A 55,096-nucleotide genomic window follows, 5' to 3' on the forward strand; every position below is an offset into this window, starting at 1 on the left:
TCGCCAAAAATGTGGCACCGGAATGCCACTTTGTCGCCCGTTTTTAAATCAATTGGAATCATGGCTTGCCGAGAAGTACCGTGTAGCCTGAGTCTGCCGCTTTGGTGATGTAGTCCTTGAAAGCGTCTTCAATGGCGTTATCTGCGCGGTCTAATTCATACCAAAATTTGACCTTGCCGCCACCTAAGCGGTACTTGAGTCGCGCGCGTAATTTGTAGCCACTACCGTTTTTGAATAGGCGCACGCCGATAGAGAATTCACGCGGTATGTCGATGTTGCCGTTGCCTGCGCGAGCGTCAATATTTTCTGTGTATGCTAGTTGCACTTGTCCGTTATCTAAGCGGCGGCTGCTGCTAAAATTGACATCTGTTTTAGCTTGTAGAGTCAGGGCAATACTGAGCAATGTCTCGCCCGATGGTTCGGCAATATCGGCAATGTTGTCTTCTAAAAAGACAGCGAATGCTTCTTGCTCTTTTGGCTCTTTATTACTGTTAAGCCAAATTAAAAATTCACGTGATTTTTCAGCTTTGAATACAGCACGATGGTCGCGCCAGCCGGTTGATGCACTTTCTCGATAGTCATTAAAAACAGCGGTCAGCGTGCAGGCTTCGGGATCTGCATAGATGTAGCCAAGATGGCTCATATTTTGGTCTTTGACGTACTGAATAAAGCTGTCTATATCCGATAGATGCGCGGTCCCTTTTTTGCGATTTGGCGCTTGTTGTGCGCGCTCAACTACATCAGTAATATCGATATGCTTGTAGCCGTCTGGCACGATCAGATGATCTGTTCCAGCATAAGTTTGTATTGCTACGGAGGCATGCGCTAGCTCTGTAATACGGTCAATCGTATCTGGGCTGATATGTAATTGATCGGCAGTTGTTCTGGTGAGTACTTCAGTCATTATTTAGCCTCTTTAAATTGAGCTGGTGCGGTTGGTGTGGCGTCGCGCAATTCGAGATTGCCTTGACGCGGATGATTGCGGGACAGATCGCCGTCGTCGGTGAGCCAGTAAATATCCTCGCCCCGCTCTGGCTTGGGCTGCGTGATCGTTATCACGTCGGCGATCGTGATTTTGTCAACGTCTGCGCCACGTGTTGCAGGTTTGATCTTGAGTTTTAAGCTGATCTCACCGCCTTTGCCGGTTTCTTTTACCTGGGCGACTAGTTCGCCAAAGAGCTTGGTAAATTCGGCATGGACTCTTCCATCCCGAAGGTCTTGCAGCACGACTGCAAATGCTTTGTGTGACATGGTTTTACTCCTGTTGGTTGTTAATCGTTGTCGTTGGCTTGCATTTTTTTAAGATCAAATCGGTCGCGCTGGCGCATGTGGATGCGGGCGCGGTTTTCAATAATTCTTTTTAAAATCGGGTCTTTTAAGGCGGCATCCAACGGCTTGGCAATCGGCAAATTGTTATAAGCGATTTCCAGTGCGGCGCGGTCGGGTTGGATGCGTGCCATGGTTATCGTGCGATGATCGCTTGCAGTGCGGATTGCACAGCGTGCAGGCGTGATTTGCCGAACTTGCGTTCGATTCTGTAAATCTCTGTTGCTATGCTCAATTTGGCGCTGTAGCGGTTCATTTTTGGGCGACTTTCTGCGTTTGTGCTGCGTTGTCTTCGGCAGCTATGCGTTTGTCGTCGGCGACGACGTAGCCCGCCATAAATGCGGCAAATAACGCTAATAAGACGATCCAAGGGGAGTCGAATAAATTGTTTTTCATGCGAGTACTCCAAAAAAAAGTCGAGTCTGGCGGTGCCAGACGAATGATTAAATTACTCAATGATTAAGATTCTGCGGACTGCCCGGGCACTGCCCTCATCCGACTCGTGATCGCCGTCCTGGTCGCCGTCGCCGAAATCCTGCATCCATGCGCAATCGGCGTTGCCAGCGCCCTGCGTTGATGTCCAGTACCAGTCATCTAAGTCAAACAGGCCTGGCAGGTTGATGTACATCAAGCGTGCTTCGTGGCGGGCGGGTAGATAGAAGTCGGATAGACCATCTATGCATAATTTGCTTGCCCATTGCGCGGCGGGGTGATTGATCGCGGATGCGCAGAGGTAGAGGGTGTTGGCGATGCCATCGACGTCACTGCATGCGCCGTGTTGTTTGTCGTAGCCATCTGCCCAGGCGATATCAGAGACGATGGCGAGTGGGTCAACGGCGGTGATGAGGTGGTAGTCAGGCAAGCCTTTTTCACCGCGCATGATGCCGGTGTAGACGCCGCCGTGACCATGCCAGTATTTGCCGATGCGGGGAAGGTCGCCAAATGGTTTGATCGTGGCTGGTTTTTGTAGTGACGGTGAACCGTTGCCGATGAGGCCCCTTGGGATTCTTTCTAGTTGGGGTTGGGTTGTTGATATCAGTAAAGCTGCTGCTTTGGGTTGGATGGTTTGCATGTTGGCTCCGTCGGTTAGTGACAAAGCCAATATTAGGTGTACCTAAATTCAAAGTCAAGAAATAAATTAGGAACACCTTAAATTAGGTCGATTGTGAAAAATTTATTTTAGATTTACCTTAGACTTAGACGAAAAAAAGCACCTAAGGTGCTTTTTAACATCACTGTATTCTTGGTCAGGCTTGTGTTAGCTTTTCTAAAAGTAGGCTTGCAAACGGCACATCGGGCCTTGGTAGACAAACCATGTGAGATTTTGACCCGACGTGGAATGTAATGCCGTCTTCGATTGTGAAAAAGCTGGTTAGTTTTGAGTAGGGAATCTCGAAGCTCTTTATTTCACCAGCAAACACAACTCTTCCGCTGGTCAGGGCAAATTCGCCTTTTGAGACGCCGACATATCCTTTTACTGCTTTGGCTTTAGTACCCGCTTTTCCTACGGTTACGCCTTTGGCTATATTGACTCTCACTGAGGTGGTACCAGCTTCATAACCGGTCACTTGCTCTTCCATCAAAATCGCGCCTCGGCTTGAGAGGTGAGCTGTTTCGCCAGATCGCAATATCACGGACTTGACACTGACAACTGGAAGTTCGCCATTCTTGATTTTAAATAGCTGTTGATCCCGCTTCATTTGAATATCTTGAATCATCAGCGCTTCTTGTTGTTTTTCTAGCTTTATTTTTTTAGCAAGAGGAATAAAGCACCAGATCCCGAGCGCGCCAAATACGATTACTTCAGTAATGCCAAGAAATAATTGACCATCCAAAATCACTTTTAAGCTGAATAGTGTCAATACTCCGAAAATACCAGTACCAGCTTTTCTTAAAAAATCCATTTTCCATTCCTCTTTAGTTGAATATCAAAACCTATTGTTTACAGCCTTTGCGCTCCCACTTATCCTTTGCTTTTCCTTCTTCTATAGTCTGCCATTGCATATTTTCTGGCGTGTCTGGACCACCGCAAGCGAGTGCAATTACGTGGTCTTTGACATAGTCTGCCATTGCATATTTTCTGGCGTGTCTGGACCACCGCAAGCGAGTGCAATTACGTGGTCTTTGACATAGCCTGGGCATGCACCCTTTTTTTTGCCTGTTGATGGGCATGGGTGCGAGTGTTGGAACTGTTGTTTAGTTTTGGCGCTGCGAGCAAGCTTGGCGTCGGCGCTTGTCGTTACGACTACGCAAAGCAGAAATACCGCGCAAAGTTGATGAGTAAGGTGGCTCAATGTAATCTGCCGCTATTTTTAGTGGAGGGCGTGATTTGTAATTCGGATAAAACATACAAAAATATACACTACATTTACAAATTAGTTACATATGTGAACTGTTTTAATAAACTTTTTACATCAAAAGGAATCTGCAATGAAGACGACGCATCAAGAGCTTATTAAATTATTTGATGGAATGGATGAACCGGCGCAAATTTGGTTGCTGGCGAAAGCAGCTTTGTTGGTGCAGAAATTTCCTACTGGGACTTGTTCTTGTGACGTGGTGACGCTGCATTGACGACGTCGATTGCTGCGGTATCAGATTCTTGGATAAAGTCGTCAACCTCTTTTATTTGCTCGATAAGCTGGGAGGATGGCATTGGTTGAGCAATGGAATCTACGATCTGCGCGGCTAAGTGGCGCTGGTATTCGGTCATATTCTGCATGACCTGAACTACATGGATGGTCTCAACATCCAATGCGTGATAAGGGTTGATTGTTTTTAATTCACGACCAGTGACTAGCCATTCTGCGGACACGCCTAAAATTTGGCAGATGCGGATCATCTTTTCCGCATCTAGCTTTTTGATATCTCCCGCTTCCCAATCTGTCACGGTTGCAGCGGACACGCCCACGCGTTTCGCAAAATCAGATTTTTTGATTTGCGCATTTGTTCTCGCGATAGTAAGTCTTTGATTCCAGCTCATTAGCTTTTCCTAAGTTTCCGTAATCGTAGATCAAAACAATTAAGGTGTGCCTAAACTTTCTCTTGCGTTTAAAATTAGGAACACCTAAAATTCAGCAATGGAAAATCTACTCGACTCTAAGATCATTGATAAGCTAGGCGGTACATCTGCTGTAGCTAAGATATTTGATATCTCTCCGCCCTCAGTTTCTGACTGGAAAAAAACGGGCATCCCAAAAGCTCGCCGGATGTACTTAGAGCTGAAATATCCAGACCTCTTTTCAACAACTCAGCCGAGCGACAACTGCAGTCTATCGCCGGTTGTCCAGTAAAAAAACCACAACAAACGGGGGAAGTAGTGAATCTACGTCAAGCATATTTAAGAATGATCAAGGCGTTTCCTGGCGGCTGGGATGCGATGTGCGGTGCGCTGGGTATGTCGCGTGATTCGCTGGAAAATCGTATCTATGAGCGTAAGGGACAAGATGTTGGGGTGCAGACTGCCATGCTGATGCAGTCTTTTACTGAGACTACTTTCTTCGCAGATGCGGTTTGTGCTTTGAGCGGAGGGACGTTTTCTAAGCTGCCATCGGTCGAGCACATTAGCAATGAAGAGATTGGTGTCAAGTTTCATGAGCTGTACGAAGAACTAGGCATGTTGTCGCAGGAATACCGCGAGGACACAAAGAACGGCTCCATTAATCCGCGAGAGAAAGAGCGCTTTAATGCCTTGGTCGACAAGATTCATAAAACGATGGACGAATTACGTGCGTTGACCTTCAGAGTCTACTGCCATGAGACGAAGCGTAAAACGATGGCTGAGGGTGAGCAGGTATGAGCCGCCACACCGGGCCGCGTGCAGGGTCTGCTGCATGCAAGGTGATTTGCCGCTTGGTTGAGTTGGGCGGTACCGCAAAAATATCAGTGTTGATGGAAGTTGTCGGTGCTGAGTATTCGCGCGTCAACACGTTCAAAGAAAAGATCGCTAATGTACTCGATGGCTTTAGTTTTGCGGAGCTGCATGGGGATAGCCTGACTGCCACGCTCAAGGGCAAAGAGTACGCGGCTGACATCGATGGCACGTATTTGCCATTACCGCAAAAGTATGTGGGCCAGATCGCGCCACCACGCTTGCCAAGCCCTCAGAAGCCATTGGACTTGGCAAGGCTGTTTACGCCAACGTTGGTGCGCGATGGTGCGTTTGATCATCAGCAGATACCGTCGCTGATGGGTGGTACTCGCAAGCTGCCTAGTGGCAAGGTGGTGTCATGACATCGTTTTGTTATACGGCGTCACGTGGTCGGCCTAAGTCTAAATTGGTGTTGCCGCATGATGATATTAAGTACCGGATTTTGACTAAATTGTTTCTGTGTCGTGGGTATCGCGCCTATGGCATTTCTCTTTTAAATACCTTCCCTGATTGTTTGCGTGACTTGATGCATGTGCATAACGTGTGCGTGGTCTTATTCCGTTTTGGCTTGCTTGAGAAGCAGCGGGGCATGTACTCGTTGACGGATGCGGCGGTGGCGTTCTTGCGGTCGGGTAGCGGGGTGTTTGTGCGTTCTGTTGGGGGTGTTTGATGGATTGGTTCCGGTTGTATGGCGAGTTTGCTGCTGACGCTAAAGTGCAGAGTATGAGCGAGTCAATGCAACGGCGTTTAATCATGTTGTTTTGCCTCCGTTGCAGTAACGCTCTGGTAACGTTACATGATGATGAGATCGCATTTGCATTGCGAATAAGTGACGACGACCTTGCGCAAACGAAAGTGCTGTTTATGCGTAAAGGCTTTGTTAACGAGGATTGGGAAATACTCAATTGGGACAGGCGTCAATTTAAGTCAGACTCAAGCGCAGAGCGGGTTCGCAGGAGTCGGGCGAAGGAAAAAGAGGGCAAAAAACAAGATGAAACATCATGTAACGTTACAGTAACGCCCCAGAACAGAACAGAACAGAACAGAACAGAACAGAACAGAGCAGAGCAGAAACCCCGTGTAACCCCGGAGCCTTCGGAAAAAAAAGAGGTAACGGCATCGGATGAGCCAAAGGCACGCGGGGTAAGCGCTGCGGATTTGAGCATTGCTTTCAGGAAAAACGGAGTGAAGTCGCAGCCAGCAGACCCTCGCTTGATCAAGCTGGCAGAGCAGGCCATCACGCCAGAGATTATCGATTCTGCTTGCGCAACTGCCAAGCAATCGAAGCCTTCTGAGACGATCAATGCGGGTTATGTCATCGCCATTATCGAGCGATGGGCAGGGGAATCAGCGGGCATCAATGCCACGGGCGCAACGGTGCCGCAAGCACGTGCCTCGCCTTCGGGAGCGCAGAAATTTAATGCCACCGCGTACGTCAATCAAAACCGAAAATAGCTATGACAGCCGAGATTAAAAACAGGATCAGCACTGCGCCAGTGTCGCCTTGGTTTGAGGTGCATCCGGCACTGGGAATTACACCGATCGATCATCTTTACAACCGCTTAGATGGGGCTTATCCGAAGCGTTGGCGTGAACTTTTTCCGGATGCGCAATCGCTGCAAAATTGGCGTGAGAGTTGGGTTGAAGCGTTGGAGGATGAGCGGATCACGATGGATGAGGTGAAGTTTGGCATCAAGGAATGCCGCCGCGTTTGCATTCATCCACCGTCGATCACGGAGTTTTTAAAAGCCTGCAGGCGGTCGCTTGACCCTTTGTCTGCGTACCACGAGGCGATAGCCGGGCTGGCAGCGCGTGAGCGTGGCGAGGTGGGTTCGTGGAGCAGTTTGGCGTTGTACTGGGCTGCGGTGTCGATGTCGTATGACTTGAAAATGCTGACGCATGGACAGATCAAATCACGCTGGGAATCGGTGCTGGCTTATCAGTCGGCGCTTGGTGTTTGGGAGCCAATACCGGACATTGCTTTGCGTGTTGAGTATGTTCCGGCTGTGGCGTCGCCAGAGGTTGTGCAGGCGGCACGTGAAGTCCAGAACAGTTTCACAAAAGAGCCTGGCTTTGATCATTTGCGCTGGGCTAAACGCATCATTGAGCGGTGGAAAGCGGGCGACCAGACAGTGCCATTGGTATCGCTTGAGAGTGCGCAGGTTGTGATGGGCTACAAGGCGCGACCAGACATGAATCAAGCGCTACGCAGCAGCAATGAGTCTTTGCATTGATCAATTTATTTTGGAGTTTAAGAATGCTTGAGAGCCCATGCGCAGCAACAAGTTTTGAAAACAGAATGGCAAATTGGGCTAGTACCGTTCGTACGAAGCATGGTGCGGGCGGTGGATGCTGCTGTGATTGGGCGGCATCCTACGTGGCTTGCAGAAATAAGCGTGAGGAGGCTTTGGCTGTGGCTTTGCAGATCACTGAGCCAAGTTCGGAGCTTTATCACGCTCACGTGGATGAGCTTGATGGCTGGCTGGTGGAATTTGCCTGGCGCACGTTAATTCATTTTGACCAAAAGCAGATATTGCGGTTTAAGTACGTTTTTGGATATCCGAACCATTTTATTAAATCAAAGTTGCATATAAACGACAGTTCTATACGCATTGTGCTTGGCAGAGCGATAAATAATTTGACTTTGGTGCTTGATAGTTTGGAAGTTCCTGCTAGAATTCGGCATTACAACTTGCACGCACGGTGTGTTCCGCGCCTAGAGGCATTAGCCGTCCCTTTGGGGACGGTTGCGCCTCTAGGAAGCGAAATAACCTGAATAAAGCCCTGAATGACTGAATCAGTCTTCGGGGCTTTTTGCATTGCTTTTTTGGTTTTGTATCCTTGTGTGCTATTGCACTTTGCCCCGGTCGTGTAATGCGACTGGGGCTTTTTTATGGGCGCTTTATGGCTATCAAGATTGACGTTAAAAGCAATATCGATAGCGTATTAAGAGACATGCAGCGGGTAGAAGCCGACGTGCGTCAGAAAGCGACTGTGCGTGCTTTGAACAAAGTCATCGCGCAAGTGAAGACAGACGTATCACGCCAGATACGTGACGCTGGCTATAACCTGAAGGTGTCTGACATCAAGAAGGGGCTGGCAACGTTCAACGCAACCAGTGGCAACCTTACTGCTAGGTGTGTTGCATCTGGCAGGCCGATACCGCTGATCAGGTACAGCGCACGTGAAACTTCTAAAGGTGTATCAGTAAGCGTGCTCAATGGGCGTAAGGTAATCAGTGGTGCGTTCATCGCCACGATGCCGAGCGGGCATAAGGGCGTGTACACGCGCACAGGCAACGCACACAAGAAGATCGTAAAGAATGGCCGCACCACATGGAGCGGCCTGCCGATCAAAGAACTGTTCGGACCAAGCATACCGGATGGCATGGCAAACAAGGCAGTGCAGGACTCATTGCAACGCTTGGTCGATGACAAGTTCCCATCGATCCTAGCGCAGCAGATCAAGTACCTAATGCGCTAAGCATCGCCGCCAAGAATTTCCAAGGTACTTTCCAGAGACAACACAGAGCGGGTGCGAAGACCCCGAGTTTCGTCTAGTTAGCTGAATTGCTAGGGGGCTATAAATGAGCGTTACTCAACAACAGATCGCACACCATCTAGACATATCTCAAGTCGAAGTCAGTAAATTCCTAAACCAGTCTGGCATCGATTGGAAACAAACAACGCTTGATGTCATCCGCGTCGAATACATCCGCAAGTTACGCGCACAAGCATCAGGCCATCGCAGTGAGGATGGCCTTGATCTTGTACGTGAGCGCGTTCTCAGTGAGCGGGTTGACCGCGAGTTAAAGCAGTTCACCCTGGCTGAAAAAAAAGGCCAGCTCATCAACGTCGCGCAGCTCGAACCAGAACTGATGCAAATGGTTGGCGCGTTTAAATCTGAATTGATGGGGCGAGACGACAGACTCAAGGCCGCGCTTGATGCTCTTTACGGAGTCGATGTCGATATCCAAATCCTAAATGAGTTCACTAATGCAGCCTTCAAACATCTTGCTCGATACGATGCTAGCAGTAGTGCAGCTCGTAACACGGCTGACGACGGCGCTAGTTCCGGCGGAAATAGTCAGCCTGTATATCTGGTCGAAAACGCACCGCCGGTTATCGGCTAAAGCCTCAGCGCTACCAGGCGCGTACGACCCAGATTTAACACCATGGATCAAGGGCATTCACGACGCGATTGATGATCCAACTGTACGCAAGATCGTCGCCATGAAGTCCGCGCAGGTTGCCTGGACTGATGGCGCAATCCTAAATTTCATTGGCAAGATCATCGACATCTGTCCGGTGCCGATCATTATCATGTTCGCCAAGGCGCAAGCCGCCAAAGAGTTTAATGATGAAAAGCTCATACCGATGGCAGAAGTGACACCACGTGTCGCAGCCAAGTTACAGATTCACAAACGCAAAGACCGCGACAATCGCTGGGATTTTAAAAGTTTTCCGGGTGGCTTCATCAAGCTCGTCGGCTCCAACAGCCCCAGCTCTGTGAAGTCAACACCGGCGCCCATCGTCATCGTGGAAGAGCCGGACGATTGCAATGACAATGTGCGTGATCAGGGCGACACGATCACGCTGCTAGAAGAGCGCGTCAAGACCTTCGCCCGTAGCAAAGTAATCTTTGGCGGCACGCCAACGGTCAAGGGAATTTCACGCATTGACGCTGCATACCAAGCCAGTGACAAGCGCGTATTCATGGTGCCATGCCACCACTGTGGTGAGTCGCACGTGCTTATGTGGGAAAACGTCAAGTACACCGAAGAGCCAGAATTTAATCATGAAGTCTTCGGCAAGGTCAGGCCAGATTCAGCACGCTATGCCTGTCCGCATTGCACCTGCTTATGGACGGATGTAGAAAAAAATCGCAACGTCAAGAAGGCGGTCTGGATCGCCACCGCCCCGTTTTACGGCGTCGCTGGCTTCTACATTAACGAACTGTATTCGCCGTTCCCCGGAAGCGTTCTACAAAAGTTGTTAGAGAAATTTCTTACGGCGCAGCATCTGCTCAATCAGGGTGACGACACCAAGATGCGTGCGTTCCGTAACAGCAGCGAAGGCCTGCCATACGAGTACAAAAGCGATCTACCCACCTCCGACAAATTGTCAGAACGCGCAGAAGAGTACGACGAAAGAACGATCCCATGGGGCGGCATGGTGCTCACCGCAGGCGTCGATGTACAACACAACCGGCTTGCAGTGGTCATACGTGCATGGGGTAGGGGGAGTGAATCTTGGTTAGTCTACTGGGGTGAAATCCACGGGCAAACTTTGATCTCCAATTCTGGGGCATGGGACGATCTTGACACTTTATTGACCAGCGAATTTACGCATGCCAGCGGCAACAGCATGACGATTCGCGCCGTATCCGTTGATTCATCTGACGGTGTAGCAACTGATGCTGTCTATGACTACGTGCGTGATCGTAAGGCCAAAAATTACATGGCGATCAAAGGCGCGTCTGAACAAGGCAAAGTATCACGAGAGATTTTTGCCCGACCCAGTTCAGCAATTGATTATGACAAAAAACACAAGCCGCATCCATCAGGTGTGCGTCCTTATATCGTTGGTACCCAGAGGGCAAAAGATTTAATCATCACTGGCCGCCTAGCACTAACAGGCAACGGACCCGGACGCATGCATTGGTACAAATCCGTGCGCCCCGATTACTGGGATCAGATCACCTCAGAAATCAAAGCGCCGCATAAGACGATTAAGAATCACAAGACGTGGCAGAAAAAATCGGGCGTCAGAAATGAAGCACTGGATTGCGAAGTCTATGCACTCCATGCGGCAATGTCGATCAAGCTGCATCTATTAAAACCTGCTCACTGGGATGCGATTGAAAAGCAATTACGCCAGCGTCAGATTTTTTCAGAGCATGCGCCGCAAGAACAACCGCTAGTGCATACGTCTGCACAAGACGATGCACCCGATATTGATCAAGACAGTAATGACGATGCAGGACAGCAGGCCAGTCCGGCACCGATCAGGACTATAACCAAACCAATCGAACCAAAGCCAGTGCTAAAAGCGCAGCCAAAACAACGGCCACGCCGCAGTACGTCCGGCTATTCCGCGAAGAACTGGTAACCCATGAACATAATTAAAACGCTCACCGCTGGTGATACAGCGCAGTGGAACGATGACGCGTGGTTCGATACCCAATCTCGCATCCGCATGTCCAGTGCAGATTGGACTTTGAAGTACGAACTGCGCGGCGCGGTACCGCTCACGCTAACAGCAGGTGCCAATGGCGATGGCTGGACAACATCCATCACACTGGCACAAAGCCAAACGTTGGTCGCAGGCACCTACGTCTGGGGCGCCTATCTGTCACAGCAAGGTCAGCGCAAGACCATCGGCGGCGGCACGTTGCAAGTGATGGCGGATCTCACCGGCATCACCGCAGCGATGGATAGCAGAACCGTCGCAGTCAAAGCCTTGGCAGATTGCGAGGCCGCGCTAGCCAGCTTCACCAGCTCCGGCGGCAAGATCAAAAGCTACACCATCGGTACCCGCCAGACAGAGTTTCACAGTCTCACCGAGCTGATGGCATTGCGCGATTTTTGGCAGCGTCGTGTCAATGCAGAAAACGCGAAGCAATCCATCGTCAACGGCCACGGCAACCCGCGCCGCCTTCTAGTGAGATTCTAATGAATCAAAAATTTTACAACGAAGCCAGAGTAAGTCAGCCTGGCAGCGTCATCCTGCGTGACTGGAACGCGCAACGCTCAGCACAAAAGGCGCTACTGTCCAAGGCCACCACCGCCAAGCGCATGTATGCCGGTGCCGCCATGAGTCGCCTTGATTCTGACTGGAGCGCACTCAACACCTCGGCTGACAGCGAGATCATCACCAGCCTGCGCCCGTTACGCGCTCGCTCGCGCGAGCTGCTGCGTGATAACGAATACGCCAAAGCCGCCGTGCGCATTATTAAAAATAATGTGATCGGCACGGGCATCGGACTGCAAGCGCAAGTCAAAAGCGCCAGTGGCAAGCTCATGGCGCGCTTCAATGATCAGATCGAGGCAGAGTATGAAGAGTGGACTGACAAAGATACCTGCGACCCCGCTGGCAAATTGTGCTTCGCTGATATGGAGCGTCTCGCCATTGGGTCGTTAGTTGAAAACGGCGAAGTCATCATCCACAAAATCCGCCGCCCGTTCGGTAGGGGCAAGATTCCCTATGCATTGGAGCTGATCGAGTCAGATCGCATCGCCGATCAATGGAGCGTGGTACGTGCCGACAATGGCAACACCATTCGCATGGGGATTGAGCAAGACAAATGGGGGCGACCAGTTGCCTATTGGCTTTACCCGAATCACCCTGGCGATTACCAGTTTAGTGCCTTCGTTGAAAGCGCTTTGCTACGCATACCCGCTGAAGACATTATCCATCTATATATCCCAGAGCGTATCGGCCAGACACGCGGTGTGCCTTGGTTCCACGCCACCTTAAAACGCCTGCGCAATATGCAAGGCTACGAAGAGGCAGAGATCGTCGCAGCACGCGCCTCCGCCTCTATCGTCGGCATTATCGAATCGGGCGATGGCTTGGTACCGGATGCAGATGATTTTGTGGATGGCGACAGCAGACCGCAACCCACGCTCACGATGGAGCCCGGCACATTTCAGCAACTTGCACCAGGTGAGAAATTTACCGGCTTTAATCCAAGTCGCCCTAATTCGGCGATGGACCCGTTCATGCGCTTTATGTTGCGGGCATTTGCCACTGGCATTGGCGTGTCGTATGCCAGCGTATCCAGTGATTACTCGCAGACCAATTACAGCAGTTCACGCTTGGCGCTCCTAGATGACCGTGATCTCTGGCGGGTATTGCAGGGCTGGTTTATTCGTAACTTCCGGCGTGAGGTGCATCGGGATTTTGTCAGTGCAGCAGTGCTGGCAGGTGCATTAAGTTTTCCGGACTACTACACCAATACCAAAAAGTATCTAGCGGTGCGCTTTAAACCGCGTGGTTGGTCTTGGATTGATCCGACAAAAGAAGTGCTGGCTTACAAGGCCGCCGTGCGCGCCGGATTTATGACGGTCTCCGATGTCATCAGCCTCACCTCAGAACATGCCGATGCCGAGGATGTATTCAAAGAACGCCGCCGAGAGCTAGACATGATGGCCGAAAGCGATCTCGTCTTTGATACCGACCCAGCACAGACCGACAATAAGGGCGCTGTGCAAGGCGCAGAAACCGACGTGCCATTAGATGCCGAAGGCAACAAGCAAGGTCAGGACAGTCCGTCGGATAGCGCTGCCGGTGAAGACGATACAGACAAAGGAAGCAACAGCGACAGCAAATCCACCGACGACTAATCCCAGTTTTACCAACCCCAAAAAAGCCCACCCGGTTCGCCGCGTGGGCTTTTTGCATTGGAGCCGCAATGTCCGACAAGAAAAAACTTGAACTCGGCGTCAACAAGTTAGGACCAAGAAAACGCTTTATCAGCCTTGGCTCTGGGTCAGCCGACACCGCCGATGTGCAAGTCGGTGTGGTTGACCCAGACACCCGGCAAGTCACGTTCTCTTTTTCTAGCGAGACGCCAGTCACCTGCGACATGGGTGACGAAATCCTCAGTCACTCCCCCGGCGCACCCGATCTGCAACGCATCGACGGCAACGGCAATTTGCTCTTTAACCACGACATGAATGACCTCTTGGGCGTCATCGAAAAAGCGTGGTTAGGCACAGATCGCCGCTGCTATTGCACTGCCAGATTCAGCACCGATGAGCGCGGTGATTGGGCGATGCAGCGCGTGATCGAGGGCGTTTTAAAAAACGTCTCTTTCAAATACCGCGTCTACGAAATTGATCTCTACCAAGGCCAGACCAGCTACGTCGTCACGTCATGGGAAGCGCTCGAAGTATCGCTAGTCACCGTGCCTGGCGACCCCTCAGTAGGCATCAACCGCTCAGCAACAGATGAAGAAATGGACGTGGTTGTCACCCACTCCAGCAACACCAGCAACACCGACACCCCGAGCAGCACAACTTCCATCACCACCACGGCATCCGCCGACAACACAGAAGGATCTGAAATGAAATTCAAGAAAAAACACGTCATGCAGGATGCCGCCGAAGCAGCAACCTCTGCAAGCGTCAATTCAGCACCAGCAGCACCAGCCGCAGCGCCAGCGGTCGTAATCAATCCCGCGCTCGTCGAGTCCGCACGGGTGACCGAGATTGATGCGATGTGCCGCGCACATCAAATCAGCGATGACGTACGCAATCACCTCATCAACTTAAAAGCACCGATCGAATCCGCACGCGGCATCGTCTTAAATCAAGTCCTGGCGCGCAGCAATGGCCAAGCTTCATTAACGGGCGGCTCTAACCCAGACCTGACCGAAAGTGAAAAAGCTAAATACAGTCTGATGCGCGCTATCAATGCCTGCGTCAATGAGCGTATGGGTGAGAACAACGCTTGGAAAACGGCAGGTTTTGAGCGTGAAGTCTCACAAGAAATCGGCAAGCGCTCTGGCAAACAATCAGCAGGCCTCTTCATGCCAACCAATCTCACGTTCTATTCAAAAGAACGTGCGGCGGATTACAGCTTCGGTACTGGCAGTGGCCTCAGTGCTACCTCTGGCGGCGCAAGTATTGTTGCAACCAACCTGTTATCAGGTAGCTTCATCGACATGCTGCGCAATAAAGCCCGCGTGTTTGGATTAGGTGCGCAAATGTTGTCCGGCTTGGTCGGTAACGTAGACATCCCACGTCAAAAAGCAGCCGGGCAAGTGTACTGGGTTGGTGAGGGGCAAACACTCTCACAAACCGGCGCACAGTTTGACAAGGTGAGTTTGTCCCCAAAACATCTTGGTGCACTCTCCGTCATCACCCGCAACATGCTGCAACAAACATCACCCTACATCGAGCAATTGGTGCGTGCCGACATGATTCAAACGATGGCGCTGGGGATTGATGCTGCATCGTTGTATGGCACTGGCACCAGCTTCCAACCGCTGGGTATTGCCAACCAATCGGGCATCGGCTCTGTCATTGGTGGTACCAACGGTGGCGCATTAACAATCGATAACCTGATTGATCTTGAAACTCAGGTCACCATGTCGAATGCGGACGATGGTTCCCTCGCTTATTTGACCAACGCCAAAGCAGTCGGCGCACTCAAGAAAGTCAAATCCACAACAAACCAATACTTGTGGACGAACAGCCCAATGGGTCAACGTTCTGGTACACCGGGCGAGATCAACGGCTATACAGTCGCCCGTACTAATCAAGCCCGTGGCAATTTGACCAAAGGCACTGGCACCAATTTATCCGAAGTCTACTTCGGTGACTGGTCACAGTTGTTGATCGGTGAATGGGGCGTCGTAGAGATTCTCCCTAACCCATACGCTGCTGGCATTTACGAAGCAGGCGGTATTGAACTGCGCGTCTTGCAAACCATCGACGTCGCCGTACGCCACGCCCAATCCTTTGCCGTGATGAGCGACGCCATCGCCTAAGCGCGAGCATCAAACGATCAATAGCACGACTCAATGGCTTGAATCAAAGCGAATCAAGCCATTTCTAAGCCAAATACAACCCTCAAAATTCTGGAGCAAACAGCATGAAGACATACAAAATCCGCGAAGGCTTTTCTTTCGTCATGGACGACAACACGGTCAAAATCGGCGGTGATTTGATCGACGTAGAAGACGACGTGGCAGCCAATCACTCGCACAAGTTAGAGCTGGTAGACAGTCCAACAGCGGACAAACCTGCCGCCACTAAAGATCAAGCCGATCCTGCCAAAACCGCATAGCCATGTTTGACGAAAACAGAGCTGCGCTACTGCAGGATCACGGCGTGCCGTGTCTTTGCGGCGCGGTGAGTTTTATGGGCATCAAAGATACGCCGGATGAGGATCTGCAAGGACCCGTCATCGGTGCGCAATCCAACATGCCCACATTGCTGGTAGACAGCGCTGTGATCATCGCTGCCTCCATCAAGGCTGGAGTCGCAATACAAGTGGATGGCGTGGCGTATATCGCACGCAATCCGGTTCTCTTGGACGATGGCGCTTTCTCCAATATCCCATTATCAAAGGGCTGATATGTCCAGCATTCCAGAGCAAGTCATGGTCGTAATGTTAGGCGCGCTCACTGGCAATACGGCGGCTGGGGGCAACGTATTCAGGTCTCGCGCTACTGCGATTGCGCATGGTGAGGTGCCGTGTATTGCGATCATGTGTACGGACGAAGAGAGCAGTGTTTTCAATAGCAGCGTTGATGAAAACACGCTGGTCGTCACGGTAGAAGTCCATACCCGTGGTGACCCTTTCGACACCTTGGCTGACCCCATCTTGATCGATATTCACCGCCTATTGCTCGGCAATGCTGGCTTACGTTCTCTGGTCGATGACTTGCGAAAGAAGTCCAAATCATGGGAAGAGCATGAGGCAGAGCAGACCGCAGGCTTTGTCACCACGCGATACCAAATGCGCTACCTGCAACCGGCTAACGATCTGACTACTACGATTTAAAACGCACCAACAATAGATCCACAAACCACCGCCGCTGGCGGTTTTTTTTTCGTCCACCAATCCCGCATCCCAACCGATGCGGGATTTTTTTTAGGAAAATTTATGGCACGCCATTTTGGTTCCGGTGTTATGTGGGCTACGCCCCTCCAAGACGCCAACGGCAATTCAATTGCCGTCCCCACGCCGTTTCAGTTCGGCATTCTGCAAGACGTTTCCATCGATGCCAGCTTTGACGAGAAGCTGTTGTACGGTACGGGTTCTTTCCCCGTTGATTCAGGGCGCGGCAAGGGCAAGATTGGTCTCAAAGCCAAGTTTGCCAACATCAATATCTTGCCATTCACTGCCGCCTTTTTTGGTCAGTCTGTCACCTCTGGCTTAATCACATCGGTCAATGACACAACGGGTGTCGTGGCTGCCGCCTCGGTCGTTATCACCCCACCAAACAGCAATACCTTCTTTGCTAACTTGGGCGTTCGTTACGACGGCGTAGGCACGCCGCTGATCCGGGTAGCGTCTGCGCCTGCGTCCGGCCAGTACACCACGACGGGCAACGGCACGTATGTCTTTGCCTCTGCCGATTTTGGCAAAACGGTCTTCATCGATTACCAGCACATGGCGGCGGCATCAGGCCAGTTGCTCAATGTTGCCAACTTGCCGATGGGTCTCAATCCTACGTTTAAAGTGGACTTTTCCATGCAGCGTAACGGCAAAGTGTTGACGTTCAGTTGGCCTAAAGTCGTCTCTAACAAGCTGGCTATGTCCAGCAAACAAGAAGACTTCATTATTCCAGAACTGGATATGTCGGCTCTGGCAGATGACAGCGGTTCTGTGTGGCGTTGGAGTTCAACAGAATGAGTGGCGCTGTTAAGGTGCCTGGCACAACCATTAATTTATGTGGACGTCCCTTCGTACTGGCTGCGCTCAATGTCGCTGCTGTTAAAACTTACCGCGAAGAAGTTAAAGCGGTGTTTTTGGGCGGCATTCCAGACATTGAGTTGGTTGCCAAGATGGCGCATGCCAGCCTGTCGCGTAACTACGACATCACGCTAGAAGAGGTCGAAGAGTTGATCGATTATGGTAATTACTTCGATGTCTGGGAAATCCTGCTCAATCTCTCTGGCCTCGCAGTCTCAGCGGGAAAGATGGCGGCGCGGTTGAAGGAACAGATGGCGGCTGCTGGCTTACAGAGCTAGTCTGCCACATCGTTGCTTGTACCGGCTGCACGCCACAACAAGCTTGGAATGACTGGGACATCCCCAGCTTCCAAGCCCAAAGCCGCTACTGGCAACAACACCCGCCAGTCCATTTATTAGTTGCAGGTTATCTAGGTTATGAGGGTCCCTCTGAAGAGAGTGAGGGCGAATTAACCTATGACGACCTGATCAATATGTTCCCCCAAGCCACCTGATGCAGGTGGCTTTTTCTTTTTGGATTCCATCATGAGCAACGATAAAACCATCGAATACGCCATCACCGCCGAGGCCGCAGGCTGGACAGCAGCCATGCAAAAGGTGCAGGAATCCAGCAAGGTCGCAGCCAAACAAATTCAAGACAGTTTTAAAGAAGTCCAAAACCAGATGGACAAACTGGCGTCCGCCTTTAAATCCGTCACATCCGTCATCGGTACCATGACCGCGATTATCGCGGGCGGTTCCGCATTCAAAGCAGTGATCAGCGAGTCTGTCGCATGGACAGGTGAAGCTAAAAAGCTCTCAGTACAGCTAGGCGTCACAACAGAGCGGGCAAGCGTCCTGATGGTCGCCATGCGCCATCTGGGTATCGACTCAGAAGTATTGACGATGGCCGCTGGCAAGATGTCCAAGCAGATCGCTACCAATGGTCAAGCGTTTGAGAAGCTAGGCGTCAAGGTCAAAGACAGCGCAGGCCAGTACCGCCCCACGCTCGACATCATGGGTGAGGTCAATGCCAAGCTCAAAGAGATTCAAAACCCGATTGAACAGAACATCGCGGGTACGCAGGTCTATGGTAAGTCGTGGAATGATGTGCGCGCAACCCTCAAGCTCACAACTGAAGAGATCAAAGCAGCCGAACAAAAGACCAAAGACTTAGGCTTAGTCGTTGGCGATGAAGGTGTTGCACAAGCCAAAAAATACAAAGAATCTATCAATGACATGAAGCTGGTCATGACGTCGTTAGAAGTCCAGGCAGGTAATGCTTTGCTGCCCACGTTTGTCAAGTTGGGCGGCTGGCTAAGCGGCGTCGGGCCCGTCGCTGGTAAGGCAACTGGAATGGTGCTGGAGTCGTTGACCAACATCATGCAGACGGTTGGCCAAACCGTCATGGAGCTATGGGAAATCATCCGCTCTGGCTTTAGCAATATTGGCGATCTAATCGCCAGCGTCATGGGCGGCGACGCTCCGGGCGCAATGGAGATTTTTAGTAACGCATGCAAGGTCGTCGAGATTGCGTTTGTCGGATTAAAGGTCAGCATCAATCTGGCTGTGGAAGTCATACAAGGCGTCATCGAGGCGCTGGTGGTACACATCATGCGCATGGCAGCAACGGTCGAACGTGCGTTGCATGGCGACTTCGCTGGCGCCAAAAAAGCATGGGCAGCCGGTACCGCAGAGATTGAGGAAATCGCTGCACGTCATGCTAAGAAAATGGTCGATATCGCCAGTGCTGCCAAAGACAAAATTGATGACATCGCGATGCGTCCGCAAAAGCAAACAGCCGACATCAAAGACAAAACCATCAAAGGCGGACCCACTTACGACTTTGGCGGTGATGACAAAAACGCCAAAGAAAAAACCCGCGTCCATGAGTGGGAGGCCAAGCTAGGGGCAGACAAAGACGGCTACGCTAAAGAACAAGCCATCGCGGGTACAGCGCGTGAGTACGATCACACGATGGAGCGTGATTATTGGAAAAATATTCTCGATACCGTCAAGCTCTCCAAAGAGGAAAAAGCTCAGGTAGAAAAGAAGTACTACGCAGAGACAGCGCTCATCCGCAAAGATGGTTTTGAAGCGGAAATGGCAGGCGAAAAAGCCAGCCTGGAGAACTACAAAAACAACCATCTAGCACGCTTAGACATCGCTCAAAAAATCTATAACGCCAATGTGGCGCGCTATGGCGCAGAGAGTAAAGAAGCCAAAGCCGCCATGGCTGAGATTTATAAAGAGCAACGCGCTTATGCAGAACAGTCACTGGCCACCAGCAAAGTGATCGCAGAAGCCAAGCGCAATGCAGAGTTATCTGGCATTGATGCTGCGGAGCAGGCAGCAGAATTGGCAGTGTCTTTGCATCAATCGACCAATGCCAAACTACTGCAACAGCAGGAGGAATTTGAGGCCAAACGCTATCAGATAAAAATGCAAGCGTTGATCGATCAAGAGCAGATGATGCGTGGATCTGATGAAGACCCCGTGGCACTGGCACAAATCCATTTGCAGATCGAAGCACTAGAGCAAGCGCATCAACAAAAGCTAGGTGCTATTCGTGGCAAGGCGGCGCAAGAGCAAAACAAATACACCACTGAGATGTACGGGAATATCCAGTCGGGCATGCAAAGCGTGATCGCGCAAACGCTGCAAGGCACGCTCACCCTCAAAGGCATGATGCTGGGCGTGTTTCAGGCAGTCACTAATGCCATTATCGACATGCTGGCCAAGCAAGCCGCTGAGTACGGCATGAACTTGATTTTAGAAAGACTGCTAGGTAGTACCAACGCAGTCAGTCAAGTCACGGCTAATGCCGCGGTGGCTGGTTCTGCCGCGTTTGCGTCTACCGCCGCAATCCCGATTATCGGCCCCGGATTGGCGCCTGCAGCAGCTCTGGCCGCCCAGGCTGGCGCAATGTCATTCGCACCCATCGCCGCATCAGCAATGGGCGGTTACGACATTCCAGCCAATCTCAATCCAGTTGTGCAGACGCATGCACGCGAGATGATTTTGCCGTCCAAGCACGCTGATGTGATTCGCAACATGGCAGACAACGGCGGTGGCTCGAGTAGTGCAATGCATTTCAATATCACGGCGATGGATGCCCAAAGCGTCAAGCGCCTGCTGATGAATGAGGGCGGGGCGCTGGTCAGTTCGCTCAAAGCACAAGCGCGCAATTTTAGAGGGATCACTAAATGAGTAATGCAGTCTTTCCGACGCTGGCAGGGCTGGCTTGGGGCAATACAAAAAAGCCCCAGTTCTCTACCCGCATCCAGCGCTCGGTCAATGGTCGTGAGTTGCGCACGTCGCTGATGTCGTCGCCGCTCATGACCTTTACGCTCAAGCATGAGTTTTTACGTGACCGCAATGTCAATGATGATCTGCGCTTGATTCAAGGTTTTTTTATGACTTGCCAAGGGTCGTACGACAGCTTTTTGTACACCGACATTACAGACAGCACAGTGACCAACCAGGTCATCGGATTGGGTGATGGAGCGCGTACGCAGTTCCAGTTGTTACGCGCCTATGGTGGCTTTCTTGATCCGGTCATGAACGTCAATGCAATCACCGATGTCAAGCTCAATGGCACGGCAACGGCATCTTATGGCATCGATACTTTTGGCATGATTACCTTTGTCACGCCACCAGCAGCGGGCGTTTCTGTCACCTGGACTGGCAGCTATTACTACCGTTGCCGTTTTGTGGATGATGGTGCCGAATTTGGCGGATTGATGAACAAGGTCTGGGAGCTGCGCACGATTGCGTTTGTCGGCTCACTCGGGGGCAAAATATGAAGTCCGCTAGCACAGCCTTGGTCAATTATTTAAACACGACGCGCCAGCTACTGATGGCGGATCTGTACACCATCACCTTGGTGGGTGGCTATGTGGTGCGCTACACCGGCGCTGATATTGATCTGGTCTATCAGGGCAACACGTTTAAAAAGTTCAACATCGCTCGCAGTCGCACAAGGTGCAGTGTCGGTGTTGAAGTTGATACGCTCAAGGTCACGGTAGACGCCTTGCCGATTCACTTGCTCAATGGGGCAAGCTGGCTCAATGCAGCGCAGCGCGGCGCGCTCGATGGCGCATCGTTGCAGCTCCAGCGGGTGTTTATGCAGACCTGGGGCGATACGTCTTTGGGTGGCGTATTGCTATTCCAAGGTCGGGTGTCAGATGTGCAAGTGGGTCGTACGCAAGCACAATTGCAAGTCAAGTCCGATCTGGAATTGCTCAACACAAAACTGCCGCGCAACCTGTACCAGTCTGGCTGCTTAAATACCATCTATGACAACGGCTGCGGGATCAACAAAGCATCAGCGGCGGTGTCCGGCATCGTCACAGGTGGCACGCTCACGACCGTGGGCGGCATACGCGTATTGACTGATGCCGCAAGCTCACCAGGTTCCATCACTGTCGGTAACAGCACCGGCGCGTATGACGTGATCGACAACCGCTTGTATGCCAGCGCGACCGGCTGGACGGATGACTACTTCACCCTTGGCACCATTCGTTTTAACAGCGGCGCTAATGCGGGTGTATTGCGGTCTGTGCGGCTGTTTAGCAGCAATGTATTCACCTTACAGATTCCGCTTGTTGGCTTGTGCCAGTCCGGTGATTCATTCACCGCGTGGCCGGGCTGCAATCGCACACTGGATTCCTGCATCGGCAAGTTTAACAATCGGCCTAATTTTAAGGGCTTCCCGTTTATTCCTTCGCCTGAGACAGTTCTATGAGCGATCAGATCAATCCAAAACGTGCGCAAATCGTTGCCGAGGCACAGACATGGTTGGGGACTAAATATCATCACCAAGGCCGCGTCAAGGGTGCTGGTGTGGATTGCGCGATGTTGTTGATTGAGGTTTATCACCGTCTAGGCTTAATCCCCGATATAGATCCGCGCCCTTATCCGCATGACTGGCATTTTCATCGTGACGATGAGCGGTACTTGGGCTGGGTCAAGCAGTATGCCAAGCCGGTCGATGTGCCCATGCCTGGCGATGTGGTGCTGTTCCAGTTTATGCGCTGCGTTAGTCACGGTGCCATCGTCGTGCAGTGGCCGCAGGTCATCCATTCGTACGTGACTGAAGGTGTCGTTTTAGCAGACGCATCATCCGGCGTGCTGGGCAAGCGGGTGCGTGGTTTTTATTCGTTAATTGATGAAGGTACTTTATGAGCGGACTAATCGGCGGGGGTGGCAATGCAGTCAATTCCACGTCACCCATTATCAGCTCCATGCGCTTGCAAACGTCCACGCGTGGCAAGCCTATCCCGCTGGTCTATGGCAAGACGCGTATCGCCCCTAACCTCATGTACTACACCGACTTTAAAGCCACTGGCCACACCACCAGCACATCCACTGGCGGCGGCAAAGGTGGCGGCGGTGGTGGGTCATCGACCAACACAACCTACACCTACAGCGCCACCATCTTGCTGGGGTTGTGCGAGGGGACGATTAATTACATCCCCCGCATCTGGCGCGGCAAGTCGATATTTCGGGGCAACTATGCCGACTCGCAAGATGTCGGCGTGGACTCAGAGGCACATCTGGTTGGCGCAGATGGCACCGTCACTTTAAACAACAACACCACGACCCCTGTCACACGCGTGCAGATTGAGCAGTCGTGGTCATAAATTTGGCACTAATGGGAGCAAGCATATGGGTAGCGGTCGCATCACGTTAGGACCAGGTGATTACACCCAGAGCGGCAACGTCATCACGCTGCTAGACAGCAGCTTAGTGGGTGAGCAAGTCTGGGTGTCGTACAAATACAAAGTTGGCGCAAGATCAAGCGACGCACTGGGGCAAATCGGTTTAAGCCTGTTCAATGGCAGTTATCAGCAAGTACCTTTCGGAAGCGTGCAGACCACGCACCCGACCGAGGCACTGGGCTATCGCGGTACCGCTTATGTCGCGGGTGCTGCTTACGATCTCGGCGACAATGCAGAGCTGCTGAATCACGCGTTTGAGATCGATACACAATCGGGATTTTCTAGCGAGATACGGGACGCCTGCCCCAAAGATATTCTGATCGACTTTTTAACCAACCCGCATTATGGCGCTGGGTTCCCCGCTGACAAGTTTGGCGATCTGGATATGTATCACCGGTATTGCGTGTCGAACTATTTATTTTTCAGCCCGGCCTATTTAGAGCAGGCGCCAGCGCATGAGATGTTGACGCGTCTCATGACGCTCACCAATTCCGGCATAGTGTATTCAGAAGGACAGTTAAAAATCATCCCTTATGGCGACGTACCTGCCGCCGCGAATGGTTTGACGTATACGCCGAATCTCACGCCGATTTACGATCTGACCGACGACGATTTTTTAGCCGACGGTACTGATCCAATCACCGTCACTCGGACGACCAATGCCGATGCGTTTAACCAAGTCCAGATCAAGTTTTACAACCGGGACAACAGCTACAACGACGAAGTCATGCCAGCGCAAGATCAGGCCAACATCGAGTTATATGGATTGCGTGCCAGTGACGTGATGGACGCGTATGAGATTTGCGATGCAGGCGTTGCCAGACAAGTAGCACAGCTACTTTTGCAGCGATCGCTTTACATCCGCAACACGTACGAATTTAAATTGGGCTGGAGCAAATGCCTGTTAGAGCCGATGGATTTAGTCACCTTGACTGATCCCGGCTTAGGCTTAATTAAAACGCCAGTCCGCATTATCAGCATTGAAGAGGATGAGGTTGGTGAGTTAAGTGTGGTGGCAGAAGAATTTCCAAACAACGTGTGCAACGCCGCACGTTACCAAGTCCAGCGGGCGGCTGGGTATCAGACCAATTTCAACATCGCACCTGGTCACGTCGTACCGCCAATTATTTTTGAACCACCAGCCGAACTCACTGGTGGCAAACTGCAACTATGGTGCGCGGTCACTGGGCAGTCCACGATGTGGGGCGGTTGCACGATCTGGGTATCGTTAGATGGCAATACGTATAAGCGCTTTGGTGTAGTTGAATCCGGCGCGCGCTATGGCTATTTAACATCGGCATTAAACACAACCGACGGATCTACATTTAATTTAAATCTGGTCGGTAACGGCGGACATTTATTGTCCGGTACCTCTGACGAAGCCAAGGTCGGTGCAACAGCATGTCTGGTCGGTGATGAGTACCTTGGCTATACCAACTCAACGCTGGTAGACGCCAACAGCTATAAGCTGGATGGCTTGCAGCGTGCAATGTATTCGTCCACCAAAAAAGTACACATGCCGACAGAACGGTTTGTCAGGCTAGACGGTGCGATATTTAAGAGTGAGGATTTGCCAGACAGTTACATCGGCAAGCAATTGCACTTTAAATTTACATCGCACAATGTGTATGGATCTGGCTATGAGGGCTTGGCAGATGTGGCAGCTTATACCCCACCTGCAGGTGTCAGTGGCACGGCGGCGGTAGATGGTAATTACTACGCCAATTCAAGCACTGCAGCGGATGCATCAAGCAGCTTGACGTACTACGCACGGTCGAATGATAGTGTGATGTCAGTTGCGGATTCGCAATACACTGCGCACTCCAATATCGTTGCCAGTGCATCGTCCGGCATCAATTATTACGCTACCAGCAATCCGTGGGTGGGTAGCAATGTCGATGTGCCGTATTACTCGCGGTCAGATGTATTTGTGGGCACGGCGGTGGATGTACCGTATTACGCCAATGCCAGTCAGTTGGCGCAATCTGCAGTCAATGTGGCGTACTACGCTAACGGCCAAGTCATACCCGGCACATCAGCCAGCACGCCGTATTACTCCAGCACCGGCGCGTTGCAATCCGCTGGCAGCAACGTGCTGTATTACGCCAATGGCGCGTCGATCACCACGCCTGCAGGCAATGTCACGTACTACGCCAACGGCACTACGTCAGCGCAAAATACTAGCGGTGTGGCGTATTACGCTAATGGCGTCCTGGTGTCCGGTACCGCGATTGATGTGCCGTACTACAGCAATACCAATCCGTGGTTTCAGTCATCAGTCAATGTGCCTTATTACAGCAATGGTGTCTTGGTCAACGGCTCTACTTCCGGTGCTGCGTATTATTCAAATGGCGTTCTGGTTAGCGGCAGTAATTCTGGCGCTGCGTATTACAGCAATGGGGTGTTGATCAATGGATCAAATTCGAATACACCGTATTATTCCAACGGTGTATTAGTGAATGGGAACGGATCAAACATACCCTATTACAGCAATGGCGTTTTGATCAATGGATCGTCGTCGAATACACCTTATTATTCGAATGGCGTTCTGGTCAACGGCACTGGATCAAATACGCCTTACTACAGCAATGGCGTGCTGGTCAACGGGTCATCATCAAGCACGCCGTATTATTCAAACGGCGTGCTGGTGAATGGCGGTGCAGCGGGATCGTCGTACTACGCAAACGGGGTGCTGGTTAATACCAATGCCAGCAATTCTAGCTACTACGCCAGCTCAACGGCGCAGTCAGAGACATCGGCTGGGTCGCTGTATTACGTCAACAGTGATGGTGGCGCAGCGGCCTATGCGGCGGGTTCTTACTACGCACACTCTGACGCTGCTAAAGAGTCACTAGGCGACGTGCCGTCATACTCGTATGTCGTCAAAGGACCAGCGACAACGACCGCCCCGCAAGGCAGTGTCACAGCAGCGGGTGCGCTGGCGATGACCTTTACTTTGACGGACACTGGCGCTGTTATTTTGACGGTCAATTCACCGCCGGATGCATCGATTAAAAATTATGAAATGCGGGATTATTCAGCGGCGACTTTCCCAGAGTCGGCGCTGGTCGCGGTATCTGACGCGCAGAATAATTTTTATCTGAACTTTGCCAATTTGCTCGGCAAGACCTTCCGCGTACATGGTGTGTATGTGGCGGGTGGGTATGCCGTCAAAGAAGCGACGATCTCGTTTTCATCCGGAGGCTTGGCGGCGATTGGCTCAGTCAATTGGAGTATCGAAGAGCCAAACATGAAGTTAGTCTGGCCAGCGGTACCGGATGCAGATCAGTACGCGGTCTACATCGAAGAGGGCGGCGTGACCCGCTTCTATCATCAGACAGCGACAGAGCTACGCATACCGATTCCTAAGTACGCGTTGAATGTGCGGATCATCGCAGTCGCTGTTGATGGGCGCGTCTCTGCGCCATTTGATAAGTCGATTGGCATCACTGGTCTATACAAGCTAAATGAGATCGTCAACGTGCCAATTAGCGTCGGCACAGGCAACTTCTCTGGCCTTGGCCACATCGGTACAACGGCGGTAGAGCGGCCAGATTTGCTGGGACCATCACAAATGGTATTCCCGATTGCGGACAGCGATTCTGCATCGCTTTATGCGTTCGGTTACAACCTGGACACCACGCTAGGCACAGTGCTCGATACCGTGCCTGGCGCATGGTTCCGCGATGGATTCTGGCGCGTAAAAAACGGGTACTACGAGTCACCACCGTATGACCTGGGCGTGTTTTTAACCGGCACGATTAAAGCGTCACTGACAAAGATAGTCGAGTTTCACGGTGATGCGGGTACTAGCTTCCAAGGCGTTCTTGGTGATTATCTGGCCGAGTACACAGGCTTGCAAATGGAAGATCCACAAGCGTTTTTATCAGCCAAGCTATACATCACATCCGACCCGCCACAAGCAGCTAATTGGGCGGAAGTGATCGAAGGCCAACCCACTGCCGGGCGCTACATCAAGCTAGTCATAGAAGCCCTGAGCGTGGGGCCATTAACGCGGGTGCGCGTCACGTCAGGCGCGATCACCTTAGATGTGCCTGACCTCACTCAAACAGGCAGCGCCAGCATGACCAGCGCCACGATGTTTGTTGGTTTGTCTAAATTTAATGTGGTCAGCACCGTACTGGCAACACCCAGTTTATCGGCGCGTATGTGGGTCACCAACGTGACTAAAAGCGGCTTTACGCTCAACACCGATTCGTCCACGTTTCCACTGGTGGCTAATTATTTTGTGAAAGGATATTAAATGGCTTTTGATCCAACCAAGCCCGCAAAAGCGCAAACCTACGGTGATGCGCTTTTGAGTACGCAAACCAATCTGGGCGCGCTTAACGATGCACAAAACGCGCACATGGCGGATGAGCTGGCACATAACTTAACGCCACTCAGGCAATCGCGCACGGACTTTATTGCCCATGCGGTAGACACCGAGGCGCACGGCCTGACAACACAAAAAGCACGTATCACTGCGCTGGAGTCAGAGACGATTGCATCAAGGGGCAGTATGCCTTCTGTGGCATCGCGCCTCAGTGTTGGCTTGCTGGCATCTGGTGCGGTGCGGCTAGCGAGTATTGCAAATAAGTGGATTACGCCTGGCGATGTTCCAGCCTTCGTCAACACCACCACGTTCACCGTGACGGGTGATCGTCGTGGCGTGTTTATCGCTGGTGCTAATCTGCGATTTACGGTCGCTGGCCAGCTGGTGTACGCACCCGTCACGTCAAGCAGCTTCGCCTCTGGCGTGACGACGGTGTTGCTTGATCCGGCTTATCCCGTCCTGACCAGCGGACTCAGTGGCACGTTAGACCTAGCACTGATCGCTTTTGATAACAACATCGCCAGCGCACTGGCAACCACCAATGCCAGCCTCACACTACTGACCACCCAGATGAATAATCTGATGGTAGAGCAGATCGAGGATTGGTTACCCGGCAAGCCAGCGGCATCCGCAGTGATTAAACGGTTTATCTCTGCCAGACCGTTCTCAATACCGATCAGTGCGGCGGGTAGCCAGTGCAAAGCAGTCACCGCCGCCACTGCCAGCACTACGTTCAGCATGGCAAAAAACGGCGTGACGTTTGGCACCATCGTGTTTGCGGCGGCGGGTACCGTTGCCAGTTTTACCGTGGCGGCATCCACCACGTTTGCAGCTGGTGACATGCTGGCCATTACAGGGCCAGCAACGCAAGATGCGACGCTCGCCGATATCGTTTTCTTCATTAAGGGGATTCTGCAATGACAGAGCCAGAACTGATTACCGCGCTGACCAATGCCAGCGTGGACGCCCGCGCATCGCTGGCATTTTTGGCGCAATACGCGGGGGCAAACACCGATGTCACTTTGACGCTAAGCAACGGCTGGACATTTACCATCCCCGGCATACAAAAGCAGCGGGCGCAAACGACCACGGATTTTGCCGCGCAAAAGCTCGCCTTCACGCAGGACTTCGGCGGCGCGATCTCTGCACAAACGATCACGCGCAATGCGTTCGGCATCATCCAGACCGTACGCACCACCTTCGCCAGTGGCTATCAATTACAGCATGACTATGCGCGTAACACGGCTGGACAGATTGCGACCATCACAGTCAATATTTACGATGCGCTTAACAACGTCTTGGCAACCGTTGTAAAAAATATCGTCCGTACTAATGGTCTGGTGACCAATATCAACTAAGGATTTGATCATGTTAGAAGCGGTTATTTTAGATTTACTCGAGCAGCAAAATGCCAGCGTGGTACCCACGATACGCTCGATTAAAAACACATGGAATGCGCAGGGCGATGGATCGGTGGTGGGTACGACTGCAGAGTTTATTAAGAACTATATGAATCTTAATTCGACATCGTATTCAGTGCCAATTGTCACAACTCGCTCTGGAGGCGGTGGCGGACGGCATCCTCAATGGACTGTCACTGCTGCACGTTGGTTTTTACAGCTGCCTAGCTCTGGAAGTGGGTTGTTATCGATGTCGTTTGATCCGGTGACCGAGACGTTTTCAACTGAGGATTCAGTGCGCGGCTTGGATATGATTCAAGAAGACAATTCTGGTGTGATTTGGGCGATCAGTAACAAGTCAGGCTATTACGGGCTTTGGAAGCGCACAGGTGTTGGCGCATGGACGAATGTGCTTTCAGATTCTGCATCTGGCGCGTACATGATGAAGTGGACAAACGGTAGTTTGTATTATCGTAGCCAAGCAGGTAACTGGTACATTTTATCGAGTGGTGCAGCGACTCTGACCACTGACCCTGGCACAGCCTATTCGGCTTGGTATCAGTACAGTACTAGCACACCTTTTGGTCACTACCGTGGCTTCCATGTTGACCTTACCAACGGCGTTGGTAGTCTTCCGATTGACGATATTGCAGCGACAACTTACTCAGAATCCACGGACGCATTTTATATTTGGAAGTGGCCTGACAAAATCCGTTTGATGAAAAAGCCCAAGATTTTGTTTGATGCAAAAGCGATGGTGCCAACGGGTAAATACATTATGTACTACCCCGTCGTCAACAGTAATTACACCTTGGCGATCTTGTGCAACGACGTGTCGGCATCGACCGGATCGTATCTGGAATGTACAGCGGTTATCCAAAACTGGAACGCAGGCACAGAACAGTATCTGGGTAAATGGCAAGTCGCCATGCCGTCGGCCATTTGGGCTGCAACCAGTGTCGCCGTGCCGTTTTGTCCGGTAATGGCAATCCAAACGGCGGGCATCATCAAGCTGTATCACTTCGGCCAAACGCCTGTTGGCGCCACCCAGTTTGGCTTTATCCGTCAGGACATCGACGCCCGTATATTCATCTAAGGATCATCATGACGATAACTAACAGAAACGGCGTGATCATCGTTGATCTGCCGGACTTCCAGCTACATCAAGAGGGCAACCCACAAACAGGCTTGCCCTTCACGTCTGAAGCGGATGCGCAAGCATGGTTAGACGGCGTGCTGCCAAAGCTGCAGGCGGACTTGGCCAAGCAGCTGACCACCGCGCCGGTGATTGATCTGGCAGCTGTCCAGCAGCTGCGTTTTGATCGCCTCATGGCAATCAACGCGCAATGCGAGGCGGCGATTGAGCAAGTCAAAATGACGTACCCGATCACCGAGCGCGAGACATGGGACATTCAAATCGCAGAGTCTCACGCGTACCAGGCTGATCCGGCAAACGCCATCACCCCATTCCTGACCGCGCTGGGCGATACGCGCAGCGAGACAGTGGCTTCGCTAGCGGTCAAGGTGCTGGCCAATGAATCAGCGTTAAAACAATTCAGCGCGCGCAATATCGGCAAGCGTCATTTATGCGAACGGGCATTGAAAACGATTGCCGATACCGACCCGGATGCACCCGAGAAAATTGCCGCCGTAGCGTGGTCTGAATAAGCCGGTGTTTGATCAAAAAAACACTCACATCACAACCCGCTTCGGCGGGTTTTTTATTTAAAGGAAGCCAATGCCCATCGACAGAGAAGCAGAGAAAGAGGCAATAAAAGAAGCGCTGCAAGAGTGGCTAGATAAGCAGTTCGCCATCTTCGGCAAATGGACGATTGCAGGCTTAGTTGCGCTTGCTTTCGCGGGACTGGTGTACATCGCATTGATAGGGCAGGGGTGGCATAAATGACTAATTTTGAAGTGAGTATTAACCGGCTGCTAAAAAGTGAGGGCGGCTACACAAGCAACCCAAACGATCCGGGCGGCGAGACCAACTGGGGAATCTCAAAGCGAAGTTATCCCAATTTAAATATCAAGGACTTGACGCGCGACCAGGCAGTCGCGTTGTACAAGCGTGATTTTTGGGATCGCTTAAAACTAGAAAATCTGCCTTTGGGTGTCGCTTACCAGATCCTAGATTTTGCGGTCAACAGCGGCGCAGGCGTGGCAATCCGTACGCTGCAAAAAGCGATTGGCGTAGCGGACGATGGAGTGATTGGCGATCACACGATGGCTGCATTCAAGGCTATCGAGCCACATGACTTGATCATGCGATTCACTGCCGAGCGCATGATCTTTATGACTAATTGCGCAGGCTGGCCAACATTTAGCAAGGGCTGGATGCGTCGCCTGGCAGCTAACTTAAAAATAGGAGCTGATGATGTTTGACAAACTCGGCGCGTTTATCAATCTGTTTCGCAAAGGTAGCGAGGTCGCTAATGTCGAAGCTTGGAAAACTGGCCAGATCACTGGCACGGTCGTGGGTGCGCTCATCATCGCTATCGTCAACGTCGCTGCATCGCTGGGGCATTCATTGCCGATCGATGTCGATACTGCCAACCTTATTGGTGGTGGCATTGTTGCCGCTGCTAACGTCGTGCTTACGGCTACCACTTCTACGCGAGCCGGACTACTGCCAGCAAAGCCCGCAGATCCAGCTCCAGTCGAAGATCATTCAAGCCCAGCGCCAGTGCCAGCAGTGGCAGCAACAAAACAACCAGCCGCTGTGCAGCCTGTCCGGCACGCCCGCAACGGCGACCCGCTCGATGGGCTTGACACAACCTACATCGGTTGACGTTGTAAAAAATTATGCGCAGTCAATCGACGGCGTGCAATTGCAGTACAAGTGCAAGACGTTTTAAAGCAGTACCCAAAGAGCAGTACAACCTACCCGCGCCCAAGAGGCGTTTTTTTTCGTCCATTTTTAGGAGCATCACATGCAACAACTATTAATTCTTCTGCAAGCCATCCACTTGATCATGCCGCTGATCCTCGACGCATTCAAGATCGCAGAAACCGCCTTCCCTGAGTCCGGTACCGGGCAAGCCAAGCTAGAAGCCGCCCGCGTGTTTATCTCAGAGAACTTTAATAAGATCGAAGGGGTGACATTGAATTTGGAACAGTTATGGCCGCAAGTCCAGACTGTGCTGAATGCTATTGCCGCTGGCAAGAAATTGCTGAAAGCTTAAGCAAAGTAAAAATATCCGGTTAACTAAGAAAATTATTTTAGTTAACTGGATTTTTAGAATATTCGCTCAGATTCGCAACTAAAGCAGCGCAAGCCAAGCCGGTGCGCTTGTCAATCGAAACGGGCTTTCCAGTTGTGCGCGACATACCATTGATCCAGTCTTTATATGCTGACAAGCCAACACCAAGCGTTTCTGCCGCCTGGGCTTGTGTGTAGCCCATTTGGGATTGCCAACCGCGAAGATCATCAATAGTCATGATGCGACCCACTCAGCAGCTTCACGCGCAAGCCGCATAGAACGAGCAAGCAAGTCATGTTGAGGAACGCCCCGCGCAAACTCAAATGCTTGCCAAGCTTCAAAGGTATCATCGCAAGTCACCCAGCCGAGATCATCATCAAACTCAAACGCAAGGCCAGAATCATGCACACGTCGATTACCTATTTGATGCCAGGCATGGTGCCAGTTATAGTGCTTGTTGGTCATGCTGTCCAGCCTGTTACAGATTTGAATAATTCCAACGTCAGATCGCCGCTCTTGCCAGCCCAGACGGGCGTCTCAGACTGCTGGGTGATGTGGGTTGTTTTATTACTCTTCGTAGCTTGATATCCGGCGCCCTTCGCAAGGGCAACTTGATCATCTATTCCATGAAATCCAACAGCGACCCAGCCAGTAATGTGGGCGCGGCCAGCTTGATTGACGATGACGTTTTGATTGCGGTCAATAACGATACTCATGAGATTCCCCAAGTAAGCCCGCCGAAGCGGGCGGGTTGATTATTTCGATACCGAATTCAGGACGGCTTCCAAGTCTGCCCAAGATTCAAATATCCAAGCCTTGTTTTCACCGTCGAATTTAGCGCCAGCCGCTTTCAAGGCATCTTTGATAGGGAAGGTATTGCCGATCAAGCCAGGGCGACCATAACCAGAAGCGCCTTTGAGTGCTTCGCCAGCTTTGCAGCCGATGGACGCAGCCAATGTGTTGATGGATTCTTTACCTGAGATATTTGCTACGAACATTTTGATTCTCCTCGGAGAGCCATCTACCGGATGGTGTCGTTCTTCAGCGATGCGCTGTCGATATATGAATAATAGTTCAAATTGAACTAATGCGCAAATACTATTCGAATTATTTTTATTTATTCATTTGAGCGAATCTGAAAATAAAAAAACCTGCATAATGTACTGATTATTTATACAGTATCTTACGCATGAATATCTATTTAATAAGAATGCGACACAACGGGGTCGAAGTGCCTAAAAAATCGTTGTTTGATCGCTACACGGGCATCAGCAAGGGCGAGTTGGCAATCTTTGACAAAATGGATCAATCATTGCGCCGGACGGTGCGCATCGCAGAATTGTCAAACACGAACTTGGCTCATAAAAAATCCATTTTTCTGTTTGAGCCGCACATCGTCTGGATGCAAGAAAAAAGATTTGTCTTAGCTGGCTTTGAGCGAGTGCAGGGCGCTGACCGTGTTGTTGATTACGCACAGTCTTGGCTTTGTATGACTGAGTTGCCGCCAACGCCTGAGCAGCGTCGATAAGATACTAATGGTTCCTATATTCACCACAAGGTTCAATTCCCGTTATAATTTCACAACGGGAAAAAGTGGGTTTTATTAATTTATTTTATGGTTCCCCAAAATTTACCCGGGGCGTTGATAAGTTCATGTTTATAAACATGTTTCTTTTCCGGCCTCGGGCACCAATTGTACGTTTCAGGTAGTACCAGCAAGAACATAAAACCGCATCGCTCACTATGAGAATGCGATTTTTTTGTTTCAGGACGTGCCAGCAGATTCCTTGACAGCCCACGTTTTTGACGGTATCAGTGACGGTATACCGGAAAAAATCCGATACCGTAAAAACCGTATACCGTCAAAACTGCCAGATTTTGGCGGTATTCGATCAATCCTCATAGGGAGATCGTCCATCATGCCTAAGCTCATTACCCCTTTGACTGACCCAGCCCTGAGAAATGCCAAGGCTAAAGATAAGCCGTATAAATTGTCTGATGGCGGCGGTTTATATTTGCTGGTCAAACAAGATGCTAAGTATTGGCGTATGGATTACCGCTTTAATGACAAGCGCCTTACCTTGGCGTTTGGTAAATACCCTGACGTGTCGCTATCTGCGGCCAGAGCTAAGCGTACCGATGCCATAGCGTCAATTATGGCTGGTATAGACCCCAGCGAATCACGCAGGGCGGCAAAAGTTGAAAAAACGGAGCAAAAGGAAGCCGACAAGCGAGAATCAGACGGATTGCCTATTGTTGGCTCGTTTGAAGAGATCGCTTTGATTTGGGTTGATGAGGCGTTTAAAGAATCCTCTAAAAGTCACAAGATGCGGGCAATGGCTTATCTAAAAAATGATTTGTTCCCTTATTTGGGCAGATTGCCTATGGCTGATATTGAGCCACCTGATTTATTGAAATGTTTGCGCCGTATAGAAGATAGAAAAAATAAGCAAGGTAACCCCGTGACTGAAACCGCTAATCGAGTGCGTGAACTGATGGGGCAGCTATGGCGCTTTGCTATTGGTAGAGAGGGTTCCTTGGTCAAGCGTGATATCGCAGCTGATTTAAGAGGGCAGTTGAAAGCCCATAAATCAAAGAACTTTTCTCACATTACAGACCCTATCGTGCTAGGACAGCTTTTGCGCGATGTAGAGGGCTATGGTGGCGCTCCGGTGACTGTGGCTGCATTGCGATTGCTGCCCTTGCTGTTCACGCGACCTGGTGAACTTAGAATGGCACGCTGGCAGGACATTAACCTTGATGCATGTGAGTGGCGCTACCATGTCGGCAAGACTGATATAGATCATATAGTCCCGCTTGCCTCACAAGTCGTCGCACAGTTACGTGCTTTGCAGCCGCTTACTGGTATGGGTGAGTACGTATTTGGTGTGAGGGCAGGACAGCGCCCCTTATCTGAGATCACAATCAACCAAGCCCTTAAGACACTAGGGTATGGCAGTGACATCATTCACCCGCATGGGTTTAGGCATACAGCGGCGACCATGTTGGCAGAGCAAGGCTGGGACACAAATATGATAGAGAAGCAGCTAGCCCACAAGTTAAACGGTGTGAAGGGCGTATACCAGAAAGCACTGTATTTAAAAGACCGGCGTAAGATGATGCAGGCATGGGCAGACTATGTTGACCAGATCAAGAAGGGGGCGATTATCATCCCGATACGCACCGCTTAGCCAATACCAGTAAGCCAATACCAGCCGCCTGACCAGCGGCTTTTTTATGGCTGTGCGTAAAATCTCTAGGTTCCTTTTTGATGCTTAGGACTGCGGGCGCGTAGAGCCCGAGTTTTGCCCAGATGTTTTTTAGCAGCCTACTTCCTTCCTTTGATCGGCAACTCAGCTTGGTCGCTCTAGTAATTTCCAAGGTACTTTCTCAGCACATTGCACTGCGGGCGCGTAGAGCCCGGATTCTCGCTAGTGAGCTAACTTGGCAGGGGGCTATAAAACTATCCTAAGAGGGCAAAGCAGATGATGGCGACAGCAATGCATAAAATAAAAATCCTAGCCGACACAAAAAGCAGGTGTTACGGTGTTACAGACAAGGTAACAGGCTGGAGAGTAAGGCTAGGCTTAGTTCTTGCTGTAACACTTTATATATAAATAGGTGTTACAAAGGTGTTACGGTAGTGTTACAGCTAGATATTCTTAGGCGTTTCCTCTGCCCTTGCAAAGCAAAGCCGGTGGCACGTTGTACCTTTCTTAGGTTTGTAGTTGGTGGCTTGATGCTGGACTTGCTGGAACTGTTTGAAACCAAGCGCGAGCGGGTTTTCTGGTGCACCACACCCAGCGGCGCATTGATTAAATCCGTCTATGACGTATAATCAAGCAATGCATACAATATCTGAAACAGAAATTTTCCAACGTTATGCAGATCAAGTATGGTCTGAAGCTGAGCGCATGGAATTTATTAACTGGATTGCGGTTAACCCATTGGCTGGCGATGTCATACCAAATTCTGACGGCTGCCGAAAGGTTAGATGGAGCCGCGCCGGTATGGGAAAGCGTGGTGGTGTACGGGTAATTTATTTTAATAGTAACGATGCACATATCTGGTTATTAATCGTTTATGCGAAAGCAAAATTTGATAATCTGCCAGCGCATTTTTTAGCCAATTTAAAGAGTGAGGTAACAAATGGATAAGGAAACGGAGCAATTCCAAAATGATCTTCTGGAGTCGGTAAGGCAAATGAAGAAGGGAAAAGCGGCAAGAGTTACACAAGTAACCCTATCGCCAACGTCTGAGGCTCGCGCCAAGGTGGGCATGTCGCAAAGTGCATTTGCCAAACTGCTAGGCGTATCTGTGCGCACCTTACAGGAATGGGAACAAGGCAGGCGCAAACCCTCAGGGGCGGCGCAAACCTTGCTGACTATCGCACAGCGCCACCCAGAATATTTGCAAGAATTAGCCGCTGGCTAATTAGACATGCTCACTACAGACACCCGCGCCAGCGTTTGGGATGCTATAGCAGACACACCAGAGCAAGCCGCTAATATGCGCACCAGATCAGAACTGATGCAGCAGATAGCCGCTATCGTCAAAGACAAAGCATGGACGCAGACAGAGGCAGCCAAGCAGTGCGGTGTGACCCAGCCGCGTATAAATGACCTTTTACGTGTGCGCGTGTCTCGCTTCTCACTTGATGCACTAGTCAACATTGCAACCGCTATTGGGCGGCGTGTGCATGTTGAACTGGAGCGAATAAATCATGGATAAGGAAACGGCGCTATGCCAAAGAAAATTAAACCACGGCAATTGATACCATTGCCAGCAGATGAAGAAACTCCTGAATGGGATCTGAATAAACATTTTTGGATAGAGGATATTTTGACACTGAAAAATCGGACATCCCTGATTAATTCGCTAAATGGTTTTTGGCCGAAAAAATTTAGCGACGTTGAGAAAAATGCATTTTTGGATTCTGCAAATAAGGGCTTAAATTGGTGGAAGCATAGTAAAAAAGCCACTTTTCAACGTGCAACACCAGCACAGCAGCGCAAAGACCTTGCCGCTATTGCTGATACTGTAACCAAGCTAAAGCAACAACTAAAATCCTTGGAAGGTGAGGCAGTTCAACAAGCTGATTTTGCTTTTATGAATGCTAAATATTTGACGAATCCACCATTTGAATTGCTGCGAAAACAGGAATACGGGCTTCATGTAGGTTCACTATTTTTCAACACATGGATTCAACTTAGTGACTTAGAAAAAGTTCTGATATCAGCCGCAAATCGCATCCATGTAGACGTTGGCTATCGACCAGAGAACTATGCAAATGACGTCATCGTTAATGAGCTAGCACTTTACTGGAGAAGAAAAAAAGGGAAATTTCCACCACGAACTAAAACCGGATGGTTTGCAAAATTCGTTGAAGAGCTAGGAGAAACCATCAATCTTAATTTGTCGATTGACATGGCTGAGCGCTGCATCGAAGCCATGGAAAAAGTAGACAAAACCATCAGAGATGAGGCAGCCGAATTTAAAAAGACGGGTTAACCGGTCAATTTGTTTTAGTAAACCGGATTTATTAATCCCGTAAGAAAGACCACCATTCGCCTTGTTGTAGTGCCACTCCGTCGCTACCAAACCCAACAAGGGCGAATATGCAAAATCAATCCAGTCTCTCCTCAAAACTACTACGCCTTCCTAGCGTGCTAGATCGTGTTGCCTGTTCCAAAACTGAGCTGTACCGAAAGATGAAATCAGGTGAATTTCCTGCCTCTGTTCGTCTTGGTTCTAAGTCTGTGGCTTGGCTGGAATCAGACATCGATGCTTACATTCAAAAGCTGACACAAGGGGCGGCAAAATGAACAACATCCTATCTAACGCCAGCAACATCATTGCTGTTACTAACGCGCATCTGCAAACCCATTCTAAGGTGTGTGTCGAAGAGAACATTGATACCACTACCTTGTTTGAGCACGCATCAAAACTGTATGCGCAATTGTTGGTTGATACCTTTGCAATCGGTCAACCCGTACCTGATTCTGGTATTGCTTTTACCTACCAAGGGCGCCTGTTTTTTTACAAGCTGCAAGGTCAAAAAATGATGGTAATTGATGAGCTGGGATATTTGATAATCGAAGGAGCTACAAAATGAAACAACCTACAAGCCGCCAAATTATTTCCACTTTTCAAGGCTTCTTTGTGCTGTCAATAAAAACAACAGCGGAGAGTGATTACCCAGTTGACGCTTACCGTGAGCCTGTCATTGGCTGGCAAATTGATGATGATTCAATCCATCCGATACCGCTTACTCCGAGCGGTGAAGATTTTCAGAGTTTAGATATTTTGTACCCCGATGGAACTGTGATGAACCCGTTTGACTGTCCGTATGAAAATTTTGATAGTTGGCTCAAGGCACAACAAGACAACTTTAACAGGAGACATGGGGTGTCAAAATGAATAGCCACCTTGCAATCCAGCCAAACAAGGTTTATTCTTCACTTGTCGCAAAGAAAAATGCGACCGAGTTTGACAGCTTGAATTACCTACAGCGCACGAACGGCGCAATGCCGTTTTTTTACGTGTGTCTACCTTTGTTGCGCCTTCTATGGTCGGCAATGGTGGGGAGCCTTCGGGCTGCCGGATGCTGTAGGTTCCGGTCTGTCAACCCTGCTATTTGCCGCCCACCCCGTTTGACAGCGGGGCGCGGATTAACCGCTACCTACGGAGGCCATCATGCCTAGCAACGCCACACCCAAAGCACCCAAAACAGCCTCAACCGATTTTAAACAGCTAGCCTTAGACCGCAGCTATGATGCCCTGTGTATGGCTGAGTTTGGACAATCTGCCGTCGGTGACCTCATGGCGATATTAAATGCCATTACCAAGTTAGGGCAGTCTGAATTAGCCTCTGGCAGTGATGTCATATCCCGACTTGCCAAAGTGGGTGCACAGTTGGCTGATACGCATTATCAAACCCTAGATGATACGGTGGTCGAGATGCGTAAAAAAGTGACTGCCATCGAGGAGTTACGTCATGCATAAATCAACTGACACAGCCTTCCTACAACAAGCGACATTACCTAATTTGTCCGGTGTGCATTTACCACCTATGGCATTGGCAATTGATGCCCGCTATCAGTTTGCAGTGGACTGTGGCGCTTATGCTGCGATGATCTTTTTTGAAGAGCATCCAGACATTGCTTTGCATACCCACTTGCCCGCTTCTCTGGCATGTTTTCAGGAGAACTTGCGCCACCGTGTTGCTGGTTTGGAAGTGGCTATTCATGGCAGAGATCAGCCTGTTGTAGATGCGTTTGTAGCGGGCTATCTGGGGCGCATACAGCAAGAATTGCGCACCATGCAACCAGCACCGCAAAGCGCCCGTCACGACGACGAACCCGCCTACCACTAACAGGACATTCATCATGCAAATTAAAGCTGCTATAGGCAGTAAGGGCTTTCTATTGCCTAACATATTGAGAGGTCAATCATGAATGGAGCATTTCAAGAGCGCCCCAGCCGCGACACGATACAAGCCGCGCTCAGTTTTATCCCGCCGGATGATCGTGAGGTGTGGCTTAAAATCGGCATGGCACTCAAGGCAGAGCTTGGGGACGATGGCTTTGACTTGTTTGACACATGGAGCCAGCGGGGAGAAAGCTACGCACTAGATGCCGTTCAACAAGTCTGGAAAGGCTTTAAGGCAGGCGGCAAGATCGGTATAGGGACGTTGTTGTATGAGGCCAAGCAACGCGGCTTTAATCTCAAAGATCATAAGCCTGCACCACCTGTTTCAGCAGAAGAGGCAGAGCGCCTGCAACGTGAACGGCAACAGCGTAACGACGACGAACAGGCAGAGGCAGAGCGCCTGCAAACCCTTGCAGCAGAGAGTGCCGCCAGCGCGTGGAGCAAGGCAGTAACAAACGGTGAATCGCCCTATCTGACCAACAAGAAAATAGCTGCCCACGGCATCGGGTTTGCCAAGGCGGTAGCTGGTCACACGGTGCTAATTCCAGTACGCGACCAACACGGCAAGCTGTGGAACCTGCAACGCATCTTTGCTAACGGTGACAAACGCTTTTACAAGGGCGGCAAAGTGACTGGCTGCTTTCATACCATTGGCGACGTGGCGGCGTCTGAATGGCTGTTAGTGGCAGAGGGCTACGCGACAGCCGCAACGCTACATGAAGCTACGGGGTTTGCAGTAGTGATCGCATTCAGCGCCCACAATCTCAAGCAGGTAGCCGTAATCATGCGAGAGTGCTACCCCGATAAACGCATGCTCATTTGTGCTGACGACGACAGCGAAACAGAACGCACCACGGGCAAGAATACAGGCGTAGTCGCAGCGACCGAGGCGGCATCGTTGGTGAATGGAGTGTGGTGCAAACCCACAGGCTTTCACTACGGCGGTAACGACTTTAACGACCTCATGCATTCCTCTGGAATAGACGAAGTTAAACAACAAATTGCAACGGCAATGCAATTGCCAGTACCGATACCAGTAACGACATCAGCACTGATACCAACAACCAACGAAGCCACAATCAATCCACCACAACCCGACCAGATCAACGCACACGCAACGATTGCCACACCGTTGATACTTGACAAGGCAAGCACAGAAAAACCGCCTGCCAAGCCACGCCAAACCAACAGCGGCAAACCCGCCGGTGAGGGGCAATCATTAAAGCCATTTTTTATGAATCATCCGAATGGTGAGGGCGTATTTTTCCACAACTTCCATGAGGGTGAACCATTACCCGCTTTAAAAATCTGTTCCGCCTTAGCCGTGATCGCAAAGACCCGTGATTCTGCCAATGGTGAATGGGGTTATCTACTGGAATTTAGCGACCCAGACGGGCATAAAAAACGATGGTCGATGCCAGCAAAAATGTTGTCCGGTGACGGTACACAATACCGCGCTGATTTACTCTCAATGGGCTTGATGATTGAACCTGGACTTAAGGTCAAAAATCATCTAACCACGTACATACAAACTGCCGATGTAAGCAACCGTGTGCGCTGTGTTGACCGTACCGGCTGGCATGGTGATGTATATGTGATGCCTGACAAAACGATTGGTGATGGTGACGAGCAGGTACTGTTTCAGACAGTGGGCGGCGCAGTGTCGCCGTTCAAGCAGCGCGGCACATTGGATGAGTGGAAAGCCAATATCGGGGTGCATTGCCGTGGCAATTCCCGCATGTTGTTTTTTGTGTCTACCGCATTTGCTTCTATTTTGCTTCATCATGGCAATGTGCCTAGCGGTGGTTTCCATATTTGGGGCGATAGTTCTACCGGAAAAAGTACGGCGGTAATTGTTGCCGGTTCGGTCTTTGGTGGTGTGGATTATAAAAAGAGCTGGCGGGCAACTGACAATGCGTTAGAACCAACGGCGCAGCAATACTCTGATGCGCTGCTCATACTCGATGAACTGGCGCAAGCAGACCCTAAGACAGTCGGCAATGTGGTGTACATGCTAGGCAATGAAGCTGGAAAAGGGCGAGCTACACAGAACGCTACCGCAAAGCGCATTGCCACATGGCGGCTACTGTTTGTAAGCGATGGCGAGATACCCTTATCAACCCACATGGCAGAGGCCGGTAAGACCATCAAAGGTGGGCATGATGTCAGGATGGCGCATATTAACGCCGATGCTGGTAAGGGTTTAGGTGTGTATGACACTACCCATGATTTTGCAGGTGGTGCGGCCTTGTCAGCTCACTTAGTCAAGATGGCGCAGCAGTATTACGGTGTTGCAGGATTGACCTTCATCGAGTGGGCAGTATCGCAATCAACGGGTTTGCGTTCTATCTTGGAACAGGAGATAAGCGATTGCATGAAAGTGATTTGCCCAAAAGACGCCCACGGCCAAGTATCAAGAGTCGCTATGCGGTTTGCGCTAGTCGGTGTGGCTGGTGAGTTAGCAACCGCAAGAGGTATTACAGGCTGGTCAACGGGGGAGGCAAAAGAGGCGGCGATAACCTGTTTTAATGATTGGCTTACCAGTCGTGGCGGCGCTGGTGATCTGGAGCATGATCGTATGTTGTCATTACTGCCTGATTTTATCCGCGCCAACGGTGATGCACGGTTTGGCTGGAAGCATAGAGAAATGGATGACCATGCACCTAAGATCATTAACCAAGCAGGTTTTAGGCGCATGGTGAGCAAGGGCGGCAATCCGATTGACAGCAACACAGACCATCACAAAGAGTATGGCGATAAAGTACACCCAGACGAATCAGACGGGGCAACGGTTGAATACTTCATCGATCCCAAAGTATTTAAGGACGAAATCTGCAAGGGCTTCGACGCCAGAGCGGTAACAGCCAAGCTAGTGGCAGCCGGTGTGCTAGAGCTAGGCAAAGACGGCAAGACTAGCAAACCCTTTCGATATGCTGGCACGACGAATCGGTATTACAAAGTATCAAGCGAAAAGCTGGGGGAACTGTATGCTTGATTGATGCTTAACGAACCGCATAACAAAACAGCGTAGCGACCGGCGGCGCGGCCTTTGGGGTGTGGTGGGTGAGTCCCCATTGCGCGGTAAAAATCAGACATTCATTGCATCAATACCAATAAACATGGTCTTAGTGCAATGAATGTCTTTTTTGTTTTAACTTTGATATCGTTTATATTCAATTTAGTAAATTAATTCAAAATAAGAAGTACGTGTAACACCTGTAACACCTTTTTTTATTCTGTAACACCTTCGAGGTGTTACGCTAAGAGTCAATGCCAGTAAAGCTTTCAAGCGAATTGATGCCCTCTGTAACACCGTAACACCAAAAAAAGTAAGCTAGCGAGATTTAATGCACAGGTAAACCAATGATCTTCTGGTGTGATTTTAGATGCCAATATCATGCGGGTTTGCAGATCAAAAGCCTTGTGCGAGTGCATGCAGATAGATTGGCGTGACGGGAGGGGCGGTGCAATCCCTAAGCAATTTCAAAAGCAAGACCGGCTTGTAACAGTATTTTTGTGCGCGCAAGTTTTGAGGGTGGGGGGATATGCCATGTATTTGTTATAAAGCAACATTTAAACAAACCAACCTAAGCAGCTAAGCGCAAACCCAAAATCAAGACAATCTCACAAAGCAACAGTTTTACGATATCATCGCCACGGTTTTTTTATTAACGCAGACTAAGCGGTTTTTGAGGTCAAATAGGCAATAAATCAGGGGTAGCATTTCGTTTTGACGGTACTAGTGACGGTACTTGCGAATTTCCAAAATGCAATGTCATTGATTTATAACGGTTTTTTGTAAGACTTCTATTCCGGCCTCGACCAAATTAATCAGTAATAAAACGACCCGTCTTCTGGTTTCAGAAGCACGGGTTTTTTTATAACTGCTAGACTGAGTTTTTCACCTTGATGAGAATAGAGATGGAAGCAACCAAAGTCATTGAATTTGAGCGCCCGCAGATGGACTTGGGGACGAGTTGCACGGCTGCTGCCTGGGCTCGTATACCCGACGCTCCTAGCTTGGCGGAAAAGGAAATATTGAAGTCGCGCATTAAGCAGCTATTGCGTGAGAAACAAGCGGTTTTGGTAGCGCATTATTATGTCGATGCTGACTTGCAAGACCTTGCTGAGGAAACGGGTGGTTGTGTTTCTGATTCTTTAGAGATGGCGCGTTTTGGCCGCGATCACCCAGCAAAAACTTTGATTGTCGCTGGCGTCAAGTTCATGGGCGAAACTGCCAAAATACTAAGCCCTGAAAAAACGATCTTAATGCCCGATCTGGATGCAACATGCTCGCTGGATCTTGGCTGTCCTGCGGATGAGTTTGCAGCGTTTTGTGATGCGCATCCTGATCGTACTGTCGTCGTGTATGCCAATACCAGTGCTGCGGTGAAGGCGCGTGCGGATTGGATGGTGACTTCGAGTATTGGTTTGGATATCGTCGCGCATCTGCATGCGCAGGGTAAAAAAATTCTATGGGCTCCTGATAAGCATTTGGGTTCGTATATTCAAAAACAAACCGGTGCTGATATGTTGCTGTGGCAGGGTTCGTGTCTGGTGCACGACGAATTTAAAGGCATTGAGCTGGATATATTGAAGGCAGAGCATCCTGATGCCAAGGTCTTAGTCCATCCAGAGTCACCTGCTGCAGTCGTGGCATTAGCGGATATGGTCGGCTCTACCTCGCAAATGATCCATGCAGCGAAAACCATGGACGCTACTGAGTTTATCGTGGCAACAGATAACGGTATTTTGCATAAAATGCAGATGGCAGCCCCTGGGAAAAAATTCATCGTCGCTCCAACTGCGGGTAATAGTGCTACCTGTAAGAGTTGCGCGCACTGTCCTTGGATGGCAATGAATGGCCTGCGTAATTTATTGCAAGTATTAGAGCAAGGGAATAACGAAATTCTGGTCGATCCTGCCGTGAGTGTAAAAGCCAAATTGTGTATCGACCGTATGCTTGATTTTGCAGCAGCGAAAAAAGCGAATGTGCGCCCGGGCGCTGATTTGGCTCAAGAGCAAAAACTATTTTCGGGTATAGGTCCAGCATGACTCATTCAATAAGTAATCTTAAAAATCCGTTCGAGCCATTCGATGCGGACTTGATGGCAGCCTTTGAGCGCAATATCAGCACAGCCTTGGCGGAAGACGTCGGTACCGGTGATCTGACGGGCTTACTGGTGCCAGACCAGCAGTTAGTGCAAGCCCAAGTAATTGTGCGCGAAGAAGCTGTTTTGTGCGGTGCGCCGTGGTTTGATGCTGTGATGGAGCGCCTGGATGCAAGAATTAAGATTGTGTGGATGGCAGAGGAGGGGGCGTTGATGCTTCCGAATAGTCTGGTCTGTAAGATCACAGCGCCAGCCCGGGCGTTATTGACTGCCGAGCGCAGCGCACTCAATTTTTTGCAATTGCTATCTGGCGTGGCTATGGCAACACGTGACTATGTGCGAATCATTGAAGGCACAGCCGCAGCGATTTTGGATACCCGAAAAACCTTACCTGGTTTGCGTCTGGCTCAAAAATATGCAGTGCGTGTTGGTGGCGGTCAGAATCAGCGTCTGGCTTTGTATGATGGGATTCTGATTAAAGAAAATCACATCGCAGCAGCCGGCGGCATTGAGGCTGCGATGCAGGCTGCTCACGCCTTGCAGGCGGATGTCAGCATACAAATCGAGGTGGAAACGCTAGATCAGCTCAAACTCGCGCTAAAAGCGGGAGCAACGTCGATTCTATTGGATAACTTTACGACTGACATGATGCGTGATGCAGTCAATCTGAATGCCGGACGCGCATTGTTGGAAGCATCTGGTGGCGTCGATAAAAGTTCTGTGAGGGCGATTGCTGAAACCGGTGTTGACAGGATTTCGATTGGTAGCCTGACAAAAGATATCAAGGCTATTGATTATTCTTTGAGAATTATCTAACTTATTGCCTATACTCCCCCTTATTTTTAAAAAAATACCCTTATTGCCCAGAGACTACTTGAACAATTTTAATTACTGGGTGGGAGTATTAATTTATTGGTTTTATGCTTTAGATTTATTTTTGCAAAAAAAGCGCCGCAAATTCGTTTTGATACGAACTTGCGGCGCTTTTTTATCCGGTGAGCTTTGTTATTTTTTCCGTTTAGGCGATAGCACGGTAGGCAAGGCTTTCGGTAAAGTGTCCGGATAATCACGACTAAAATGTAGGCCGCGGCTTTCGCGGCGAGACAGTGCGCTATTCACGATCAGCGAGGCGACATCAACCAGATTGCGCAGTTCCAGCAAATTATTTGTAATGCGGAAATTAGCGTAATACTCATCGATTTCTTCTTTCAATAAACGTATCCGGTGTTTTGCGCGCTCCAGTCGTTTAGTGGTGCGAACGATGCCGACATAATTCCACATAAAGCGACGCAGTTCGTCCCAGTTGTGAGCGATGACGACTTCTTCGTCTGCATCCGATACACGGCTTTCGTCCCATGCCGGTAAGTTGAGAGACGGTCGTAATTCTTGTGCCGCGATGTCTTGCGCCGCAGCTTTGCCGATAACCAGGCATTCCAACAAGGAATTGCTGGCTAATCGATTGGCGCCATGCAGACCGGTGTAGGCGGTCTCTCCTACGGCGTATAAACCAGGCAAATCTGTTCTGCCGGTCGTATCGGTCACAATCCCGCCGCAGGTGAAATGTACTGCAGGTACCACGGGAATGGCTTGCTTAGTAATGTCGATACCCAATTCCAGGCAGCGGGCGTAAATCATTGGGAAGTGTTCTTCTAAAAATTCCGGTGATTTATGCGTGATATCGAGCTCTACAAAATCTAAACCACGTTTTTTCATTTCGAAATCGATCGCTCTTGCGACCACATCGCGCGGTGCGAGTTCTGCCCGGCTATCATGATCTAGCATAAAGCGCGCACCTGCGCTGGCACCTGCCTCTGCTGGCAACTTTAAGATGCCACCTTCACCGCGTACCGCTTCAGTGATCAGAAATGATTTGGCATACGGATGATATAAACAGGTCGGATGGAATTGCATAAACTCCATATTCGCTACGCGACATCCAGCACGCCATGCCATCGCAATGCCATCCCCCGTCGCGGTGTCTGGATTGGTTGTATACAAATATACTTTGCCAGCGCCGCCCGTCGCCATGACTGTGTGTGGCGCCTCAAAGGTGTGGACTTTACCCGTTTTGACATCTTGCACGTACAAGCCTAAACAGCGCGGTGTCGCCGATGTTTCTCCCAGCTTGGCTGAGGTGATTACGTCGATCGCGTAATGATGTTCAAACAAACTGATGTTCGGATGCGCCCGAACTTTTTGTTCCAGTGTCTGTTGTACGGCATGGCCTGTGGAGTCAGCAGCATGAATAATCCGTCGTTGACTGTGACCGCCTTCGCGCGTCAGGTGGAAGCCTAATTCAGCATCGTCGTCACGCGTAAATGGCACACCTTGTTCGATGAGCCAATCAATTGCTTCGCGTCCGTGTTCAATGATGTAACGGGTTGCACCTTCATCACACAAACCACCGCCAGCGATCAGCGTATCTGAAATATGCTGCTCGTGACTGTCGTGCGAATCCAGGACGGCGGCAATACCACCTTGTGCCCAATCACTGGCACCATCGAGTAAAGCACGCTTAGAAATCACCGCAACTTTGCGGGTCTTAGCGAGATGAAGCGCGACTGATAAACCTGCTAAGCCACTACCTACAATTGCGACGTCAAATTTCATTTGGATGACCGTTAATTCAAGCACTAGCTTGTACTGCACTAAAAAATATCTTAACTAAACTCACCATGTTGAATTTATCGAATTTAGTTATCGGGATAAAGCGGGTTGTTTTTTTGCGTTGGTTGGTTTGTTTGTTTGTTTGTTGCGTTATTCATCAACAACCACAGGTTTCACTTTGGCAGCAGCAGCTTTCGCCAGCACGCGCGCCGTATCGGTATCCGCCGCAGTGGCTAGAGCAACACCCATGCGGCGGCGACTAAATGATTCTGGCTTACCGAATAAACGGATATCGATGCCTTCCACTTGCAAAGCTTCTGCCACACCTTCAAACGCAATTGCTTTGTGATTATGCTGACCGTAGATTACCGCAGATGCCGCGGGCGTGCGCAGCGCTACGATAACCGGCAAGCCGAGGATTGCTTTGGCGTGTAACTCAAATTCATTCTGGACTTGGCTGGACATCGTCACCATGCCGGTATCATGCGGACGTGGGCTGACTTCAGAGAACCAGACCATGTCGTTTTTCACAAATAGTTCGACGCCAAATAAGCCAAGGCCGCCAAGATCGTCCGTGACTTTTTTAGCGATATCACGTGCACGCTCTAATGCCTTACTGTGCATAGCTTGTGGCTGCCATGATTCGACATAATCGCCTTGTACTTGCACATGGCCGATAGGCTCGCAGAAATGGGTTTCGACTTCTCCGTTGCTCCCGATCGAGCGCACGGTCAACAAGGTGATTTCATATTCGAAGTCGATGAAACCCTCAACAATCACGCGACCAGAATTGACGCGACCACCTGCTGCAGCGTAGTTCCAGGCGGCTTCCACTTCTTCTGCACTATCAATTTTTGATTGACCTTTTCCTGATGAGGACATCACTGGCTTGATGATGCACGGAAAGCCGATTTCGCTTGATGCTTGTTGTAATTCAGCGAGACTATCAGCGAACCGGTATGGTGAGGTTGGCAGGTTTAAGGTCTCAGCCGCCAGGCGCCGGATGCCTTCACGATTCATGGTCAGCCATGCGGCGCGAGCAGTCGGGATGACGCGCGTTTTGCCGGCCTTCTCAAGCTCCATTAACATGGTGGTGGCAATCGCTTCGATTTCCGGCACGACTAAATCGGGCTGCTCTAACTCAATCAAGCGAGCGAGTGCTGCGCCATCAGTCATGTCAATCACGTGCGCTCTGTGCGCAACCTGATGTCCCGGCGCATTTTCATACCGATCTACTGCGATAACTTCGACGCCAAGACGCTGCAAAGAAATAATAACTTCTTTACCGAGTTCGCCAGAGCCAAGCAGCATAACTTTAGTTGCGGTAGCAGATAAGGGGGTGCCGAATCGTTTGATCGTTTTCATGGTCATTTGGAATAAAGAGATTGAGTGAGGATAATAAGGATCGCCGAGCTAATTTTTGCGCTTTAGATTGTGTATATGCCGGTGGTTCAATTTGGTGCCGAACCAAATATTGTCAAACAACATCTGCAAGCACGCCGTATTCGAGTGCATTTTTAGATGCGATGATGGTGTAAATCAATTATTTGAAATTATACTTTTGATTTGAAGAAGAAAACCCAAGAAGATTGTAGGGAAACGCTGCAAACCGCTTGACACAAGGGTTTCCGGCTTGATTTAATACCGGATGCAGATTTTCTGCTTGGCGTGATCGATGCCCGACCAATAAATAATCGAATACATCATCGCGGAGTTAAATTGGACTTTTGTGAGGGGGACGTAAGTGAATAAAACTGAATTGATCGAACACATTGCTAACACGGCTGATATTTCCAAAGCAGCATCGGCACGAGCATTAGATGCAATTATTGGTGCTGTAAAAACGACATTAAAAAAAAGCGGTACTGTTACTTTGGTCGGTTTTGGTACGTTTACAGTGGGTAAACGCGCTGCTAGAATAGGCCGCAATCCACGTACTGGTGAGGCAATTAAGATCAAAGCAGCCAAGGTTCCTAAATTTAAGCCTGGCAAAGCATTGAAAGATGCTGTAAACTAATTGACTTCGTGACGCGGTGATAAGCGTCACAAGTATTGGCAGTAGATGGTTGGGGCGCTTAGCTCAGTTGGTAGAGCGGAGCCCTTACAAGGCTTAGGTCGGGAGTTCGAGCCTCTCAGCGCCCACCATGATTGTCAATATAAGTTGTAGCAAATAAGGAGTGGTAGTTCAGTTGGTTAGAATACCGGCCTGTCACGCCGGGGGTCGCGGGTTCGAGCCCCGTCCGCTCCGCCAATATAAAAGAAGGCATATAACTTAATGGTTATATGCCTTTTTCCTTTTGTATTGCTAATAATATCTCCGTGGTCTGCTGACCGCATTTCTTCTTATAAATACTCAATCAAATTATTTGTTCACTAAGTCAAAAAATCATTTACGACAATTCGATATAACAAGCGTGCATTAGGATAAGCTAATAGTGTGAATACCTATATTTTAAACACTCAGCTAAAAATGGGAAAAGAAAATAGGATTTTTTTACCTAAGATTTAAATTTGTAACAGTATTACCTATATTAACGAAGCAAAAAAACGCCATTCTAAATACAAAATTGTTCAATATTCAGATAAAAAATCTTAATCTGATTCTGGGAGTAAGCGACAATCTCAGACGATGCGTAAATGCGCTTCTACAAAATGATCCAATAGGTTACAAAGTGTGCTCGGTAATGCTGCATCATTGATATCGATAACCACTTAATATTAGGACTAACGTAAAACACCATGTGTAATTTCTAGTAGTCCTTATCGAAAGAAAATAATGCGCTTTGCATTTGCAGGATGCGATAGAGATCTTCCCTTATTTCAAACCTGGATCGCAGAGGGTTGGGAGCCGGTTAAATTATTCTCCGTACCAGAAATTAATCATCTCAGTACTAACAAAGATTTGCTCGCGCTTGCGCAAGCTAAAAAAATTTCTATTCAGCTTTCTCGTATGAACGAGCATGACCTTGTGGGGTTGCGCGAGATGCAGTGTGACATCTTGGTCGTTGGCAGCTATAACTGGCGTATACCGGAGTGGAAAAACTACTTGTCGTACGCGATTAATTTTCATCCTGCGCCGTTACCGCTGGGACGCGGCCCTTATCCTATAGTGAACGCGATTTTACAATCACACAAAACTTGGGCGGTTACTTGCCACAAAATCGCACCGGATTTTGATACTGGCGAGATACTCGATAGCGAAGTCTTCCCGCTTTTGCCACATGAGATTCATGATAGTTTGGAAATCAAAATCCAGATCGCAAAGAGCAAGCTGGCAAGTCGTATTGCCAAGAATTTTCCAGCGCTCTGGCAAGACGCGCAGATACAAACAGGCGGTGAGTATTGGCCGCTGTTCAAAGATGACGATAAAACTATCGACTTTGCTCAACCGGTTTACAACATAGACAGGCAATTACGTGCTTTCGGCCCGATTGAATGTATTGCGCGCATTAACGACAATAAAATTTTAATTAAAGCTGGATACGTCTGGCCAGAACCACACAGCCATGTGCCAGGACAAGTCATACACGTCAGTGGAAAAACAGTCGTCATCGCCTGCAAAGATGGTTTTCTTGCGGTGACGGATTGGTATTCGGTGTAAGTACAACAAGTAGGTTCTGCTAGCGATTTATTTTTGGCTCGGATGCATTGTTCACAATGCTTACAAGCGGTAGCTGATGCAGCAAGTGATGGGATTGTTTAGCAGGGAAAAGAATTTGAAGAGAACAGAATTGATAAGATCAGCCAGATGATCATTTTGGACGTGGTGTTGAGCTTTTAAAACTTAACACCACGTTGTTACATCTACGGTACGCAGGGCGCACCTTAGCCTGGATAATTAACGCAAACGCATCAGTATCCGCAATACGTACCAGAACATCATCGCGACAGAGGCAAACAATTGCAGCGCAGCACCGACATAGCGGTCTTCCGGATAATGGTTGATCACATTGGAAGCGTCATACAAAATGGCTGCACCTGCTAAGCCGACCATCGCCACGCTAAAGAACAAACCTAACTGGAATCCAAAAATAGCGCCGCAGACGATCAAGATCAGCGCCATAATTCCGCCCCATTTCAATAGGCTACCAAGAAAAGAAAAGTCTTTACGCGACACATACGCTACACCGACCAGACACACAGTCGCCAAAATCGTGATCAAGCCAGCGTCAGAAATCGCACCTGGCGCAATGGTGTTGGCAATTACCAGCATCGGTACAAAAATAATCGCTTCTGCCAGCACATAAGCACCCAGCGCAGCGTATTGCAGAGGCACGCTTTCAACGGTATGCGCTGCACGTGAAGCCAGCCAGCCGACGAGCATAAACGCGCCCATGATCACCAGCCAAGGCAAGCCCAACATCGCTTTTGCCAATACTTCAGCGATCCCCGTTTTGAACAAAATAACCTCGATTGCAGTGAACGCAAGAATAGCGCCGCCGAGGTGATTAAAAGTCTTACTAATAAAACGCTCACGCGCCGGACCATAGCCTTGTTGGGTGCTTGTCAGTTCCATGAATTTCCCTTTTGGATTTATGTTTTCTATGTTTGTACATTGTTGCAGTCAACTGTGCTGCAAACTACTGATGCAATCAATCACCTGTTAAAAGAACAAGTCCCTTATTCTACAACAGGCCATTGTGCCTTTTTGTTTAATTGCATCGCGGTTTTAACTACGAAGTAGCAAGTGAGATTTACTTCGCAGACGATTCAACTGGCTTTGGCATAAGATGAGTTGTCCACAATACGCTCAATATCTTCCATTTGCCCTCGCTAGTTTTCATCATTTGCCAAGTCTCGACACCATAGTTTTGTACCTGATCATTAAGTAAAAACTCGTAGTCGAACATGACCCAGGCGATATGTCCGTCTTGCGTGATTTGGATATTACTAAATTTTTCGTCCAAAGCACCTTTTTCGCTACCGATAAATTGTGCAAAGTTAGCGTAGCTGCCTGTCGCGGTGCCATCAAAACTTGCATCAAATTTCTCTCGCACGTTTTTTACCATTTCTGGTGAGCTGGGAGATTCGAACATGATTTTTGAATTGAGCATCAGGCTCGATAACATCTTCAAATCCTTGCTGCGTACTGCTGTTTGAAAATCTTGTGTTACCTGTGTGATTGCCTGTATATCCTCTGGCGTACTGCTACGTAAATGCACTGGCGGAGTGTCAGCAAAGGCAGAAAGTGAGGCGAGTAAAGTACAAGTTAAAACCGCTGCAGTGAGATGTCGGATCATGGGAGGACTTTCGTTGAAGAGTAAACACAAATCGTAGGTGATCTCTGCTGGTAGATCAATACAATTTTGATTTTTGGCGCAGCGCGAATCCAGGTGTTTAAATTAGATCAGAGGACTGTTCATGAATCTCAGTAAAACAACTCCTTCCTCATCTAGGCAAAAAGAGAGCGTTTAGGTGCCCGTTTATAGGATTTTTCTTCGTACTAATAAATCTAAATTGAATATACTCCCCATTATTTTTAATTAATATGCCCTATTGTCCAATAAATATATGGACGATTAAAATATACTTATTAGGAGTATATTTAGAAGTATGAATATGAGTATAGATAGAAGTAAGTGAGCTAATAAGTCTTGAATCACAGAGCCACAAGCTACTTTGCGTCATCGATATGAGCTGTTTTTTATGCGTTATCTGATGATGAAATGATTGAATGAATTAGAATGCCAAGCAAGCGATGCGCCGTCATCATGGCTCGCATCAATGTTTGAATAATCAGACGACTCTACATAAAGGAACACTCAATGGCTGGCGCAAGTCTTTTAACACTACTCGACGACATCGCAACCGTACTCGATGATGTGGCATCCATGACCGGTATGGCAGCTAAAAAGACCGCCGGGGTGTTAGGCGATGATCTTGCCTTGAATGCCGAGCAGGTGAGTGGCGTCAGGGCTAGTCGTGAGTTGCCAGTGGTGTGGGCGGTTGCTGTTGGCTCCTTAAAAAATAAACTGATTTTGGTACCGCTGGCATTGTTGCTCAGCGCGTTTGCACCCTGGGCGATTCCACCGCTATTGATGTTGGGCGGTGCGTATTTATGTTACGAAGGATTTGAGAAAGTAGCCCACAAGTTTTTGCATAGCGATACCGAAGACAAGGCGCATGATGCCGAAGTCTTAAGCGCCGTAATGCAACCCGAAGTAGACATGGTCGCATTTGAAAAAGACAAAATCAAAGGTGCTATCCGTACCGACTTCGTACTCAGTGGAGAAATCATCATCATCACCTTAGGTGCCGTCGCAGAATCTGCTTTTAGTATGCAAGTTGCGGTGTTGTGCGCGATTGGACTGATCATGACGGTGGGCGTATATGGCTTTGTCGGTCTGATCGTCAAGCTTGACGATATTGGTCTGTATCTGAAGGTGAAGGAAGGCAGCAAAGCCCTCAATGGCTTGCGCCAGACGACTGGCAACGCCTTGCTGGCATTTGCGCCCCGGTTGATGAAGTCGCTCACCGTGATCGGTACGATCGCGATGTTTATGGTGGGGGGCGGCATTCTGACGCATCAGATTCCCCTTGCGCATCACCTGATCACCGATCTCACCGCAGCGGCCAGCAATGTGGGTAGTTTAGGCGGTCTGGTCACGACGATCTTGCCATCCTTACTAAATACCATTGCAGGTTTGATTGCAGGTGGTTTAGTGTTGTTGGTGGTCACTACATTGCAAGCGCTGTATAAAAAATTGAAACCACAGAAATGATACCGCAGACCAGCGAGGGATAAAGCGCATTGAATAGCGAAGTGCATTGAATAGCGCAAACAGAATTCAAACTTAGGTAGCACATGCGCTCAATTAGAAGCGTGAATGAAAGCGCAACGTGCTACCTGCGAGTTGATCGACAAGCGACTTTATTTTTTTAAATCAGCACTTTGCGACACGCTTTCTTTAAGCAACTTATATTGCGCATCCAGCGTCACTTGATTTGGATCGTGGCCGGCATGCGGTACCAAGACAAACGCTTTTTTCGGTGCGGTGATACTGTCAAAATACCGTTGTGCTATCTCTGGTGTGGATAGCAAATCCTCTTCTCCCTGGACGAGGAAAAATGGCACATCAAACTTAGTCTCCAGTTTGGGCAAATCGACTTTTGAAAACATCCCGTCGCCATGCATTCCCACAAACTGAACGAAAGAATATTCTTCACTCTCTTCAAAATCCGCGAGTATTTTTGGCGTTGTATATGCTGCCGCGGGTACCCACCAGTTGGCTGGCGGTGGTGTACTGACCTTCGCTTCATATTTGCGCAGGATGCGGCGCACGATGCCAAAGTTGCGCGGATTTGTCCAAGGTGGAGCACCCATGGTATCCAGTGTCGTGAGCGTCGCCTTATCATCTGTGGCGCGTGCTAGCGCCTGTAGTTTGGTATATGTCGCTGTCTGGTTATCGCGATAACTCACCACTTGCGCAGTACCGATATACGCTTGAAAAAGTGCCGGTTGCGCTTTGACCATGTACACACCCAATATAGAGCCCCACGATCCGCCCATCAGGATGAGCTTCTTTTGCCCTAAATAATGGGTCAGATAAGCTGCCAGTTCGACACCATCATTGCTCAATTGCTCTAACGTAAGCGTCGCGCCAGCTGCTGGCTTGTTCTCACCATAAGTTAAGCCAGCGCCACGCTGATCCCATAGCGCCAGCGTGAAATCATTCTCC

68 protein-coding genes and 2 tRNA genes (2 of these 70 running past the window's edge) are annotated in these 55,096 nt (G+C 49.7%); 52 read left to right on the plus strand and 18 right to left on the minus strand.

Annotated features, from left to right (window positions below; genetic code table 11):
- From QN395_RS03600 to QN395_RS03640, 9 genes are all read right to left on the minus strand, one after another.
- A protein-coding gene (locus QN395_RS03600) for a hypothetical protein (protein ID WP_322118718.1) crosses the window boundary here: on the minus strand, positions 1–62 show its start. It extends 136 nt beyond the left edge of the window; the window shows 62 of its 198 coding nt (coding positions 1–62); the start codon lies at positions 60–62; its stop codon lies off the left edge, out of view.
- Complete coding sequence (locus tag QN395_RS03605) at positions 59–904, minus strand: DUF2303 family protein (protein ID WP_323491679.1); 846 nt, start codon at positions 902–904, stop codon at positions 59–61. Before QN395_RS03605 ends, QN395_RS03600 begins: the two co-directional genes overlap by 4 nt.
- Complete coding sequence (locus QN395_RS03610; protein ID WP_322118720.1) at positions 904–1,251, minus strand: hypothetical protein; 348 nt, start codon at positions 1,249–1,251, stop codon at positions 904–906. Before QN395_RS03610 ends, QN395_RS03605 begins: the two co-directional genes overlap by 1 nt.
- Before the next feature lie 20 nt (positions 1,252–1,271).
- A complete protein-coding gene (locus tag QN395_RS03615) occupies positions 1,272–1,460 on the minus strand; it encodes a hypothetical protein (RefSeq protein ID WP_322118721.1) in 189 nt (62 codons plus the stop codon).
- A 118-nt stretch (positions 1,461–1,578) separates the two neighbouring features.
- Complete coding sequence (locus QN395_RS03620) at positions 1,579–1,722, minus strand: hypothetical protein (protein ID WP_323491680.1); 144 nt, start codon at positions 1,720–1,722, stop codon at positions 1,579–1,581.
- A gap of 52 nt (positions 1,723–1,774) precedes the next feature.
- Positions 1,775–2,398, minus strand: coding sequence for a hypothetical protein (locus QN395_RS03625; protein WP_323491681.1), 624 nt, complete (start codon positions 2,396–2,398; stop codon positions 1,775–1,777).
- Between the two features lie 175 nt (positions 2,399–2,573).
- Entirely contained in the window at positions 2,574–3,230 is a 657-nt protein-coding gene (locus QN395_RS03630; protein WP_322118724.1) for a hypothetical protein, read from the minus strand.
- Between the two features lie 31 nt (positions 3,231–3,261).
- Positions 3,262–3,396, minus strand: a complete 135-nt coding sequence (locus QN395_RS03635) for a hypothetical protein (RefSeq protein WP_322118725.1) — start codon at positions 3,394–3,396, stop codon at positions 3,262–3,264.
- A gap of 463 nt (positions 3,397–3,859) precedes the next feature.
- A complete protein-coding gene (locus tag QN395_RS03640) occupies positions 3,860–4,309 on the minus strand; it encodes a helix-turn-helix transcriptional regulator (RefSeq protein WP_322118726.1) in 450 nt (149 codons plus the stop codon).
- A 97-nt stretch (positions 4,310–4,406) separates the two neighbouring features.
- Here QN395_RS03640 and QN395_RS03645 point away from each other — a divergent pair, with 97 nt between their 5' ends.
- From QN395_RS03645 to QN395_RS03800, 32 genes are all read left to right on the plus strand, one after another.
- Complete coding sequence (locus QN395_RS03645) at positions 4,407–4,619, plus strand: Cro/CI family transcriptional regulator (protein WP_322118727.1); 213 nt, start codon at positions 4,407–4,409, stop codon at positions 4,617–4,619.
- Positions 4,620–4,645: 26 nt separating this feature from the next.
- Entirely contained in the window at positions 4,646–5,125 is a 480-nt protein-coding gene (locus QN395_RS03650) for a YmfL family putative regulatory protein (RefSeq protein ID WP_322118728.1), read from the plus strand.
- On the plus strand, positions 5,122–5,559 hold the full coding sequence (locus tag QN395_RS03655; protein ID WP_323491682.1) for a hypothetical protein: 438 nt from the start codon (positions 5,122–5,124) through the stop codon (positions 5,557–5,559). Before QN395_RS03650 ends, QN395_RS03655 begins: the two co-directional genes overlap by 4 nt.
- Positions 5,556–5,867, plus strand: coding sequence for a hypothetical protein (locus QN395_RS03660; protein ID WP_322118730.1), 312 nt, complete (start codon positions 5,556–5,558; stop codon positions 5,865–5,867). The genes QN395_RS03655 and QN395_RS03660 overlap by 4 nt, the downstream gene beginning before the upstream one ends.
- Positions 5,867–6,652: a hypothetical protein gene (locus QN395_RS03665; protein WP_322118731.1), complete on the plus strand. Its 786-nt coding sequence runs from the start codon at positions 5,867–5,869 to the stop codon at positions 6,650–6,652. The genes QN395_RS03660 and QN395_RS03665 overlap by 1 nt, the downstream gene beginning before the upstream one ends.
- Positions 6,653–6,654: 2 nt before the next feature.
- The gene (locus QN395_RS03670; RefSeq protein WP_322118732.1) at positions 6,655–7,431 is read left to right on the plus strand and encodes a hypothetical protein; all 777 of its coding nucleotides are present in this window, start codon (positions 6,655–6,657) and stop codon (positions 7,429–7,431) included.
- A 23-nt stretch (positions 7,432–7,454) separates the two neighbouring features.
- Positions 7,455–7,973 (plus strand): hypothetical protein, encoded by a 519-nt coding sequence (locus QN395_RS03675; RefSeq protein ID WP_322118733.1) that lies wholly within the window; start codon positions 7,455–7,457, stop codon positions 7,971–7,973.
- Positions 7,974–8,101: 128 nt separating this feature from the next.
- Complete coding sequence (locus QN395_RS03680) at positions 8,102–8,680, plus strand: phage tail protein (RefSeq protein WP_322118734.1); 579 nt, start codon at positions 8,102–8,104, stop codon at positions 8,678–8,680.
- 103 nt (positions 8,681–8,783) lie between these two features.
- On the plus strand, positions 8,784–9,329 hold the full coding sequence (locus QN395_RS03685) for a MarR family transcriptional regulator (RefSeq protein WP_323491683.1): 546 nt from the start codon (positions 8,784–8,786) through the stop codon (positions 9,327–9,329).
- Positions 9,223–11,307, plus strand: a complete 2,085-nt coding sequence (locus tag QN395_RS03690; protein ID WP_323491701.1) for a phage terminase large subunit family protein — start codon at positions 9,223–9,225, stop codon at positions 11,305–11,307. Before QN395_RS03685 ends, QN395_RS03690 begins: the two co-directional genes overlap by 107 nt.
- A 3-nt stretch (positions 11,308–11,310) precedes the next feature.
- Complete coding sequence (locus tag QN395_RS03695) at positions 11,311–11,871, plus strand: hypothetical protein (RefSeq protein ID WP_322118737.1); 561 nt, start codon at positions 11,311–11,313, stop codon at positions 11,869–11,871.
- Positions 11,871–13,544: a phage portal protein gene (locus QN395_RS03700; protein ID WP_322118738.1), complete on the plus strand. Its 1,674-nt coding sequence runs from the start codon at positions 11,871–11,873 to the stop codon at positions 13,542–13,544. The genes QN395_RS03695 and QN395_RS03700 overlap by 1 nt, the downstream gene beginning before the upstream one ends.
- A 68-nt stretch (positions 13,545–13,612) precedes the next feature.
- Positions 13,613–15,694, plus strand: coding sequence for a phage major capsid protein (locus tag QN395_RS03705; RefSeq protein ID WP_322118739.1), 2,082 nt, complete (start codon positions 13,613–13,615; stop codon positions 15,692–15,694).
- Positions 15,695–15,798: 104 nt separating this feature from the next.
- Positions 15,799–15,993, plus strand: a complete 195-nt coding sequence (locus QN395_RS03710; RefSeq protein WP_322118740.1) for a hypothetical protein — start codon at positions 15,799–15,801, stop codon at positions 15,991–15,993.
- A gap of 2 nt (positions 15,994–15,995) precedes the next feature.
- Complete coding sequence (locus QN395_RS03715; protein WP_322118741.1) at positions 15,996–16,283, plus strand: hypothetical protein; 288 nt, start codon at positions 15,996–15,998, stop codon at positions 16,281–16,283.
- Between the two features lies 1 nt (position 16,284).
- Complete coding sequence (locus QN395_RS03720; protein WP_322118742.1) at positions 16,285–16,713, plus strand: hypothetical protein; 429 nt, start codon at positions 16,285–16,287, stop codon at positions 16,711–16,713.
- Positions 16,714–16,815: 102 nt separating this feature from the next.
- Entirely contained in the window at positions 16,816–17,568 is a 753-nt protein-coding gene (locus QN395_RS03725; RefSeq protein ID WP_322118743.1) for a hypothetical protein, read from the plus strand.
- Positions 17,565–17,906 (plus strand): hypothetical protein, encoded by a 342-nt coding sequence (locus QN395_RS03730; RefSeq protein ID WP_322118744.1) that lies wholly within the window; start codon positions 17,565–17,567, stop codon positions 17,904–17,906. The genes QN395_RS03725 and QN395_RS03730 overlap by 4 nt, the downstream gene beginning before the upstream one ends.
- A gap of 246 nt (positions 17,907–18,152) precedes the next feature.
- The gene (locus QN395_RS03735) at positions 18,153–20,816 is read left to right on the plus strand and encodes a phage tail tape measure protein (protein WP_322118745.1); all 2,664 of its coding nucleotides are present in this window, start codon (positions 18,153–18,155) and stop codon (positions 20,814–20,816) included.
- Positions 20,813–21,412 (plus strand): DUF2460 domain-containing protein, encoded by a 600-nt coding sequence (locus QN395_RS03740; protein ID WP_322118746.1) that lies wholly within the window; start codon positions 20,813–20,815, stop codon positions 21,410–21,412. Before QN395_RS03735 ends, QN395_RS03740 begins: the two co-directional genes overlap by 4 nt.
- A complete protein-coding gene (locus QN395_RS03745; RefSeq protein WP_322118747.1) occupies positions 21,409–22,353 on the plus strand; it encodes a DUF2163 domain-containing protein in 945 nt (314 codons plus the stop codon). Before QN395_RS03740 ends, QN395_RS03745 begins: the two co-directional genes overlap by 4 nt.
- Positions 22,350–22,793 carry an NlpC/P60 family protein gene (locus tag QN395_RS03750; protein ID WP_322118748.1) on the plus strand — a complete coding sequence of 148 codons (444 nt, stop codon included), beginning with the start codon at positions 22,350–22,352 and terminating at the stop codon, positions 22,791–22,793. Before QN395_RS03745 ends, QN395_RS03750 begins: the two co-directional genes overlap by 4 nt.
- Positions 22,790–23,251, plus strand: coding sequence for a hypothetical protein (locus QN395_RS03755; protein ID WP_322118749.1), 462 nt, complete (start codon positions 22,790–22,792; stop codon positions 23,249–23,251). The genes QN395_RS03750 and QN395_RS03755 overlap by 4 nt, the downstream gene beginning before the upstream one ends.
- A gap of 25 nt (positions 23,252–23,276) precedes the next feature.
- Positions 23,277–27,593: a phage tail protein gene (locus QN395_RS03760; protein ID WP_323491684.1), complete on the plus strand. Its 4,317-nt coding sequence runs from the start codon at positions 23,277–23,279 to the stop codon at positions 27,591–27,593.
- Entirely contained in the window at positions 27,594–28,586 is a 993-nt protein-coding gene (locus QN395_RS03765) for a hypothetical protein (protein ID WP_322118751.1), read from the plus strand.
- Positions 28,583–29,023 carry a hypothetical protein gene (locus tag QN395_RS03770; RefSeq protein ID WP_322118752.1) on the plus strand — a complete coding sequence of 147 codons (441 nt, stop codon included), beginning with the start codon at positions 28,583–28,585 and terminating at the stop codon, positions 29,021–29,023. The genes QN395_RS03765 and QN395_RS03770 overlap by 4 nt, the downstream gene beginning before the upstream one ends.
- 10 nt (positions 29,024–29,033) lie before the next feature.
- Positions 29,034–30,161 carry a hypothetical protein gene (locus QN395_RS03775; RefSeq protein WP_322118753.1) on the plus strand — a complete coding sequence of 376 codons (1,128 nt, stop codon included), beginning with the start codon at positions 29,034–29,036 and terminating at the stop codon, positions 30,159–30,161.
- Positions 30,162–30,169: 8 nt separating this feature from the next.
- A complete protein-coding gene (locus QN395_RS03780; RefSeq protein WP_322118754.1) occupies positions 30,170–30,733 on the plus strand; it encodes a hypothetical protein in 564 nt (187 codons plus the stop codon).
- Between the two features lie 70 nt (positions 30,734–30,803).
- Entirely contained in the window at positions 30,804–30,971 is a 168-nt protein-coding gene (locus tag QN395_RS03785; RefSeq protein ID WP_322118755.1) for a hypothetical protein, read from the plus strand.
- The gene (locus QN395_RS03790) at positions 30,968–31,450 is read left to right on the plus strand and encodes a glycoside hydrolase family 108 protein (protein WP_322118756.1); all 483 of its coding nucleotides are present in this window, start codon (positions 30,968–30,970) and stop codon (positions 31,448–31,450) included. Before QN395_RS03785 ends, QN395_RS03790 begins: the two co-directional genes overlap by 4 nt.
- Positions 31,443–31,856 carry a hypothetical protein gene (locus QN395_RS03795; RefSeq protein WP_322118757.1) on the plus strand — a complete coding sequence of 138 codons (414 nt, stop codon included), beginning with the start codon at positions 31,443–31,445 and terminating at the stop codon, positions 31,854–31,856. Before QN395_RS03790 ends, QN395_RS03795 begins: the two co-directional genes overlap by 8 nt.
- 142 nt (positions 31,857–31,998) lie before the next feature.
- Positions 31,999–32,250: a hypothetical protein gene (locus QN395_RS03800; protein ID WP_322118758.1), complete on the plus strand. Its 252-nt coding sequence runs from the start codon at positions 31,999–32,001 to the stop codon at positions 32,248–32,250.
- 37 nt (positions 32,251–32,287) lie between these two features.
- Here the strand turns inward: QN395_RS03800 and QN395_RS03805 are convergent, their stop codons facing one another.
- From QN395_RS03805 to QN395_RS03820, 4 genes are read right to left on the minus strand one after another with little or no spacing between them, the layout of a single operon-like run.
- Positions 32,288–32,506 carry a helix-turn-helix transcriptional regulator gene (locus QN395_RS03805; RefSeq protein ID WP_322118759.1) on the minus strand — a complete coding sequence of 73 codons (219 nt, stop codon included), beginning with the start codon at positions 32,504–32,506 and terminating at the stop codon, positions 32,288–32,290.
- Positions 32,503–32,733: a hypothetical protein gene (locus QN395_RS03810; RefSeq protein WP_322118760.1), complete on the minus strand. Its 231-nt coding sequence runs from the start codon at positions 32,731–32,733 to the stop codon at positions 32,503–32,505. The genes QN395_RS03805 and QN395_RS03810 overlap by 4 nt, the downstream gene beginning before the upstream one ends.
- Positions 32,730–32,984, minus strand: a complete 255-nt coding sequence (locus QN395_RS03815) for a hypothetical protein (RefSeq protein ID WP_322118761.1) — start codon at positions 32,982–32,984, stop codon at positions 32,730–32,732. Before QN395_RS03815 ends, QN395_RS03810 begins: the two co-directional genes overlap by 4 nt.
- Before the next feature lie 39 nt (positions 32,985–33,023).
- Complete coding sequence (locus QN395_RS03820; protein ID WP_322118762.1) at positions 33,024–33,266, minus strand: hypothetical protein; 243 nt, start codon at positions 33,264–33,266, stop codon at positions 33,024–33,026.
- Between the two features lie 233 nt (positions 33,267–33,499).
- Between QN395_RS03820 and QN395_RS03825 the strand changes: the two genes are divergently transcribed.
- The 15 genes from QN395_RS03825 (at position 33,500) to nadC (ending at position 45,626) form a co-directional block, all read left to right on the plus strand.
- Complete coding sequence (locus tag QN395_RS03825; RefSeq protein WP_323491685.1) at positions 33,500–33,796, plus strand: hypothetical protein; 297 nt, start codon at positions 33,500–33,502, stop codon at positions 33,794–33,796.
- Positions 33,797–34,187: 391 nt separating this feature from the next.
- Positions 34,188–35,459: a tyrosine-type recombinase/integrase gene (locus QN395_RS03830; protein ID WP_323491686.1), complete on the plus strand. Its 1,272-nt coding sequence runs from the start codon at positions 34,188–34,190 to the stop codon at positions 35,457–35,459.
- 506 nt (positions 35,460–35,965) lie between these two features.
- The gene (locus QN395_RS03835) at positions 35,966–36,106 is read left to right on the plus strand and encodes a hypothetical protein (protein WP_322118766.1); all 141 of its coding nucleotides are present in this window, start codon (positions 35,966–35,968) and stop codon (positions 36,104–36,106) included.
- Positions 36,096–36,425: a transcriptional regulator gene (locus QN395_RS03840; RefSeq protein ID WP_322118767.1), complete on the plus strand. Its 330-nt coding sequence runs from the start codon at positions 36,096–36,098 to the stop codon at positions 36,423–36,425. Before QN395_RS03835 ends, QN395_RS03840 begins: the two co-directional genes overlap by 11 nt.
- Positions 36,418–36,702, plus strand: coding sequence for a helix-turn-helix domain-containing protein (locus tag QN395_RS03845; RefSeq protein WP_322118768.1), 285 nt, complete (start codon positions 36,418–36,420; stop codon positions 36,700–36,702). The genes QN395_RS03840 and QN395_RS03845 overlap by 8 nt, the downstream gene beginning before the upstream one ends.
- A gap of 6 nt (positions 36,703–36,708) precedes the next feature.
- Positions 36,709–36,999: a helix-turn-helix domain-containing protein gene (locus QN395_RS03850; RefSeq protein WP_322118769.1), complete on the plus strand. Its 291-nt coding sequence runs from the start codon at positions 36,709–36,711 to the stop codon at positions 36,997–36,999.
- Between the two features lie 12 nt (positions 37,000–37,011).
- Complete coding sequence (locus QN395_RS03855; protein WP_323491687.1) at positions 37,012–37,779, plus strand: hypothetical protein; 768 nt, start codon at positions 37,012–37,014, stop codon at positions 37,777–37,779.
- A gap of 107 nt (positions 37,780–37,886) precedes the next feature.
- Positions 37,887–38,093, plus strand: coding sequence for a helix-turn-helix transcriptional regulator (locus tag QN395_RS03860; RefSeq protein ID WP_322118771.1), 207 nt, complete (start codon positions 37,887–37,889; stop codon positions 38,091–38,093).
- Positions 38,090–38,383, plus strand: coding sequence for a hypothetical protein (locus QN395_RS03865; RefSeq protein ID WP_323491688.1), 294 nt, complete (start codon positions 38,090–38,092; stop codon positions 38,381–38,383). Before QN395_RS03860 ends, QN395_RS03865 begins: the two co-directional genes overlap by 4 nt.
- Positions 38,380–38,688, plus strand: a complete 309-nt coding sequence (locus QN395_RS03870) for a hypothetical protein (protein ID WP_323491689.1) — start codon at positions 38,380–38,382, stop codon at positions 38,686–38,688. Before QN395_RS03865 ends, QN395_RS03870 begins: the two co-directional genes overlap by 4 nt.
- A gap of 276 nt (positions 38,689–38,964) precedes the next feature.
- Positions 38,965–39,273, plus strand: coding sequence for a hypothetical protein (locus QN395_RS03875; RefSeq protein ID WP_322118774.1), 309 nt, complete (start codon positions 38,965–38,967; stop codon positions 39,271–39,273).
- On the plus strand, positions 39,266–39,643 hold the full coding sequence (locus tag QN395_RS03880; protein WP_323491690.1) for a hypothetical protein: 378 nt from the start codon (positions 39,266–39,268) through the stop codon (positions 39,641–39,643). Before QN395_RS03875 ends, QN395_RS03880 begins: the two co-directional genes overlap by 8 nt.
- Before the next feature lie 78 nt (positions 39,644–39,721).
- Positions 39,722–42,694, plus strand: a complete 2,973-nt coding sequence (locus QN395_RS03885) for a DUF927 domain-containing protein (protein ID WP_323491691.1) — start codon at positions 39,722–39,724, stop codon at positions 42,692–42,694.
- 926 nt (positions 42,695–43,620) lie between these two features.
- Entirely contained in the window at positions 43,621–44,754 is a 1,134-nt protein-coding gene (nadA, locus tag QN395_RS03890) for a quinolinate synthase NadA (protein WP_416352033.1), read from the plus strand.
- Positions 44,751–45,626 carry a carboxylating nicotinate-nucleotide diphosphorylase gene (gene nadC, locus QN395_RS03895; RefSeq protein ID WP_322118777.1) on the plus strand — a complete coding sequence of 292 codons (876 nt, stop codon included), beginning with the start codon at positions 44,751–44,753 and terminating at the stop codon, positions 45,624–45,626. The genes nadA and nadC overlap by 4 nt, the downstream gene beginning before the upstream one ends.
- Before the next feature lie 189 nt (positions 45,627–45,815).
- Here nadC and nadB read toward each other — a convergent pair whose 3' ends face one another.
- Both nadB and purT read right to left on the minus strand, forming a co-directional pair.
- Positions 45,816–47,420 (minus strand): L-aspartate oxidase, encoded by a 1,605-nt coding sequence (nadB, locus tag QN395_RS03900; RefSeq protein WP_322118778.1) that lies wholly within the window; start codon positions 47,418–47,420, stop codon positions 45,816–45,818.
- A 147-nt stretch (positions 47,421–47,567) separates the two neighbouring features.
- Complete coding sequence (gene purT, locus QN395_RS03905) at positions 47,568–48,782, minus strand: formate-dependent phosphoribosylglycinamide formyltransferase (protein ID WP_323491692.1); 1,215 nt, start codon at positions 48,780–48,782, stop codon at positions 47,568–47,570.
- 379 nt (positions 48,783–49,161) lie between these two features.
- On the opposite strand from purT, the gene QN395_RS03910 reads away from it, so the two are divergent.
- From QN395_RS03910 to QN395_RS03925, 4 genes are all read left to right on the plus strand, one after another.
- Positions 49,162–49,434: an HU family DNA-binding protein gene (locus tag QN395_RS03910; RefSeq protein WP_322118780.1), complete on the plus strand. Its 273-nt coding sequence runs from the start codon at positions 49,162–49,164 to the stop codon at positions 49,432–49,434.
- Between the two features lie 52 nt (positions 49,435–49,486).
- Positions 49,487–49,562: transfer RNA gene (locus QN395_RS03915), tRNA-Val, on the plus strand.
- A 29-nt stretch (positions 49,563–49,591) separates the two neighbouring features.
- Positions 49,592–49,668, plus strand: a tRNA-Asp gene (locus QN395_RS03920).
- A 525-nt stretch (positions 49,669–50,193) separates the two neighbouring features.
- The gene (locus QN395_RS03925) at positions 50,194–51,018 is read left to right on the plus strand and encodes a formyltransferase family protein (RefSeq protein WP_323491693.1); all 825 of its coding nucleotides are present in this window, start codon (positions 50,194–50,196) and stop codon (positions 51,016–51,018) included.
- 237 nt (positions 51,019–51,255) lie between these two features.
- On the opposite strand, the gene QN395_RS03930 is transcribed toward QN395_RS03925, so the two are convergent.
- Both QN395_RS03930 and QN395_RS03935 read right to left on the minus strand, forming a co-directional pair.
- Positions 51,256–51,933: a Bax inhibitor-1 family protein gene (locus QN395_RS03930; protein WP_322118782.1), complete on the minus strand. Its 678-nt coding sequence runs from the start codon at positions 51,931–51,933 to the stop codon at positions 51,256–51,258.
- A gap of 178 nt (positions 51,934–52,111) precedes the next feature.
- Positions 52,112–52,657, minus strand: coding sequence for a YybH family protein (locus QN395_RS03935; protein ID WP_323491694.1), 546 nt, complete (start codon positions 52,655–52,657; stop codon positions 52,112–52,114).
- A 525-nt stretch (positions 52,658–53,182) separates the two neighbouring features.
- On the opposite strand from QN395_RS03935, the gene QN395_RS03940 reads away from it, so the two are divergent.
- A complete protein-coding gene (locus tag QN395_RS03940) occupies positions 53,183–54,139 on the plus strand; it encodes a DUF808 domain-containing protein (RefSeq protein WP_323491695.1) in 957 nt (318 codons plus the stop codon).
- A gap of 149 nt (positions 54,140–54,288) precedes the next feature.
- On the opposite strand, the gene QN395_RS03945 is transcribed toward QN395_RS03940, so the two are convergent.
- Positions 54,289–55,096 carry the 3' portion of an alpha/beta hydrolase gene (locus tag QN395_RS03945; protein WP_323491696.1) on the minus strand. It continues 299 nt past the right edge of the window, so the window shows 808 of its 1,107 coding nt (coding positions 300–1,107); its start codon lies off the right edge, out of view; the stop codon is at positions 54,289–54,291.

Source organism: Undibacterium sp. RTI2.2 (genome assembly GCF_035018705.1).
Taxonomy (GTDB): Bacteria; Pseudomonadota; Gammaproteobacteria; order Burkholderiales; family Burkholderiaceae_D; genus Undibacterium.

Coding starts and splice junctions, on each gene's coding strand:
- QN395_RS03705 (WP_322118739.1), top strand. CDS start 13,613: ATGTCCGACAAGAAAAAACTTGAACTCGGCGTCAACAAGTTAGGACCA.
- nadA (WP_416352033.1), top strand. CDS start 43,621: ATGGAAGCAACCAAAGTCATTGAATTTGAGCGCCCGCAGATGGACTTG.
- QN395_RS03865 (WP_323491688.1), top strand. CDS start 38,090: ATGAACAACATCCTATCTAACGCCAGCAACATCATTGCTGTTACTAAC.
- QN395_RS03925 (WP_323491693.1), top strand. CDS start 50,194: ATGCGCTTTGCATTTGCAGGATGCGATAGAGATCTTCCCTTATTTCAA.
- QN395_RS03885 (WP_323491691.1), top strand. CDS start 39,722: ATGAATGGAGCATTTCAAGAGCGCCCCAGCCGCGACACGATACAAGCC.
- nadB (WP_322118778.1), bottom strand. CDS start 47,420: ATGAAATTTGACGTCGCAATTGTAGGTAGTGGCTTAGCAGGTTTATCA.
- QN395_RS03765 (WP_322118751.1), top strand. CDS start 27,594: ATGGCTTTTGATCCAACCAAGCCCGCAAAAGCGCAAACCTACGGTGAT.
- QN395_RS03635 (WP_322118725.1), bottom strand. CDS start 3,396: ATGGCAGACTATGTCAAAGACCACGTAATTGCACTCGCTTGCGGTGGT.
- QN395_RS03680 (WP_322118734.1), top strand. CDS start 8,102: ATGGCTATCAAGATTGACGTTAAAAGCAATATCGATAGCGTATTAAGA.
- QN395_RS03855 (WP_323491687.1), top strand. CDS start 37,012: ATGCCAAAGAAAATTAAACCACGGCAATTGATACCATTGCCAGCAGAT.
- QN395_RS03880 (WP_323491690.1), top strand. CDS start 39,266: ATGCATAAATCAACTGACACAGCCTTCCTACAACAAGCGACATTACCT.
- QN395_RS03805 (WP_322118759.1), bottom strand. CDS start 32,506: ATGACTATTGATGATCTTCGCGGTTGGCAATCCCAAATGGGCTACACA.
- QN395_RS03670 (WP_322118732.1), top strand. CDS start 6,655: ATGACAGCCGAGATTAAAAACAGGATCAGCACTGCGCCAGTGTCGCCT.
- QN395_RS03695 (WP_322118737.1), top strand. CDS start 11,311: ATGAACATAATTAAAACGCTCACCGCTGGTGATACAGCGCAGTGGAAC.
- QN395_RS03610 (WP_322118720.1), bottom strand. CDS start 1,251: ATGTCACACAAAGCATTTGCAGTCGTGCTGCAAGACCTTCGGGATGGA.
- QN395_RS03935 (WP_323491694.1), bottom strand. CDS start 52,657: ATGATCCGACATCTCACTGCAGCGGTTTTAACTTGTACTTTACTCGCC.
- QN395_RS03820 (WP_322118762.1), bottom strand. CDS start 33,266: ATGTTCGTAGCAAATATCTCAGGTAAAGAATCCATCAACACATTGGCT.
- QN395_RS03710 (WP_322118740.1), top strand. CDS start 15,799: ATGAAGACATACAAAATCCGCGAAGGCTTTTCTTTCGTCATGGACGAC.
- QN395_RS03750 (WP_322118748.1), top strand. CDS start 22,350: ATGAGCGATCAGATCAATCCAAAACGTGCGCAAATCGTTGCCGAGGCA.
- QN395_RS03790 (WP_322118756.1), top strand. CDS start 30,968: ATGACTAATTTTGAAGTGAGTATTAACCGGCTGCTAAAAAGTGAGGGC.
- QN395_RS03800 (WP_322118758.1), top strand. CDS start 31,999: ATGCAACAACTATTAATTCTTCTGCAAGCCATCCACTTGATCATGCCG.
- QN395_RS03640 (WP_322118726.1), bottom strand. CDS start 4,309: ATGAGCTGGAATCAAAGACTTACTATCGCGAGAACAAATGCGCAAATC.
- QN395_RS03685 (WP_323491683.1), top strand. CDS start 8,784: ATGAGCGTTACTCAACAACAGATCGCACACCATCTAGACATATCTCAA.
- QN395_RS03930 (WP_322118782.1), bottom strand. CDS start 51,933: ATGGAACTGACAAGCACCCAACAAGGCTATGGTCCGGCGCGTGAGCGT.
- QN395_RS03665 (WP_322118731.1), top strand. CDS start 5,867: ATGGATTGGTTCCGGTTGTATGGCGAGTTTGCTGCTGACGCTAAAGTG.
- QN395_RS03815 (WP_322118761.1), bottom strand. CDS start 32,984: ATGAGTATCGTTATTGACCGCAATCAAAACGTCATCGTCAATCAAGCT.
- QN395_RS03690 (WP_323491701.1), top strand. CDS start 9,223: ATGCTAGCAGTAGTGCAGCTCGTAACACGGCTGACGACGGCGCTAGTT.
- QN395_RS03715 (WP_322118741.1), top strand. CDS start 15,996: ATGTTTGACGAAAACAGAGCTGCGCTACTGCAGGATCACGGCGTGCCG.
- QN395_RS03720 (WP_322118742.1), top strand. CDS start 16,285: ATGTCCAGCATTCCAGAGCAAGTCATGGTCGTAATGTTAGGCGCGCTC.
- QN395_RS03785 (WP_322118755.1), top strand. CDS start 30,804: ATGCCCATCGACAGAGAAGCAGAGAAAGAGGCAATAAAAGAAGCGCTG.
- QN395_RS03770 (WP_322118752.1), top strand. CDS start 28,583: ATGACAGAGCCAGAACTGATTACCGCGCTGACCAATGCCAGCGTGGAC.
- QN395_RS03810 (WP_322118760.1), bottom strand. CDS start 32,733: ATGACCAACAAGCACTATAACTGGCACCATGCCTGGCATCAAATAGGT.
- QN395_RS03630 (WP_322118724.1), bottom strand. CDS start 3,230: ATGGATTTTTTAAGAAAAGCTGGTACTGGTATTTTCGGAGTATTGACA.
- QN395_RS03850 (WP_322118769.1), top strand. CDS start 36,709: ATGCTCACTACAGACACCCGCGCCAGCGTTTGGGATGCTATAGCAGAC.
- QN395_RS03740 (WP_322118746.1), top strand. CDS start 20,813: ATGAGTAATGCAGTCTTTCCGACGCTGGCAGGGCTGGCTTGGGGCAAT.
- QN395_RS03700 (WP_322118738.1), top strand. CDS start 11,871: ATGAATCAAAAATTTTACAACGAAGCCAGAGTAAGTCAGCCTGGCAGC.
- QN395_RS03605 (WP_323491679.1), bottom strand. CDS start 904: ATGACTGAAGTACTCACCAGAACAACTGCCGATCAATTACATATCAGC.
- QN395_RS03860 (WP_322118771.1), top strand. CDS start 37,887: ATGCAAAATCAATCCAGTCTCTCCTCAAAACTACTACGCCTTCCTAGC.
- QN395_RS03735 (WP_322118745.1), top strand. CDS start 18,153: ATGAGCAACGATAAAACCATCGAATACGCCATCACCGCCGAGGCCGCA.
- QN395_RS03780 (WP_322118754.1), top strand. CDS start 30,170: ATGACGATAACTAACAGAAACGGCGTGATCATCGTTGATCTGCCGGAC.
- QN395_RS03645 (WP_322118727.1), top strand. CDS start 4,407: ATGGAAAATCTACTCGACTCTAAGATCATTGATAAGCTAGGCGGTACA.
- QN395_RS03760 (WP_323491684.1), top strand. CDS start 23,277: ATGGGTAGCGGTCGCATCACGTTAGGACCAGGTGATTACACCCAGAGC.
- QN395_RS03830 (WP_323491686.1), top strand. CDS start 34,188: ATGCCTAAGCTCATTACCCCTTTGACTGACCCAGCCCTGAGAAATGCC.
- QN395_RS03840 (WP_322118767.1), top strand. CDS start 36,096: ATGACGTATAATCAAGCAATGCATACAATATCTGAAACAGAAATTTTC.
- QN395_RS03620 (WP_323491680.1), bottom strand. CDS start 1,722: ATGAAAAACAATTTATTCGACTCCCCTTGGATCGTCTTATTAGCGTTA.
- QN395_RS03795 (WP_322118757.1), top strand. CDS start 31,443: ATGTTTGACAAACTCGGCGCGTTTATCAATCTGTTTCGCAAAGGTAGC.
- nadC (WP_322118777.1), top strand. CDS start 44,751: ATGACTCATTCAATAAGTAATCTTAAAAATCCGTTCGAGCCATTCGAT.
- QN395_RS03870 (WP_323491689.1), top strand. CDS start 38,380: ATGAAACAACCTACAAGCCGCCAAATTATTTCCACTTTTCAAGGCTTC.
- QN395_RS03845 (WP_322118768.1), top strand. CDS start 36,418: ATGGATAAGGAAACGGAGCAATTCCAAAATGATCTTCTGGAGTCGGTA.
- QN395_RS03745 (WP_322118747.1), top strand. CDS start 21,409: ATGAAGTCCGCTAGCACAGCCTTGGTCAATTATTTAAACACGACGCGC.
- QN395_RS03755 (WP_322118749.1), top strand. CDS start 22,790: ATGAGCGGACTAATCGGCGGGGGTGGCAATGCAGTCAATTCCACGTCA.
- QN395_RS03775 (WP_322118753.1), top strand. CDS start 29,034: ATGTTAGAAGCGGTTATTTTAGATTTACTCGAGCAGCAAAATGCCAGC.
- QN395_RS03615 (WP_322118721.1), bottom strand. CDS start 1,460: ATGGCACGCATCCAACCCGACCGCGCCGCACTGGAAATCGCTTATAAC.
- QN395_RS03655 (WP_323491682.1), top strand. CDS start 5,122: ATGAGCCGCCACACCGGGCCGCGTGCAGGGTCTGCTGCATGCAAGGTG.
- QN395_RS03675 (WP_322118733.1), top strand. CDS start 7,455: ATGCTTGAGAGCCCATGCGCAGCAACAAGTTTTGAAAACAGAATGGCA.
- QN395_RS03730 (WP_322118744.1), top strand. CDS start 17,565: ATGAGTGGCGCTGTTAAGGTGCCTGGCACAACCATTAATTTATGTGGA.
- QN395_RS03625 (WP_323491681.1), bottom strand. CDS start 2,398: ATGCAAACCATCCAACCCAAAGCAGCAGCTTTACTGATATCAACAACC.
- QN395_RS03725 (WP_322118743.1), top strand. CDS start 16,816: ATGGCACGCCATTTTGGTTCCGGTGTTATGTGGGCTACGCCCCTCCAA.
- QN395_RS03660 (WP_322118730.1), top strand. CDS start 5,556: ATGACATCGTTTTGTTATACGGCGTCACGTGGTCGGCCTAAGTCTAAA.
- QN395_RS03940 (WP_323491695.1), top strand. CDS start 53,183: ATGGCTGGCGCAAGTCTTTTAACACTACTCGACGACATCGCAACCGTA.
- purT (WP_323491692.1), bottom strand. CDS start 48,782: ATGAAAACGATCAAACGATTCGGCACCCCCTTATCTGCTACCGCAACT.
- QN395_RS03875 (WP_322118774.1), top strand. CDS start 38,965: ATGCCTAGCAACGCCACACCCAAAGCACCCAAAACAGCCTCAACCGAT.